55 protein-coding genes and 1 rRNA gene (1 of these 56 running past the window's edge) are annotated in these 57,671 nt (G+C 38.3%); 38 read left to right on the plus strand and 18 right to left on the minus strand.

Annotated elements, in window-relative coordinates; all coding sequences use genetic code 11:
• The first annotated feature begins 205 nt into the window (after positions 1 to 205).
• The 9 genes from rrf (at position 206) to B0169_RS15720 (ending at position 9,519) form a co-directional block, all read left to right on the plus strand.
• Positions 206 to 320, plus strand: a 5S ribosomal RNA gene (gene rrf, locus B0169_RS15680).
• A gap of 571 nt (positions 321 to 891) precedes the next feature.
• Positions 892 to 1,383 (plus strand): MarR family transcriptional regulator, encoded by a 492-nt coding sequence (locus B0169_RS15685; RefSeq protein WP_077287536.1) that lies wholly within the window; start codon positions 892 to 894, stop codon positions 1,381 to 1,383.
• Positions 1,373 to 2,434: an HlyD family secretion protein gene (locus tag B0169_RS15690; RefSeq protein ID WP_077287538.1), complete on the plus strand. Its 1,062-nt coding sequence runs from the start codon at positions 1,373 to 1,375 to the stop codon at positions 2,432 to 2,434. The genes B0169_RS15685 and B0169_RS15690 overlap by 11 nt, the downstream gene beginning before the upstream one ends.
• An 11-nt stretch (positions 2,435 to 2,445) precedes the next feature.
• Positions 2,446 to 3,495 (plus strand): DUF2955 domain-containing protein, encoded by a 1,050-nt coding sequence (locus B0169_RS15695; RefSeq protein WP_077287540.1) that lies wholly within the window; start codon positions 2,446 to 2,448, stop codon positions 3,493 to 3,495.
• Between the two features lie 142 nt (positions 3,496 to 3,637).
• Positions 3,638 to 4,252 carry a transcriptional repressor LexA gene (lexA, locus tag B0169_RS15700; RefSeq protein WP_077287542.1) on the plus strand — a complete coding sequence of 205 codons (615 nt, stop codon included), beginning with the start codon at positions 3,638 to 3,640 and terminating at the stop codon, positions 4,250 to 4,252.
• Positions 4,253 to 4,894: 642 nt separating this feature from the next.
• Positions 4,895 to 6,391 (plus strand): cytochrome c oxidase subunit II, encoded by a 1,497-nt coding sequence (gene coxB / locus B0169_RS15705; protein WP_077287700.1) that lies wholly within the window; start codon positions 4,895 to 4,897, stop codon positions 6,389 to 6,391.
• A gap of 12 nt (positions 6,392 to 6,403) precedes the next feature.
• A complete protein-coding gene (ctaD, locus tag B0169_RS15710) occupies positions 6,404 to 8,008 on the plus strand; it encodes a cytochrome c oxidase subunit I (protein ID WP_077287544.1) in 1,605 nt (534 codons plus the stop codon).
• Positions 8,009 to 8,019: 11 nt separating this feature from the next.
• The gene (locus tag B0169_RS15715) at positions 8,020 to 8,604 is read left to right on the plus strand and encodes a cytochrome c oxidase assembly protein (RefSeq protein ID WP_077287546.1); all 585 of its coding nucleotides are present in this window, start codon (positions 8,020 to 8,022) and stop codon (positions 8,602 to 8,604) included.
• A 30-nt stretch (positions 8,605 to 8,634) separates the two neighbouring features.
• Positions 8,635 to 9,519, plus strand: a complete 885-nt coding sequence (locus B0169_RS15720) for a cytochrome c oxidase subunit 3 (protein ID WP_077287548.1) — start codon at positions 8,635 to 8,637, stop codon at positions 9,517 to 9,519.
• Between the two features lie 74 nt (positions 9,520 to 9,593).
• Here B0169_RS15720 and B0169_RS15725 read toward each other — a convergent pair whose 3' ends face one another.
• A complete protein-coding gene (locus tag B0169_RS15725; RefSeq protein WP_077287550.1) occupies positions 9,594 to 9,803 on the minus strand; it encodes a DUF2909 domain-containing protein in 210 nt (69 codons plus the stop codon).
• A 51-nt stretch (positions 9,804 to 9,854) separates the two neighbouring features.
• Between B0169_RS15725 and B0169_RS15730 the strand changes: the two genes are divergently transcribed.
• The 5 genes from B0169_RS15730 (at position 9,855) to B0169_RS15750 (ending at position 13,802) form a co-directional block, all read left to right on the plus strand.
• Positions 9,855 to 10,601 carry an SURF1 family protein gene (locus B0169_RS15730; protein ID WP_077287552.1) on the plus strand — a complete coding sequence of 249 codons (747 nt, stop codon included), beginning with the start codon at positions 9,855 to 9,857 and terminating at the stop codon, positions 10,599 to 10,601.
• A 61-nt stretch (positions 10,602 to 10,662) separates the two neighbouring features.
• A complete protein-coding gene (locus B0169_RS15735) occupies positions 10,663 to 11,223 on the plus strand; it encodes a hypothetical protein (protein WP_077287554.1) in 561 nt (186 codons plus the stop codon).
• Positions 11,224 to 12,231, plus strand: a complete 1,008-nt coding sequence (locus B0169_RS15740; protein ID WP_235838599.1) for a COX15/CtaA family protein — start codon at positions 11,224 to 11,226, stop codon at positions 12,229 to 12,231.
• A 9-nt stretch (positions 12,232 to 12,240) separates the two neighbouring features.
• Positions 12,241 to 13,158, plus strand: a complete 918-nt coding sequence (gene cyoE, locus B0169_RS15745) for a heme o synthase (RefSeq protein WP_077287556.1) — start codon at positions 12,241 to 12,243, stop codon at positions 13,156 to 13,158.
• Positions 13,158 to 13,802, plus strand: a complete 645-nt coding sequence (locus tag B0169_RS15750) for an SCO family protein (RefSeq protein ID WP_077287558.1) — start codon at positions 13,158 to 13,160, stop codon at positions 13,800 to 13,802. Before cyoE ends, B0169_RS15750 begins: the two co-directional genes overlap by 1 nt.
• A gap of 49 nt (positions 13,803 to 13,851) precedes the next feature.
• On the opposite strand, the gene B0169_RS15755 is transcribed toward B0169_RS15750, so the two are convergent.
• The gene (locus tag B0169_RS15755) at positions 13,852 to 14,901 is read right to left on the minus strand and encodes a polysaccharide deacetylase family protein (protein WP_077287560.1); all 1,050 of its coding nucleotides are present in this window, start codon (positions 14,899 to 14,901) and stop codon (positions 13,852 to 13,854) included.
• 101 nt (positions 14,902 to 15,002) lie between these two features.
• On the opposite strand from B0169_RS15755, the gene B0169_RS15760 reads away from it, so the two are divergent.
• Entirely contained in the window at positions 15,003 to 16,334 is a 1,332-nt protein-coding gene (locus tag B0169_RS15760) for an MATE family efflux transporter (RefSeq protein ID WP_235838600.1), read from the plus strand.
• Here the strand turns inward: B0169_RS15760 and B0169_RS15765 are convergent.
• On the minus strand, positions 16,331 to 16,567 hold the full coding sequence (locus B0169_RS15765) for a hypothetical protein (RefSeq protein ID WP_077287562.1): 237 nt from the start codon (positions 16,565 to 16,567) through the stop codon (positions 16,331 to 16,333). The two genes, B0169_RS15760 and B0169_RS15765, sit on opposite strands and share 4 nt — an antisense overlap.
• Positions 16,568 to 16,586: 19 nt before the next feature.
• Positions 16,587 to 17,168, minus strand: a complete 582-nt coding sequence (gene nfuA / locus B0169_RS15770; protein ID WP_077287564.1) for a Fe-S biogenesis protein NfuA — start codon at positions 17,166 to 17,168, stop codon at positions 16,587 to 16,589.
• Between the two features lie 230 nt (positions 17,169 to 17,398).
• Between nfuA and B0169_RS15775 the strand changes: the two genes are divergently transcribed.
• Entirely contained in the window at positions 17,399 to 19,951 is a 2,553-nt protein-coding gene (locus tag B0169_RS15775) for a M14 family zinc carboxypeptidase (RefSeq protein ID WP_077287566.1), read from the plus strand.
• Between the two features lie 3 nt (positions 19,952 to 19,954).
• Here B0169_RS15775 and B0169_RS15780 read toward each other — a convergent pair whose 3' ends face one another.
• A complete protein-coding gene (locus tag B0169_RS15780) occupies positions 19,955 to 20,728 on the minus strand; it encodes a ComF family protein (protein WP_077287568.1) in 774 nt (257 codons plus the stop codon).
• Between the two features lie 65 nt (positions 20,729 to 20,793).
• Between B0169_RS15780 and bioH the strand changes: the two genes are divergently transcribed.
• The 3 genes from bioH to B0169_RS15795 all read left to right on the plus strand — a co-directional run bounded on the left by bioH (position 20,794) and on the right by B0169_RS15795 (position 22,974).
• Positions 20,794 to 21,582, plus strand: a complete 789-nt coding sequence (gene bioH / locus B0169_RS15785) for a pimeloyl-ACP methyl ester esterase BioH (RefSeq protein WP_158077111.1) — start codon at positions 20,794 to 20,796, stop codon at positions 21,580 to 21,582.
• A 112-nt stretch (positions 21,583 to 21,694) separates the two neighbouring features.
• Complete coding sequence (locus B0169_RS15790) at positions 21,695 to 21,991, plus strand: hypothetical protein (protein WP_077287572.1); 297 nt, start codon at positions 21,695 to 21,697, stop codon at positions 21,989 to 21,991.
• Positions 21,992 to 21,996: 5 nt separating this feature from the next.
• Positions 21,997 to 22,974: a putative metalloprotease CJM1_0395 family protein gene (locus B0169_RS15795; RefSeq protein WP_077287574.1), complete on the plus strand. Its 978-nt coding sequence runs from the start codon at positions 21,997 to 21,999 to the stop codon at positions 22,972 to 22,974.
• An 87-nt stretch (positions 22,975 to 23,061) separates the two neighbouring features.
• Here the strand turns inward: B0169_RS15795 and pyrE are convergent, their stop codons facing one another.
• Together pyrE and rph are read right to left on the minus strand one after the other, a co-directional pair.
• Complete coding sequence (gene pyrE / locus B0169_RS15800; RefSeq protein ID WP_077287576.1) at positions 23,062 to 23,703, minus strand: orotate phosphoribosyltransferase; 642 nt, start codon at positions 23,701 to 23,703, stop codon at positions 23,062 to 23,064.
• A gap of 20 nt (positions 23,704 to 23,723) precedes the next feature.
• Positions 23,724 to 24,437: a ribonuclease PH gene (gene rph / locus B0169_RS15805; RefSeq protein ID WP_077287578.1), complete on the minus strand. Its 714-nt coding sequence runs from the start codon at positions 24,435 to 24,437 to the stop codon at positions 23,724 to 23,726.
• Positions 24,438 to 24,604: 167 nt separating this feature from the next.
• Between rph and B0169_RS15810 the strand changes: the two genes are divergently transcribed.
• The 6 genes from B0169_RS15810 to B0169_RS15835 all read left to right on the plus strand — a co-directional run bounded on the left by B0169_RS15810 (position 24,605) and on the right by B0169_RS15835 (position 30,087).
• Positions 24,605 to 25,141, plus strand: coding sequence for a thioredoxin family protein (locus B0169_RS15810; protein ID WP_077287580.1), 537 nt, complete (start codon positions 24,605 to 24,607; stop codon positions 25,139 to 25,141).
• Positions 25,119 to 25,889 (plus strand): gluconate 2-dehydrogenase subunit 3 family protein, encoded by a 771-nt coding sequence (locus B0169_RS15815; RefSeq protein ID WP_235838601.1) that lies wholly within the window; start codon positions 25,119 to 25,121, stop codon positions 25,887 to 25,889. Before B0169_RS15810 ends, B0169_RS15815 begins: the two co-directional genes overlap by 23 nt.
• On the plus strand, positions 25,886 to 27,610 hold the full coding sequence (locus B0169_RS15820) for a GMC family oxidoreductase (RefSeq protein WP_077287582.1): 1,725 nt from the start codon (positions 25,886 to 25,888) through the stop codon (positions 27,608 to 27,610). Before B0169_RS15815 ends, B0169_RS15820 begins: the two co-directional genes overlap by 4 nt.
• A gap of 117 nt (positions 27,611 to 27,727) precedes the next feature.
• Positions 27,728 to 28,591, plus strand: a complete 864-nt coding sequence (locus tag B0169_RS15825) for a YicC/YloC family endoribonuclease (RefSeq protein WP_077287584.1) — start codon at positions 27,728 to 27,730, stop codon at positions 28,589 to 28,591.
• A 162-nt stretch (positions 28,592 to 28,753) separates the two neighbouring features.
• Positions 28,754 to 29,518 (plus strand): tyrosine-type recombinase/integrase, encoded by a 765-nt coding sequence (locus B0169_RS15830; protein WP_235838602.1) that lies wholly within the window; start codon positions 28,754 to 28,756, stop codon positions 29,516 to 29,518.
• Between the two features lie 35 nt (positions 29,519 to 29,553).
• Positions 29,554 to 30,087 carry a reverse transcriptase domain-containing protein gene (locus B0169_RS15835; RefSeq protein ID WP_268875730.1) on the plus strand — a complete coding sequence of 178 codons (534 nt, stop codon included), beginning with the start codon at positions 29,554 to 29,556 and terminating at the stop codon, positions 30,085 to 30,087.
• A 334-nt stretch (positions 30,088 to 30,421) separates the two neighbouring features.
• On the opposite strand, the gene B0169_RS15840 is transcribed toward B0169_RS15835, so the two are convergent.
• The 5 genes from B0169_RS15840 to B0169_RS15860 all read right to left on the minus strand — a co-directional run bounded on the left by B0169_RS15840 (position 30,422) and on the right by B0169_RS15860 (position 37,694).
• The gene (locus tag B0169_RS15840) at positions 30,422 to 30,616 is read right to left on the minus strand and encodes a hypothetical protein (RefSeq protein WP_077287590.1); all 195 of its coding nucleotides are present in this window, start codon (positions 30,614 to 30,616) and stop codon (positions 30,422 to 30,424) included.
• Between the two features lie 15 nt (positions 30,617 to 30,631).
• Complete coding sequence (locus B0169_RS15845) at positions 30,632 to 31,702, minus strand: hypothetical protein (RefSeq protein WP_077287592.1); 1,071 nt, start codon at positions 31,700 to 31,702, stop codon at positions 30,632 to 30,634.
• Complete coding sequence (locus B0169_RS15850; protein WP_077287594.1) at positions 31,678 to 32,079, minus strand: hypothetical protein; 402 nt, start codon at positions 32,077 to 32,079, stop codon at positions 31,678 to 31,680. The genes B0169_RS15845 and B0169_RS15850 overlap by 25 nt, the downstream gene beginning before the upstream one ends.
• A 186-nt stretch (positions 32,080 to 32,265) precedes the next feature.
• Positions 32,266 to 34,158: an NAD-binding protein gene (locus B0169_RS15855; RefSeq protein WP_077287596.1), complete on the minus strand. Its 1,893-nt coding sequence runs from the start codon at positions 34,156 to 34,158 to the stop codon at positions 32,266 to 32,268.
• A gap of 65 nt (positions 34,159 to 34,223) precedes the next feature.
• The gene (locus tag B0169_RS15860) at positions 34,224 to 37,694 is read right to left on the minus strand and encodes a TIR domain-containing protein (RefSeq protein WP_077287598.1); all 3,471 of its coding nucleotides are present in this window, start codon (positions 37,692 to 37,694) and stop codon (positions 34,224 to 34,226) included.
• Positions 37,695 to 38,303: 609 nt separating this feature from the next.
• Here B0169_RS15860 and B0169_RS19455 point away from each other — a divergent pair.
• The 6 genes from B0169_RS19455 (at position 38,304) to B0169_RS15895 (ending at position 46,238) form a co-directional block, all read left to right on the plus strand.
• Positions 38,304 to 39,515 carry an HD domain-containing protein gene (locus B0169_RS19455; protein ID WP_202971835.1) on the plus strand — a complete coding sequence of 404 codons (1,212 nt, stop codon included), beginning with the start codon at positions 38,304 to 38,306 and terminating at the stop codon, positions 39,513 to 39,515.
• 173 nt (positions 39,516 to 39,688) lie between these two features.
• Positions 39,689 to 40,237: a hypothetical protein gene (locus B0169_RS15875; RefSeq protein ID WP_077287602.1), complete on the plus strand. Its 549-nt coding sequence runs from the start codon at positions 39,689 to 39,691 to the stop codon at positions 40,235 to 40,237.
• 89 nt (positions 40,238 to 40,326) lie between these two features.
• Positions 40,327 to 40,854 (plus strand): alpha/beta hydrolase, encoded by a 528-nt coding sequence (locus B0169_RS15880; RefSeq protein ID WP_077287710.1) that lies wholly within the window; start codon positions 40,327 to 40,329, stop codon positions 40,852 to 40,854.
• Positions 40,851 to 42,053, plus strand: coding sequence for a tetratricopeptide repeat protein (locus tag B0169_RS15885; protein ID WP_077287604.1), 1,203 nt, complete (start codon positions 40,851 to 40,853; stop codon positions 42,051 to 42,053). Before B0169_RS15880 ends, B0169_RS15885 begins: the two co-directional genes overlap by 4 nt.
• Before the next feature lie 190 nt (positions 42,054 to 42,243).
• Positions 42,244 to 42,945 (plus strand): YceH family protein, encoded by a 702-nt coding sequence (locus tag B0169_RS15890; protein WP_077287606.1) that lies wholly within the window; start codon positions 42,244 to 42,246, stop codon positions 42,943 to 42,945.
• Between the two features lie 95 nt (positions 42,946 to 43,040).
• Positions 43,041 to 46,238 carry a DEAD/DEAH box helicase gene (locus B0169_RS15895; RefSeq protein WP_077287608.1) on the plus strand — a complete coding sequence of 1,066 codons (3,198 nt, stop codon included), beginning with the start codon at positions 43,041 to 43,043 and terminating at the stop codon, positions 46,236 to 46,238.
• A gap of 172 nt (positions 46,239 to 46,410) precedes the next feature.
• On the opposite strand, the gene B0169_RS15900 is transcribed toward B0169_RS15895, so the two are convergent.
• Entirely contained in the window at positions 46,411 to 46,815 is a 405-nt protein-coding gene (locus B0169_RS15900) for a hypothetical protein (RefSeq protein WP_077287610.1), read from the minus strand.
• A gap of 111 nt (positions 46,816 to 46,926) precedes the next feature.
• Positions 46,927 to 48,006: a site-2 protease family protein gene (locus B0169_RS15905; RefSeq protein WP_077287612.1), complete on the minus strand. Its 1,080-nt coding sequence runs from the start codon at positions 48,004 to 48,006 to the stop codon at positions 46,927 to 46,929.
• Positions 48,007 to 48,680: 674 nt separating this feature from the next.
• On the opposite strand from B0169_RS15905, the gene B0169_RS15910 reads away from it, so the two are divergent.
• From B0169_RS15910 to B0169_RS15930, 5 genes are all read left to right on the plus strand, one after another.
• The gene (locus B0169_RS15910) at positions 48,681 to 49,334 is read left to right on the plus strand and encodes a DUF2589 domain-containing protein (protein ID WP_077287614.1); all 654 of its coding nucleotides are present in this window, start codon (positions 48,681 to 48,683) and stop codon (positions 49,332 to 49,334) included.
• Positions 49,335 to 49,406: 72 nt separating this feature from the next.
• Complete coding sequence (locus B0169_RS15915) at positions 49,407 to 50,027, plus strand: DUF2589 domain-containing protein (protein ID WP_077287615.1); 621 nt, start codon at positions 49,407 to 49,409, stop codon at positions 50,025 to 50,027.
• A gap of 12 nt (positions 50,028 to 50,039) precedes the next feature.
• The gene (locus tag B0169_RS15920) at positions 50,040 to 50,237 is read left to right on the plus strand and encodes a hypothetical protein (protein WP_077287616.1); all 198 of its coding nucleotides are present in this window, start codon (positions 50,040 to 50,042) and stop codon (positions 50,235 to 50,237) included.
• Between the two features lie 13 nt (positions 50,238 to 50,250).
• Positions 50,251 to 50,874 (plus strand): DUF2589 domain-containing protein, encoded by a 624-nt coding sequence (locus tag B0169_RS15925; protein ID WP_077287618.1) that lies wholly within the window; start codon positions 50,251 to 50,253, stop codon positions 50,872 to 50,874.
• A gap of 428 nt (positions 50,875 to 51,302) precedes the next feature.
• Positions 51,303 to 52,316, plus strand: coding sequence for an MltA domain-containing protein (locus tag B0169_RS15930; protein WP_235838604.1), 1,014 nt, complete (start codon positions 51,303 to 51,305; stop codon positions 52,314 to 52,316).
• 76 nt (positions 52,317 to 52,392) lie between these two features.
• Here B0169_RS15930 and B0169_RS15935 read toward each other — a convergent pair whose 3' ends face one another.
• The 4 genes from B0169_RS15935 to B0169_RS15950 form a co-directional block, all read right to left on the minus strand.
• Entirely contained in the window at positions 52,393 to 54,297 is a 1,905-nt protein-coding gene (locus tag B0169_RS15935; protein WP_077287620.1) for a polysaccharide biosynthesis protein, read from the minus strand.
• A gap of 137 nt (positions 54,298 to 54,434) precedes the next feature.
• On the minus strand, positions 54,435 to 55,616 hold the full coding sequence (locus B0169_RS15940) for a DegT/DnrJ/EryC1/StrS family aminotransferase (protein WP_077287622.1): 1,182 nt from the start codon (positions 55,614 to 55,616) through the stop codon (positions 54,435 to 54,437).
• A gap of 17 nt (positions 55,617 to 55,633) precedes the next feature.
• Positions 55,634 to 56,272, minus strand: coding sequence for an acetyltransferase (locus B0169_RS15945; protein WP_077287624.1), 639 nt, complete (start codon positions 56,270 to 56,272; stop codon positions 55,634 to 55,636).
• Positions 56,269 to 56,871 carry a sugar transferase gene (locus B0169_RS15950; RefSeq protein WP_077287626.1) on the minus strand — a complete coding sequence of 201 codons (603 nt, stop codon included), beginning with the start codon at positions 56,869 to 56,871 and terminating at the stop codon, positions 56,269 to 56,271. The genes B0169_RS15945 and B0169_RS15950 overlap by 4 nt, the downstream gene beginning before the upstream one ends.
• 125 nt (positions 56,872 to 56,996) lie before the next feature.
• Between B0169_RS15950 and B0169_RS15955 the strand changes: the two genes are divergently transcribed.
• Together B0169_RS15955 and B0169_RS15960 are read left to right on the plus strand one after the other, a co-directional pair.
• Complete coding sequence (locus B0169_RS15955) at positions 56,997 to 57,428, plus strand: serine O-acetyltransferase (RefSeq protein ID WP_077287628.1); 432 nt, start codon at positions 56,997 to 56,999, stop codon at positions 57,426 to 57,428.
• 6 nt (positions 57,429 to 57,434) lie between these two features.
• A protein-coding gene (locus tag B0169_RS15960) for a glycosyltransferase (RefSeq protein WP_077287630.1) crosses the window boundary here: on the plus strand, positions 57,435 to 57,671 show its 5' portion. The gene runs 909 nt beyond the window's last position; only the first 237 of its 1,146 coding nucleotides appear in the window; the start codon lies at positions 57,435 to 57,437; the stop codon falls past the right edge of the window.

The following is a 57,671-nucleotide window of genomic DNA, read 5'->3' on the forward strand; positions in this document are numbered from 1 at the left end:
AAGTGGTTTTAAAGATTGTAGTTAAGTTTGACTAAACACTCGCAAGAGTGACACGTACATAAAGCATTGAATAAGAGTTCGAAACACGTATTTATATAAAGTAGAACCTAGGTTTTACTGTAGCGTCGATAAAAACGTTCATCCATGAACATTATCGACGTTAGTGCATCCATGCACGTCGGCTTTCAAGATTGTACCCTTTTTGTCTAGCGACAATAGCGACATGGCCCCACCTGATCCCATTCCGAACTCAGAAGTGAAACGTGTTAGCGCCGATGGTAGTGTGGGAGTTCCCATGTGAGAGTAGGACATTGCTAGACTTCTATTAAGAAAAGCCCGTTACGAAAGTAACGGGCTTTTTGCTATCTAAAATTCACTAAAGATAGCTATCAGTAATAAGCTTTCAGTTTAAGACATAATCCATTGACACCTGATAGCTTTGAACTTAAAGCTATTCCCTCTAGCTTCTATTTAGAGAAAGCCGATACAAAAGCGTCGGGCTTTGCTATCTAGAAATTATAAAATCCAAGCTACAAGCTATAAGTTTTGAGCTTTCAGTTTAAGACATAACCCACTGACAGCTTTGAACTTAAAGCTATTTGTCTACATCTTTATAAGAAATTCACCATATAAAGAGACGCAGAAGTGACCGCTTTAGTGCATCCAATCTCGTCAACGTATCTGTTTATCTATACATCACTACAATTCGCGCTAAACGCACAACACTAACAAAATGCTCTTTATATAACTAAGCAGGTGAAATTTCATTACTCCTGATTGTTATGGATAGAAACTATATTGTTGTTTGAGTTTTAAAGTCATTACTCTATATTTACTTAGCAAGCTAACTAATGTTAATATAGTTAGCTTGCTAAGTAAATAGAGGTTAGGATGACAAAACAGCTGCCTTTTTATGAAACATTGGATTTAACTTTATGTGGCAACATGGGAAGAGTGCATAGATTATGCCGAGAAGTTGTCACAATAGCTGTTGAACCTTTAGGCTTAACACAATCGCGTTGGACAACATTAGTTCATGTCAATATGCTCCAGGAGGGGGTGACACAACTTGAACTAGCACATAGTTTAGGTATAGAAATGCCTTCTTTGACACGAACACTTAAGCAACTTGAAGAATCGTTATTGATTGTGCGCAAAGTAGATCAACAAGATAGGCGCAGTAAGAGGATTTATTTTACCGAGCAAGGTAGAAATGTATTAAGTACATTACAAGAAAAAATAGCCGATATTAAGGATCAGCTTTATCACGGTTTGAGCCATGAGCAACTAGATATAATGGCCTATGGTTTAGTTAAAATGGAAGAAAACGCAAAGAAATCTATTATTCAATCGACTATAGGTGAGAACCTTAATGACACCTGATCAAAAATTTGCCCGCTATGTAAAATGCTCACTAATCGGCTTTATTTTAATTTTTGTCTACTATGTTATCGCTGATATCTGGTTGCCGGTGACACCTCAAGCACGGGTTTATCATTCAGTTGTACAAATTGCACCACAAGTAAGTGGTAGGGTTACGAGTGTATTGGTAACGAATAATCAAGCAGTAAAGCCCGGTGAAATATTATTTGAAATAGATAATAGCAGTTATTTACTTGCATACGAGCAAGCAAGGCTTGCTTATGATGACGCCAAATTACTTAATCAACGTCTTGATACTAATATTAAAGTTCTAGAGGCACAAGTGAGTGCCGCTAAAGCAAAGCAGTATGAACAAAAGTTATTAAAAAATCGTGGTGAGAAACTATTTCAGCAAAACTCTATTTCAGAACAAAATCTAGAAAGTATTAGGGCTAACTTTGAAGCAAGTGAGTCAAGTGTCATCGCTTTTGAGGCGCAGTTATCCGAAGCTGTTTTAGCTCGGGGGGATTCTGGTGATGATAATTTAGCATTACGTCATGCCGCTAATGAACTAGCGAAAGCTGAACTTAACTTATCATATACAAAAGTACGCGCACTAAGTGGTGGTATTGTTGCAAACTTGCAATTACTAGACGGTGCTTATGCTTCAACGGGGACTCCTTTATTGGCAATAGTGGCTAATAATGCTGACTTAGTTGCTGATTTTCGTGAGAAATCACTGTCAAAAGTCAGTAAGGGAAGTTTAGCGAAAGTGGTATTTGATAGCCGTCCTGGTGAAGTTTACGATGCTAACATTATCAGTTTTGAAGCTGGTGTAAGTGACGGGCAATTAAGTGCAAATGGTTTGTTGAGTACTACTGAAACAAGTAATCGCTGGGTTCGTGATGCTCAGCGCCAACGTATCCATTTACAGCTATCAAATAATACATTACTTAAAAATATGCCCAGTGGTGCAAGAGCAACAGTGCAATTGTTACCGGATTCTTTGTTTGGTCAGTGGTTAGGCATAATGCAAATTCGTTTCATTAGTTGGTTACACTACATTTATTAGTAAGGCCTGAGATGAATAACATCATTAATCAACCAACACAACTTGATGCCAATGGATTGTGCCAAGCCTTGCGTATTGCTGGTGGCTGTACGCTGGGTTTTGCGATAAGTAAATTATTGAACTGGCCTAATGGCATATTTTTTACGGTCTACCCTATGTTGATATTAGGATTGGTACCTACTATTAATAAATCCATAATAATACAGTTTTCTGCTAGTGCTGGATTTAGTGCGTTTGTGGTGTTACTAATGCAAGGGCTGTTTTCGCACTTACCTGTTTTAATGACAATACTTGTTTTTCTTACCTTCTGCTTTTTATTTTATCAAATGAGCACTTCAGGTGCTTTTTTGTTTGGTGCTTTAGGTGCTGTGAGCTTATCAATTCAATTACATTTCGCTAGTTATGCTGTTGGTGATACCAGTATTTACCCATTAATTTTAAGTAATGCGGTTGCTATTATATTAACAATATTTATTGCGCTAATAATGCACGGCCTATTCCCTGATGTAACAGCTCGTACTGCTAGATTAATGCCTGAAAAGGCAAAAGAAAGTATTCGCCACGAAGTGCTTTTATGTGCGAGTGTTGCGACATTATCCTTTGTGTTTTTTCAAACACTAGATTTACAAGATTCAATTTCTGCTCAGGCTGCTTCTATTCTAATTTTGTTTTCTTTGTGCTGGAAAGCTGCGGGAATAGCAAGCTGGCAGCGAATAATAGGCACGCTTATTGGTTGTAGCGCAGCCTTAGTAACACAACTATTGCTATATACTCATAGCGATTTTTTGTTATTTCCAGTTATTATGCTTTGGATATTGTCGTTGATTTTCAGTCGATTTCATATTCTAGGTGGTGGATCACCGGGAGTGGGCTTTGGTGTTTTAACCACTTTTGGTATTTTATTTGGTCAGTCATTGGGGCCAGGGCAAGATCTAATTTTCAGCGCACTCTATCGTTTTAGTTCGGTTTTTTTAGCAGTAATAGCAAGTTTAAGTGCGGTGTATATTATTCATCATATACTAAATCGCTTTAGCGCTACTCGTCATCATACTTATGATTAGCTAACGTAACGAGTTCAGTGATTAATCATTGATTATTATGTTGGTTATAATAACTCCTTGCGTTTACTTACAGGCTGTATACAATAACAGTAATACTGTTTAAAAATACAGGTTTGCTGATAAGCTAGCCTAAGGAATCACTATGCGCCCTTTAACACCTAGACAACAGCAGATTTTTGATCTGATTCGAGACAAAATTTCTGAAACCGGTATGCCACCAACGCGTGCAGAAATTGCTACTTTTTTTGGTTTTAAATCGGCGAATGCTGCTGAAGAACATTTAAAAGCTTTGGCAAAAAAAGGTTATATCGAAATGTTACCAGGTACATCACGCGGCATTCGTTTAGCTGAAGAGTTCATTGTAGAGGAAGGTTTACCCCTCATTGGACGTGTTGCAGCGGGAGAGCCTATTTTAGCGCAAGAGCATGTAGAGCAGCACTATAAAATTGACGGTAGCTTATTCCGCCCAGCTGCTGATTATCTACTACGTGTTAATGGCGAAAGTATGAAAGATATTGGCATTATGGATGGTGATTTACTGGCTGTTCACCAAACGAGTGATGTACAAAATGGTCAAGTAATTGTTGCTCGTGTTGAAGACGATGTCACGGTTAAGCGTTTTAAGCGTGAGGGTAATGTGGTTTATTTACATGCCGAAAATGAAGACTTCTCACCAATCAAAGTTGATTTAACTTCACAAAACTTTAATGTTGAAGGCGTTGCTGTTGGCGTTATCCGTGCAGCTGATTGGATGTAAAATTTTAATAACAGTTCATTTTGTTTTATCGAATGCTATTGCAGATTTAATTAATCAAGTTGTTTAGATCTGCAACCATTTACTTTGCTCCTTTTGCTCTTCATTTATCCTGCGAATTTGTACTTTTCTCACTTCTATTAATTATTCCCTATCTAAGGTTTATTTATATAGCGTAATTTTTATTCTCATCATTAGATGCTGATACCTGACTTTTTTTTATACAGTAAAAATCCTAACTGTTCATATATTATTCTGCACGATATTTGTGAGCTGAATAAAAAATAAACATTCAACCCATACCACTAAAAATGCGCTTATCGCCTTGTTTAGGGTTATTACTCTATTGTATTTATTGGTTTTTATTTTTCACCTTGATGAAATTTTAAATTGACCCAGATCAACTTTTGAGTAATTCTAGTCTAGAAAACGTACAGAAATAACAAAAGGGCGTAATTGACGGTTGTTTGAAAATTCGCCACTTAAATAATAATAAATGTATGCGCGAGATAACCTTTTTCATTGTTTTTTAATAATTAAATTGTGTTATTGAGCCTAAAAGGGTGAAGGAGATGTCGAGTGAAAAGACGTAACCTAGGTTTACTGTTGCTAGGGAGTTCATTGTCTAGTTCAGTTTGGGCAGATATGTCACTGAACTTGACCAAAGGTGTTACAGAAGTTAGTCGAGACGTATATGATTTACATATGTTGGTACTCTATATCTGTACCGCTATTGGTGTTGTAGTATTTGGCGCAATGTTTTGGTCTATGGTGTTTCACCGTAAATCAAAGGGAGCAAAGCCAGCTACCTTCCATGAAAGCACAAAAGTTGAAATTCTATGGACGGCTATTCCAGTCGTTATTCTAATTGCCATGGCGGTTCCTGCCACTATCACACTCATCGATATGGAAAATAATGATGATGCCGACATCACGGTACAAGTCACTGGTTCGCAGTGGAAATGGCACTATAAGTACTTTGATCAAGATATTGAGTTTTACTCAGTACTGTCTACGCCACGCGAGCAATATGAAAATCAAGATGGCACATCAGCTGAAAAAGGTGAGAATTACCTGTTAGAAGTTGATCGCCCTTTGGTGATTCCAATCAATAAAAAAGTTCGGTTTGTTATTACTTCTGATGATGTTATCCATGCTTGGTGGGTACCTGCATTTGCTGTAAAGCAAGATGCTAACCCTGGTTTTATAAACGAGGCTTGGACTAAGGTTGATAAACCTGGCACCTATCGTGGCCAATGTGCAGAGTTATGCGGTAAAGATCATGGCTTTATGCCAATTGTTGTTGAAGTTAAAACTGAAGCCGATTATGCCATTTGGCTTGATGAGCAAAAACAAATGAAAGCTAATGCGGCAGCGGCTGAAGCAGCATCATTAACTGCTTCTGTTTCTATGGACGAGCTGATGCAACTGGGTGAAACAACTTATACCGCTTATTGTGCTGCTTGTCACCAAGTGAGCGGGCAAGGGCTACCACCAGCATTTCCAGCGCTTAAGGGTAGTGCAGTAGCAACAACAGGACCTGTCAGTGAGCATATTAATATTGTTTACAACGGTAAAGCAGGTACAGGCATGCAAGGCTATGGTAAACAATTAAGCTTAAAAGAAATTGCTGCTGTAGTAACTTACGAACGTAATGCTTGGGGTAACAATACTGGCGATGCAGTACAAGCTGCAGATGTTAAAGCCGCTTCAGGTGCTGCTGTTGCAAGTATCACAGATACGGTTGCACAAGTGGTTACGGATGTTAAAGAGCAAGTGGCTGATAAGGCAGCTGACGTGATCCCTGCTGAAGATTTGTCTAAGGTTTATAGCCAAGATGAGTTAATGGTCATGGGTGAAAAAGTCTATATGACTGCTTGTGTCGCTTGTCATCAAGCTAATGGTGAAGGGATGGCTCCAGTATTTCCAGCACTTAAAGGTAGTGCAATTGCTACTGGCGATATAGCTGTGCACGTAGATATGGTGCTTAATGGCAGTAAGAAAAATCCAGCGATGGCAGCATTTGCTAGCCAATTAACGAAAACGCAAATTGCGGCAGTTGTCACCTACGAGCGTAACGCTTGGGGTAATAACACCGGTGATTTAGTCCAGCCAGCAGATGTTGCTGCTAGTGCGAAGTAGGGAGGCGTTATAATGACTACAGATGTAATTAATGATCAATCCGAACATGATTCACATGACGGTGGGCATCATGATCATAAAATGACTGGCCTGAAACGCTGGTTATATACCACTAACCATAAAGATATCGGCTCGATGTACTTATGGTTCTCATTTATCATGTTTTTGACTGGTGGCGCTATGGCGCTGGTTATCCGTGCAGAACTATTTCAGCCGGGACTACAGATAGTTGAGCCCGACTTTTTTAACCAAATGACCACCGTACATGGTTTAATTATGGTTTTTGGTGCAATAATGCCAGCGTTCACTGGCTTGGCTAACTGGATGTTGCCTATGATGGTCGGTGCACCTGATATGGCATTACCACGGCTGAATAACTGGAGCTTTTGGATCTTACCATTTGCTTTTGCCATTCTATTATCATCGTTCTTTATGGAGAGTGGAGCACCAAATTTTGGTTGGACATTCTACGCACCACTATCAACAACCTACAGTAACGGTAGTACCGCCTTTTTTGTTTTTGCTGTTCATATCATGGGTATCTCGTCAATTATGGGGGCTATTAATATTGTCGTAACCATTATGAATATGCGTGCACCAGGTATGACTTACATGAAAATGCCATTGTTTGTTTGGACATTTTTCATTACGGCTTACTTATTAATAGCGGTGATGCCGGTACTCGCGGGTACCGTCACTATGGTATTAACCGATACTTATTTTGGTACTAGCTTCTTTGATGCCGCCGGTGGTGGTGACCCTGTGATGTTCCAGCATATTTTCTGGTTTTTTGGTCATCCTGAAGTTTACATTATGATCCTGCCTGCTTTTGGTATTGTTTCTACAACTATTCCAGCATTTTCTCGTAAAAAGCTCTTTGGTTATAGCTCAATGGTTTACGCGACAGCATCGATAGCTTTCTTGTCGTTTATTGTTTGGGCTCACCATATGTTTACTACAGGAATGCCGTTATTTGGTGAACTGTTCTTTATGTATTGCACCATGTTAATTGCGGTGCCGACAGGTGTGAAAGTATTTAACTGGGCGGCAACTATGTGGCGTGGTTCAATTAGCTTTGAAACGCCGATGTTGTTCTCAATTGCTTTCGTTATATTGTTCACTATTGGTGGTTTTTCTGGCTTGATGCTGGCAATGACACCGGTTGATTTTCAATATCACGATACTTATTTTGTCGTTGCTCATTTTCATTATGTCTTGGTGACGGGTGCGCTATTCTCCATTTTTGCCGGTGCTTATTATTGGTTACCTAAATGGACTGGCTACATGTACAACGACACCTTAAGTAAGTGGCATTTTTGGTGTTCACTGGTGTCAGTCAACCTATTGTTTTTCCCAATGCACTTTTTAGGTTTAGCAGGTATGCCTCGTCGTATTCCTGATTATGCACTGCAATTTGCAGATTTTAATAAGTGGGTCAGTATTGGTGGTTTTGCCTTTGGTCTTTCGCAATTAATTTTCTTGGTATTAGTGATCAAGTGTATTAAAGGTGGAGAAAAAGCACCAGCGAAACCTTGGGATGGTGCAGAAGGTTTGGAATGGACAGTAGCTAGTCCTGCGCCATACCATACGTTTACTACACCACCAAAAATCGATTAATTGGGGGCAGAATGACTAACAGAGAATCGCAAAACAAGTTGTCGAAACAAACACAATTACAAACAAAAGACGCCTCAGTAAAAAAAACAGTGAAAAAGCTGATGTTGATTGTGTTTGGGATGTTTGGTTTTGGTTTTGCGATGGTGCCGTTATATGACGTTTTTTGTGATATTACCGGATTAAATGGTAAGACGTCTAACGTGGCTGCTAGTTATAAAGGCGTAAGTATTGATACCGAACGTACGATTACCGTGCAATTTTTGACGCGAACTGCCAAGGGTATTCCTTGGCGTTTTGAGCCAATGATTAATGAAGTAAAAGTGCATCCAGGTGAAAGAAAAATCGTCAAATTTTATGCTAAAAACGAGTCTGTAAGCGATATTGTTGGCCAAGCGGTGCCGTCGGTGTCGCCGGGGAGGGCTGCCATTTATTTTCAAAAGATAGAATGCTTTTGTTTTAATAATCAGCCATTAAAAGCTAGTGAGGACGTTGAAATGGGATTACAGTTTTATGTTGATTTAGACTTACCTGACGACGTTTCTACCATAACGCTATCTTATACCTTGTACGATATTACAAGCTCAGTTGATTCTTAAGTGCTTGGCACTTAAATGAGGGGAACAACAATGACAACAAAAGAATACGAAAGTTATTACGTACCAGCGCAAAGCAAATGGCCAATCATCGGCGCCATTGCGTTATTTTTAATTGCCGTTGGTGCGGGTAATTATGTTTCCAACCTTAATAACCCAGAAAGTAGCAGTGGCGGTTGGATCTTACTTGCGGGTATCGCACTGATTATTTATATGGTATTCGGCTGGTTTAATAATGTTATTACTGAGTCAATGTCAGGAAAATATAGTCATCAAATGGACAATTCATTTCGACAAGGTATGAGTTGGTTCATTTTTTCGGAAGTGATGTTTTTTGCCGCGTTTTTTGGTGCATTACTTTACGCCCGTACCTTTTCAGTACCTTGGCTTGGCGGCGCTGGAAATAATGCTGCAACCGCAGCAATTTTATGGCCAGAGTTTACCGCGACTTGGCCGTTAGTTAAAACTCCAGACGGTACAGAAACCACGGCTATGGGTTGGTATGGTTTGCCGTTAATTAACACTATTTTGCTGCTAACTTCATCGATTACTGCCCACTTTGCTCATGTGTCATTAGAGCAAGAAAAACGCGGTTTATTAAAATTTTGGTTAGGTCTAACGGTGTTGTTAGGTTGTATATTCTTATATTGCCAAGGTTTAGAGTACGCGCACGGTTATGCTGAAGAAATGAGACTGTACTTAGATAGCGGTATCTATGGCAATACCTTTTATATGCTCACTGGCTTTCATGGTATGCATGTAACCTTAGGTACCATTATGCTGTTTGTGATGCTGATTCGTGTGTTTAAAGGTCACTTTACACCGAAAAACCATTTTGCATTTCAAGCCGCAAGTTGGTATTGGCACTTTGTAGATGTGGTTTGGGTTTTACTATTCGTTTTTGTTTATATCATCTAATACGTTATAACGTTGCAGTGCTCAGCTATTATTCGAGTTGAGCACTTTATATTGTTATTACATTTGTTGAATGATTAATATGGACGCGGGTTTGGTGTGATAAGCCCAGTGAAAATTCCCACTAACAATAATAATATGATCACGACGGATGTTATTACCCGTCGGCCGATGAATTTAGTCATTGGTGGCTGATCAGGATCGTTTTTATTCATGGTAAATAAGGCTTTAAACAGGTTGTAAACCATAAGCATTAATAAGCCGATAATCATGATTTTAATTAGCACAGTATTCTCTCTTTTATAGTTTGTTTTTTGTTCGTGAACATGCGGTAGTCTATGAATTTGGTATCACTTCAGCACAAGTTAAAGCAGCTTAGTTGGCCGATGGTTTTATTTACCATGCTAGTATTTTCGTTATTAATCAAGCTTGGATTTTGGCAAAGCGAAAGAGCACTTGAAAAAGAGCAGCGTCAGCAACGCATTAGTGAATTAAGCCAACAACAAGCTTTAACATTAACGCAGGTGCTAGCACTGCGCGACTTGCCAGATGGTATAAATGATTTGCCAATCGAGCTTGATGGGGAATTTGTTGAAGATAAAGTTTTTTTATTGGATAACCAGCCTGATGAGGGTCGCTTGGGATATCGCGTCTATCATGTCATGACAACGAATGACTATGCTGTGCTGGTCAACTTAGGCTGGGTACAAGGTTCAATAGATCGTAATGTGCTACCCGCAGTAACCGCAATGACAGGACAACATGTTATTACTGGCCACGTTCGAGAAGTTGAGGTAGGTATACAATTACAAGCACAAAATTTAGCTAATCCGTCGTGGCCATTACGAGTGCAACAAATTGAATTAGATAAATTTTCACCGTTAATTACTAAGAAACTATTGCCCTTTGTGGTTTACTTAGATAAAACAGAAGCTATTGGTTATAAAAAGAACTGGCAAGCCATCGTAATGCCACCAGAAAAACATCGGGCTTACGCTTTTCAGTGGTTTAGTTTGGCATTAGCGTGGATCAGCTTAATGATCTGGGCTGCGATAAAGATGAGCAAAAATCAGAACAATAATTAGCGTTATATAAAACATAAGAAAAGTACCGAAACCGAATAAAAAGAATAAAAGGCTGAGTTGTATGAATTCTTCAGAAGTAAATAAATCACGCCGTAGTATGTTGATCCTTTTGGCTGTGTTCGTTATTCCCGTGATATTGGCTAAATTAGCCTTAAACCAACAGTGGTTTAATTACGGGGTCACTAATCAGGGGCAGTTGCTCGATAATGAATTAACTCTCGACAAGCTTGGGCTCAACCTTGTTGATTTTGATCACCACTGGTTGTTGCTATATACCTTACCTGAAATTTGTGATCAACAATGTGAGAAAACACTAGTGAGTGTTAATAATACTTACATTGCGTTAGGCAAAGAAATGCCACGTGTTATGCCTGTGGCACTGACCCAACAAAATTTAACTGATGAGCAGTCAGGTAAAATTCAACTTAAAAAATGGCATGTTCAAGCGATGCCTGCCTTAGCAAAAAGTGCTATTTCACAATCACAAGTATTGATAGTCGACCCTTTAGGCAATGTTATTCTTAGTCACTTGCCTCCTAAAAATGTAGAACAATTACCGCAGTTTGGTAAAGCAATCTTGGCTGACTTTAAGAAATTACTTAAATATTCAAGGATTGGCTAAATGAGAACACAAAGCTCCTCAGATATTAAAAAACTGGTTTTTGTTAGCATTTTATTAGCTATTGTGGTGGTCAGCCTAGGTGCTTATACACGACTCACTCATGCGGGGTTAGGCTGCCCAGATTGGCCCGGTTGCTATGGTTTATTAAAAGTTCCGGTTACTACTGAGCAAATTGTTGCTGCTGAGCAAGCATTTCCGGAACGCCCTGTTGAAACGCACAAAGCATGGAATGAAATGATCCATCGCTATTTTGCTGGTTCATTGGGGGTACTAATATTGATCATAGCCTTGATGTCTATAAAGCGACGAGCACAAGGTGGTCCTGTTGGCTTACCTATTTTAATTTTGCTGGTGGTAATATTTCAGGCTGCACTTGGTATGTGGACGGTTACTATGAAATTAATGCCTGTGGTGGTGATGGGGCATTTATTAGGTGGTTTTACGACTTTATGTTTATTATTTTTGTTATATCTACGCTTACATGATTATCGAGTGCCCGGTGGAGATTTTTCCCTAAAAAAATACGCAAAATTTGGGCTTATTGGTATTGTTATTTTAGCTGGACAAATTGGCTTAGGTGGTTGGACTGCCGCGAATTACGCGGCATTAACATGTACTGAGCTGCCGATATGTCAGGCCGGCTGGGCAGAACAAGTTAACTTTGAACATGCCTTTGATCTGATACCACCTGAAAAGGACAGTTATGAATTTGGTCACCTCGATCATGCTTCGCGTTTAACTATACATGTTATGCATCGCTTTGGCGCTATAGTCGCAACACTCTACTTGTTGTGGTTAATTACCAGTGTATATCGCAAAGCGCAGTCGCCATTTTTCAAAAACGCTGCTATGAGTTTAGGTTTTATTCTCAGCGTACAAGTGAGCTTAGGGATAAGTAATGTCTGGTTTTCATTACCGTTAAGTGTTGCTGTCAGTCATAACGTTGTGGCAGCGATGTTAATGATGTCATTAATTACCATGACATATAGTTTAAAACGTAAAATTTAGGGGCATATTATGGGGCAAAGTAACACAATAGCAGTAAGTCATAGCGCACCTAGCACAGCAACATGGCGTGATTATTATGAAATAACTAAGCCTCGTGTTGTGGCACTACTTGTACTTACTGCTTTAGTAGGTATGTGTTTATCAGTGCCTGGGGTTATTCCTTGGCACGTATTAGTGCCATCAATGATAGGAATTGGCTTTTTATCTTCAGCGGCTGCGGCAATTAATCATATTGTTGATGAGCGTATCGACAGTGTCATGGGCAGAACACATAATCGACCCTTACCTAACGGCAGGCTAACCGCAAAAAGTGCCTCAATGTTCGCAATGGCTTTAGCTATAACGGGCTTTGCCATTCTGTATAGCTTTGTTAACCCGTTAACTGCTTGGCTAACTTTTTCGGGCCTAGTGGGTTATAGCTTTGTATATACGATGTATTTAAAACGCGCAACGCCACAAAATATTACCATTGGGGGGCTAGCTGGCGCTATTCCCCCACTATTGGGGTGGACGGCAATGACCAATGAAATTCATCCTAATGCATTGCTATTAGTGCTGATAATATTTACTTGGACACCGCCACATTTTTGGGCTTTAGCGATTCATCGTAAAGATGATTATGCGAAAGTGAACATCCCAATGCTACCGGTAACTCATGGTGTTAATTTTACCAAGACTCAAATCTTACTTTATACGGTTTTATTATTTGTTGTTGGTTTACTACCTTACTTGGTTGGTATGAGTAATTGGTTGTATTTAATTGGTGCTGTGGTGTTAAACTCAGTGTTTTTTGCTTACGCTTGGAAATTAAAATTCAATGCTGATGAGAGTACTGCTATGGATACCTTTAAATTTTCTATTGTACATTTAATGGCGCTATTTATTATTTTACTACTTGATCATTACTTATTGCCGGTGACTGGCTAATGAATAAAATTGTTACCTTAATTGTCGCAGCTGGCGCGCTAGTGGCAGGTGTAATATTATTTGGGCAGCTGAATAAAAAAGCCACAGTTGAATTTGCGTTACATTATCAACAAGCGCGTGATGTTAAACCCTTTGAGTTAACCGACCATTCGGGTAAGGCATTTAATAATGAGTCGTTAAAAGCGCATTGGAGCTGGGTGTTCTTTGGCTACACATCTTGCCCAGATGTATGCCCAACTACCTTACAAGAAATGAATTTTATTTATGATGAGCTAAAAGCTATCGCCGATAATAGCCAAGTATTATTAGTTTCTGTTGATCCTAAGCGTGATACGCAAGAAAAGCTGGCAAGCTATATCGGTTACTTTAACCCAGAGTTTAAAGCATTGCATGGTGATCACGGTACACTGTTTCCGTTCGCTCGTAATTTAGGTTTAATGTATGCCATTAATGAACCAGATGCGCATGAACACGGGCAAACTGTCGGTAACTATCTTGTTGATCACAGTGCATCTTTGGTATTGATTAATCCTGCAGGTAAAGTCGAAGCTATTTTTAAGCCAAAACAGGCACTAGGAGAAGTGCCGGTGATTGAAGGCGATAAACTGGTCAGTGATTTTGCTAAAATAGTCGCTTTGTATTGAGTTCATATTGAACAAAACATAAAACTCACTTTGCTGGCGGTTTATTCAATTATAGTGGATACCATTGACGGTTTTCTTTGAGAATAAACCAAGGTTTTGAAAACCAATAGTATCGTCCTGGTTCGCTAATACTGGGCGCTGTACAATTACACCGTACGCGTCCTGTAGGTAAAGGCGCACTATAGTTAATAGTAAACATTTCCTCACCTTGCCATTGAATTTTTTGACGACCCAAACCTGAAATATAACAATGCAACTGTTCTGGATTGAAGTCATCTACTTCAATATTAAAACTAACTGACGTTGACTCCCCTTGCTGAAAAATAGTTTGTTGATTCTCACCTTCAAGGTGAATATTAAAAGCTAAAGCGTTAAGTTTATCGCGTAAACTTGATAACTGATCATAAGGTTTAGATGCCGGAAAACGAGGAATACTTGTGGTATCTGTTGCTAATCCTACGGCGCCAGACTGCTGTGAAAAAGCAACAAAGTCATTATCCTTCACCCATTGCTGGATCTCTGGGCTATATTCTCCGTAAGGATAAGCAAAATAACGCCAACTTTGTCCAGTTTTTTCAGTAATTAACTGTTCTGCTTTTAATAGCGATTCGCTATTTTGAGCTAGCCAAGCTTGTTGGCTGACACCTTCAGGAACCCGTGTAAGTGAGTCGTGAGTCATGCCATGGTTAGCGATAATTACACCATCATCAGCCATAGCTTTTAGTTGTTGCCAAGATAAATAATGGCTTGAATTGCGCTCAACAATACTAGGGTTAATAAATATAGTGAATGGAAATCTGTGTTTGTCTAAAATCGGCTTACCATGAGTTAAAATATCTAAATAAGCGTCATCAAAGGTGATTACCACTGACTTATCAGGTAATGGCTTTTGCTGCTCAATGGAAGCCATTAATGTTGACAACGCAATAACTTTGAAGTTGTTATCCTCAAGGTATTGCATATGCAATGAAAACTGCTCAGGAGAAATACTAGTACTAGCTGGCGTAGTGGTGCTGACATGATGATATTGTAAAATGACAGTGGCAAAACTGGTCATGTGAAGACAATAGCACAGTGCTGCCAACAAGCGGTATTTCATGGTAATCTTCCTAAAATATTTGTAAGGCTTTAAGCTCATGCTTAAAATAGCTTTTTTTACCGTATTTATACAGTCCATTTGCCAACAAAGGTCGGCTTTTTTTGAAATTCAATGATATAGAACGTCATAAGCAGCTATTTATTCTTGCACTGCCGATGATTTTATCAAATATTACCGCGCCATTATTGGGTTTAGTCGACACGGCTGTTATTGGGCATTTGGAATATGCGTATTATTTAGGTGGTAGCACTGTTGGTGCGATGTTGATAACTGCCATTACTTGGCTGTGTGGTTTTTTACGTATGTCGACCACCGGATTATCAGCACAAGCCTTTGGCAAGAATGACGATGAACTCAACAGCTTAATTTTATTACGCGGTATTATTGTTGCTTTTACCATTGGTTTAACGGTCATTGCACTGCAAGTATTTTATTTAGATATAGCTTTATCTTTAGCTGGTGGTTCGCAGCAAGTTCAATTTTATGCACGAGAGTATAGTGCTATTCGTATTTGGGGCTTACCGGCCGCACTGGCGAATTTAGTTATTCTGGGTTGGTTGCTGGGTAATCATAAAGCCAAAATTGTTTTATGGTTAATTGTTGCCACTAATTTGATTAATCTTTTGCTCGACTTATTGTTTGTTATTGGTTTTGGCTGGCAGGTTAAAGGTGTCGCAACGGCAACCTTAATCGCAGAATATAGTGGTTTAGTGATAGGGTTAACGTTAATTGTTGCTCATTTTAAGCAAAAAATTGTTGGCTTATTTACTTCCACTCAACATCTGATTGAACGCACTTTTGAGAAATCCGCCCTGTTAAGTTACTTTAAACTTAATCGCGACATATTAATCCGCACTTTATGTTTAGAAGTTTGTTTTATTTTTATGACTTTTCAAGGTGCGCGTTTAGGTGATAATGTCGTTGCTGCAAATGCTATCTTAATGAACTTTTTACTCCTGATATCTTTTGGCCTAGATGGTATTGCGAATGCAGCTGAAGTCATGGTTGGTAAGGCAAAAGGCCAAGGTAAGCAGGTGAATATTTTATCCAGTGTTAATATTGCGCTGTTTTGGACTGGCATTTTTGCGCTGGTCTATAGTTTACTGTTTTACCTTGGTGGACAATATTTCATTTCAACAATATCGAGTATTCCTGAAGTGGTTGAATATGCACAGCAGCATATGTTTTGGATTATCGCGTTACCGTTACTGGCATGTTGGTGTTATTTATTTGATGGTGTTTATGTGGGGTTAATGCAGGCCGCGGTGATGAGAAATAGTATGTTAATTGCAACATTTGGGTGTTTTTTCCCTGTTTGGTGGTTATTAAAAGACTATGGGAATCATGGCTTATGGGCGGCGTTTTCAGTATTTATGTTGGCACGAGGTGTGACTTTAGCGTGGCATTATCAGCGGCATAGATATGCGTTTTAATCTTTTGTACGATTAACGATATGATATAAGCGATTGGCAAACATACCGATGTAGCCGTGTATGGCAAACAGAGACCCACAAGCCAAAAATACTAAGCCAATTATTTGCCAGATATAACTGTGGTACATACCAATAAAAATTAAGCATACTCCGATAACAAAAAGGCCAAGTCCACTGAGAAAACGCTGCATGCTGCGTTGTGGATCTTGACCTAATTTTTCTAATAATGACATTAAGATATTACATTAATGATTAGTAATATGAGTGCTCGCCACGTTGATGTTCTGTCATATCACGAACACCTTTGATTTCATCGCCCATCATATCAATTAATTGTTTTTCAATACCGTCTTTAACCGTAACATCAATCTGTGCACAACCGTTACAGCCGCCGCCAAATTGTAAAATAGCATAACCATCTTCGGTAATTTCCATCAGGGTACATTCACCACCATGGCCAGCAAGCTGCGGATTTACTTCAGCTTTCAAGAAATAATCAACACGTTCAAATAAAGGAGCATCATCAGCTACTTTACGCAATTTAGCGTTTGGCGCTTTTAAGGTTAACTGCGAACCCATTTGATCAGTAGTGAAGTCAATTTCTGCATCTTCTAAGAATAATTTACTGTCGGCGTCTATATAAGCAGAGAAATGTTCATATTTTAGTTCAATATCGTCAGCTTCAACAGCATCAGCTGGACAGTACGATACGCCGCATTCTGCGCTTGCTGTTCCTGGGTTCACAACAAACACTCGGATACTGGTACCTTCAGCTTGCTGAGAAAGTAGTTTTACAAAATGTTCTTGTGCAGTTTCTGAAATGTTAATATTCATACTATTTTACTCTTCACTACTGGGGTTGAATGTTCAATACCCGACTATTTTACTCAAGTATGGATATTTTACTCTGCTCTGTCATCTCACGCTAGTCCTAGATAGCATAATTTAGATAGCGATAATATGAAACCGATAAAAAAGCAGATAAATAGTTAATTATCACGAGATAACTAGTTCACATGACATAATTTTGTTATTTTATCCGACAATTAAATAAGGAAGCTTTTATGTTGTTATCGTTATGTCGAATTGTAATATTATTTCTAATTAGTGCTTCGTTTAGTGCCTTTAGTGCTAATGTAAGTACTTACTTGCCCGATGGCGCCACATATGACAAAACAATACCAACACCAGAATCAGCATTAGGGTTTGGTATTGGTGAACGTCATCCCCGTCATGACCAAGTATTAAATTATTTAACACAAGTAGCAGACGCGTCATCACGAGTGACAATCAAAGAAATTGGCAGAACTACCGAATTTCGCTCGCAAGTTTTATTAACTATTTCTAGCGCTACCAATTTAGCCAATCTTGATGATATCTTAGCGCGACGTGCCGATATGACAATGTCAGCTACAGATCCCGTTGTTGTTTGGCTAGGTTATAGTGTTCATGGTGATGAAATTAGTGGCACCAATGCGGCTATGGTTGTGGCTTATCATTTAGCGGCATCACAAGATAAAGTGGTTACTGAAATGCTTAATGATACGATTATCGTCATTGAGCCAAGTATTAACCCTGATGGTATGGATAGGTTTGTTAATTGGGTAACTACCCATCGTGGCATAACCCCTAATGCTGATCCCAACCATATTGAACATCATCAAGACTGGCGCACCGGTCGTACTAATCATTTTGGTTTCGATCTTAATCGTGATTGGTTGCTATTATCACAAAAGGAAAGCCAAAACCGTCTACCTTATTTTCATCAATATCAACCGAATGTTTTGGGTGACTTTCATGAAATGGGAGCTCACGGTAGTTACTTTTTTCAGCCGGGTATTCCAACACGCACGCATCCTTTAACGTTGGCAAAAAATACTGAATTAACAAAACTATTAGCGACTTACCATGCTAGCGCGTTAGACGCTAAAGATCGTTTATATTACAGTGAAGAAAGTTTTGATGATTTTTACTATGGCAAAGGCTCAACGTATCCTGATATTAACGGTGGTATCGGCGTATTATTTGAACAAGCAAGTAGTCGAGGCTTTCAACAAAATAGTGTAAATGGCTTATTAACCTTTGAATATGGCATACAAAATCATGTTTTAACGTCTTTATCAAGTATTGAAGGCGCTTGGAAAAACAAAGCGCAGTTTAAAGCATATAGGAAAGATTTCTACAAAATTGCTGAGAAACAAGCGAGCGATGAAAACTTTAACGGCTATATTTTTACTGAAGGCAAAGACAATTATCGTTTACAGAGTTTTTTAAGCAAGTTACAACAGCATCAGATCAAGGTTTATGGATTAACACAAGATTATAAAATTCATGAACGTATTTATCCAGCTAAGCATAGCTATTACATCCCGTTAGCCCAACCCCAATATCGTGTGATTAAAGCGCTTTTTACTCAACAAAAAAACTTTCAGGATAATACCTTCTATGATGTTTCTGGTTGGACATTACCACTTGCTATGAATATAAGTTTTGCTCAAGTTGGACGAACATGGGGCTTAAAAACAGCAGATACACCGTGGCAGCCAATGAGTGAAAAAATGGCTGATGTTGATGATTCTGCTTACGCTTATGTATTTGAGTGGAATGAGTTTTTAGCGCCTAAACTGTTACACAAAATAACGACTGCAAAGCTGAAAGCTAAAGTGGCAACTAAAACCTTTTCTGCCGTTGTAGACGGCGTTGAGAAAACTTTTGCACAAGGCAGTATTATTGTGCCTGCTGGCAACCAAAGGGTTAAAAACTGGCAAAGTAAACTGAAAAGCTTCGCTGTTGACAGTCAAATACCGTTATTGGCCTTGGAAACAGGGCTAACTGTTAAAGGTATTGATATTGGTAGCAGTTCATTTCGTCCGGTCACTACACCAAAAGTTTTGATGATCGGTGGTAAAGGGGTATCTCAGTACGAAGCTGGTGAAGTGCTATATTACTTGGATAACTTATTGGAAATACCGGTTACTGTCGTTGAAATGCAACGTCTAGCAGCAATTAATTTAGCCGATTACAGTCACATCATTATGGTGGATGGCAAGTATTCGATGTTAGATAACCGAGCTGTGAGTAAGCTGAAATCATGGTTAGTTAATGGTGGAGTACTGTTTGGTCAAAAGCGTGCAGCACGCTGGTTATCAGCAGAAGAGTTGCTAAAAATTGATTTTGTCACTAAAGATCATATTGATCAGTTATTTGATACTGAAAAACTTAACTATGGTGACAAGGAAGTTTTAGCGGGTAGAAAACGTATTGCGGGCGCTATTTTTCAAGCAGAATTAGATACCAGTCATCCTTTGGCTTATGGCTATCAAAACAACGAACTACCAGTATTTAGAAATAGCACAGTGATAATGGAGCAAACCATTTTACCATTTGTTAGTGTGGCTAAATACAGTAAAACGCCATTATTGAGCGGTTATGCAGATCAAAACTTAGTTAATCGACTTGCTAATAACCCAACGCTGGTAGCCCATAATGTTGGTAAAGGTCGAGTTATTGCTAGTACGGATGACTTAGCTTTTCGTGGTTACTTTTTGGGCAGTATGAAAATTATGGCTAACAGCCTATTTTTTTCTAAAGCTTTTAGTACTAGCCTAGCGGAATAAAAGTCAGCTTTTACCAGGCAGAGCCAAACAAAGACTAAGGAGTGTAATATTTTGCACTCCTTTTTTTTTCAGTAATCGACAAATTTCATTTGCTGTTGTACCTGTGGTCACCACATCGTCAATTAAAACTACCTGTGTTGGCATAGGAAACTGCGTATTAAATTGAATGCTAAAAGCGTTTTTTAAGTTTTTTCTTCGTTCCGCCCCTGATTTACCTACTTGGTTTTCTGTGAGTTTGTCACGAACAATAATGTTGGTTTGATAATTATAGTTAAAATGTTGTGCAAATTTTCGTGCAATAAGGTGAGCTTGATTAAAGCCGCGTTCTTGCCATTTTTTAATATGTAATGGAACTGCTAAAATCATGGTATTTTCAGAGGTTAAATTAACGTTTTCAATCTCAAGGTACTGACGCCAGTGGATAATTAATAAATAACTTAGTAATGCTGCTAATTCTGTTTTATGTTGATATTTTAACTGGCCAATCCAAGTATCGAATGGCCAAACGTAAGGCGCTATCGCTAGTAGATGATCAAAACGATTGATTGGGATAATTTTTGCTATAGCGGGCCATAATAATAAATCGTATGGCACACGTTGATGATCAAAATAGGGCAGATCAGCTTGGCAATATTGGCACAATAGAGGGTGCTGTTGGCAAGGGTTACCACATAAGCAACAACAACTAATATGTAGTTTTAAGTTATTTACATGTCTGCTGAATGACTGACCGAAATAACGAACTATCTGATGAACGTGTTTGTTGGCAAATTCCATTTTCAGCATCCTTTCGTTAAACTACACCTTCACTAATATTCAGCATTATAGGCATGATTGAAAGCATGGCAGAAAGATTAAAAATTGCGAGCCAAGGGCAAGGTACTCCGTTAGTATTTATACATGGCTGGGGGCTAAATTCAGCTGTTTGGCAGCCATGTTTACAACAACTTGAGGCTGACTTTGAGGTGATCACAATTGATTTACCCGGCTTTGCAACTAACCAAAAATTTCAGCTAGCTGACTATAGTTTGGAAGATATCGCAAAACAAGTTCAGCAAGCTGTTGCTAAGCCAGCTGTTTATATTGGCTGGTCTTTAGGTGGCTTAGTTGCGAGTAAAATAACGCTTGCTCAGCCTGAGCAGGTATTAGCATTAGTTACCGTTGCTAGTTCACCCAAATTTGTCGAAGATGAGCATTGGCCGGGCATTAAAAAAACTGTTTTGGCAATGTTTCATCGACAACTCGCGCAAGATACCACAAAAACTATCAGCAATTTTTTGAAAATACAGGCGATGGGTAGTCCAAATGTTCGTCAAGACATTAAGAAGATTCGTGACTTAGTTATGCAACATGAACAGCCTAGTCAGAAAACCTTGGATGATTCATTAGCATTATTAGCAAGTTCAAATTTGTCTGATGCATTAAGTGATATTCGTCAGCCATTTCTCAGGCTTTATGGCAAGCTTGACGGTTTAGTGCCCAAGCAGGTTATTCCCTTGATTGACTCTTTAGCGCCTAATAGCGAATGTCATATATTTCCATATGCCTCGCATGCGCCATTTATATCGCATCAGGAAGAGTTTTTATCCGTTTTGCAAAACTGGTTGTTACAGCATTTTAATCAGGGTTAATGGTTTACTTTTTTATGCTTTTGGTTAATAATTAAACAGGCCGTGAACGGCTATATCGTTATTATTTAATTGTGCTATTGGTAAATTAATAAAGAGTATTTAGGAGGATTTTATGGAAATTCAATCAGCGTTCAATGCTGGCGTACAAGGTTTTCAGAAAGCAACCGATGATGCTAACCAAGCTGCTGCGAGCATAGCGTCAAATATTGCTGTTGGCCCTGATGACTTTGGTATTGGTCAAGAAAATAATGCTAACGCGACTGAGCAAAACAAAAATAATGGTGAACTATCAGATTTAAATCAATCGATAGTTGATTCCCGAGTTGCCGAATTTCAAGCGAAAGCTTCTGCAGAAGTTATAGATGCTGCAGATGAGAATTTAGGCACGTTATTGGATGTGCGCGTTTAGCAATCATGAATATTAATTCGCAAGGCTATAACTTACCTATACCAACTGCAGTAAACCTGCAGACGGATAGCCTGCGTCGTGAGAATCAGCAACGAGAGATCATTGCTAAACCTGAGCCCTCTCATCAATCATCTGGTGAAAAGGGAGTTGCCTCAGATAAAGAGCGTGGACGCACCCCAGCTCAAAATAATGAACAAGTCGACTTTGCTAGCCTGCGTAAGCAAGCAGAGCTTGCTAATGATGTTATTGGTGATAATTCAGAGCGTTCAGCGCAAGACTCACCACAAGATAACGAAAATGATACTAGTGAACAAGATAGCAACCCTAAAGGAGAGCTAACTGAAGAGCAAGGTTCACAAGACGGTGCTGAAAAATCTAGAGAAGCTGTATTTGCCGAGCAGCAGGAAGTCAAAAGCCTAAAACAACGCGATCAAGAAGTACGTTCACATGAGTTAGCTCATGCTGCAGTTGGTGGAGCTTATACCGGTGCACCTAACTATTCATTTGAGCTTGGCCCTGACGGTAAAAAGTATGCCGTTTCTGGTGAAGTTTCGGTTGATTTAGCACCTGTTGATGGTGATCCTAGCGCTACTATTGCCAAAATGCAGAAAGTTCATGCAGCAGCATTAGCTCCAGCGAATCCGTCAATTCAAGATACTCGAGTTGCGGCCTCGGCTGCTAAATTGATTGCACAAGCTCAATCAGAGTTATCGGCAATATCATTGGAAGATCCTGATGTAAAACAAGACTTTGTTGGTTTAATTAAACCTAATGATGTGCTTGCCCAAGAAGAGCAAGGTAGTACTGATGCTAGCACTGAGTTTGATCAATTTATTGGCCAAACTTTATCTGCTCAAGAACAAATAGCGCCGAGCAGATCTTTAGAGGTAGATGAAAGAGCTGGGCGTATTAATCAATTTTACGCAAATATTAATCAAGCTTACGAAAAACCAGCAAGTTATCAATTCCAATTAACAGCTTAACCCAATTGACAATTTTGCAACAAAAAGCCTGCAAATTAGCAGGCTTTTTATGTTTAGTTTTACAGTATTATGCGTTAAAGCTGGGTCTTAAATACCGTAATCTTCTCGATACTTTTTAATGCTAGCTAAACTGTCAGCCATATCTGGCTTTTCTTCTAAATAACAAATCAAGTCAGCTAAAGTAACTATCGATATTACTTGCGTGTTAAAATCGCGCTCAACTTCTTGAATGGCAGAAAGCTCAGCTTGACCTTTTTCTTGTCTGTCTAAAGCGATCAGTACGCCTGACAACTCAGCACCATGGGCTTTAATTATTTCCATCGATTCACGAATAGCCGTACCTGCGGTGATCACATCATCAACTAACATCACTTTGCCTTCAAGCGCTGAGCCAACTAAGCTGCCGCCTTCACCGTGGGTTTTTGCTTCCTTACGGTTGAAACAATAAGGCATATCAATATTGTAACTGTCAGCAAGTGCAACCGCTGTTGTTGTTGCAATAGGTATACCTTTGTAAGCAGGGCCAAATAGTAAGTTGTAGTCAATTTTTGAGTCTTGCAAAGCCGCGGCATAAAAGCGACCTAAGCGTGCCAAGTCACCACCGGTATTAAATAAGCCAGCATTGAAGAAGTAAGGGCTTGTACGTCCAGACTTTAAAGTGAATTCGCCAAAACGTAAAACTTGTTTAGATAAAGCAAACTCAATAAATTCGCGTTGGTAATCTTTCATCATTAGCTCCTGTCAGTGGCTTAGTTTAAGGCAGTTTTTTGAATATCAAATAGCTCATTAATGCTATTTTTAGCTAATGTTAGCATTGCTTGCATTTCGTCAAAACTAAAGGGTTCTTCTTCGGCAGTACCTTGTACTTCAATCAATTTACCTGTTTCTGTCATAACAACATTCATATCAGTATCGGCTGAAGAGTCTTCAAGGTAATCTAAATCAGAAACAGCTTCGCCTTGATACATTCCAACAGAAACAGCTGCAATCATGTGTTTAAGTGGATTATTGTTAATAATACCTTTCGCACGCATATGATTTAATGCATCAACTAAAGCAACACATGCTCCGGTAATTGATGCTGTACGAGTACCGCCATCAGCTTGAATGACATCACAATCAACAGTAATGGTGTTTTCGCCCAGCGCTACTAAATCAACTGCTGCACGTAATGAGCGAGCAATTAAACGAGAAATTTCTAAAGTACGACCGCTTTGTTTACCGTTAGCAGCTTCACGGCGCATACGGGTATGAGTTGAACGAGGAAGCATGCCGTATTCAGCAGTGATCCAACCTTTGCCTTGGCCTTTTAGAAAGCGTGGTACGCCAGTTTCAACGGTTGCGGTACATATAACTTTAGTATCACCAAACTCAATAAGCACTGAGCCTTCTGCATGAGCTGTGAATTGACGAGTAATGGTTACCGGACGAATTTGTCCTAAAGTTCTGCCACTTGGACGCATGTTGAAATTCCTATCATAGTATAATTGCTGCGCATTATAATCGTTCGTATAGCAATTTGACATAATGACGTATCAACTATTTTGAAATATAGTTAATTAATCTAAGGTCATTCTATTAAGTTATTATTATGCGTTGGCATTGAGTGCCATCACAATAGAGAGAATTTATGAAATTTCAGCTGTTAATCACTTTGTTCATCATAAGTCTATTTTTCACAAGCCAAGCAAATGCCAAAGATGCGGATAGTCAGCCAGTAAAAGCGTTGCCGTTATACAGCCAAGTCTATGACGACAAGCGCGATCCATTTAAAGATGCACAAGCAGCTATTAAGTTGGCGCAAGCAAGTGGTAGAAATGTATTGATTGAAATAGGCGGTACTTGGTGCACTTGGTGTCACAAAATGGATGCCTTCTTAGCCGATAATCCCGATATTTATCAACAACTACATGACAATTATGTGCTGCTTAAAATCAGCGTTAGCGACAGCAATGAAAATGAAGCCTTTATGAAGTCATTACCGCCAGTACAAGGCTACCCTCACATGTATGTATCGACCAATACTGGCCAAATGTTATTGTCGAAAGATACCGCTGAGTTATTGGATAATTTAGAATATTCACCTGAATATTGGTCGGCCTTTTTAAGCAAATGGCAGGCAGCAAACAACAAGGAAAATAGTGATGTCACAAATGCAAAAAGCTAGAGCTGCAGTCCGAAAAAAGCGCATCAGCAAGCCATTGTCACAGATACTGTCTTTTTTTGATGAAAGCTTTAGCACACCGAAATGGTTACAAAAAAAAGTCACCCGTCGTGATGCACTAAAGTCTGCAGCAGGAGCGACTATGGTGGCTGCAATACCTATGCGTAGTTGGTCAGCAAGTATGAGCAATCGGCTTGAAGGAGCATTGAAAACTGATCCATGGTTAACTTTGGATGCTGTACTGGCTCACATGTTACCTGAATCACCAACCGGCCCTAGTGCGAAAGAAATTCAAGTAACACAGTATTTATACAACGTGGTTTTTCAACAGCCAACAGAAGAGGCTGAAATTGAGTTTATTTATAAAGGTGTTGGTTGGCTTAATGGCTTCAGTAATAGCCAATTACAGCAGAACTTTATTGCCTTAACGTTTGACGAGAAAGAAAATATTTTACGAGCGATCAGTAAATCAACCGCGGGTGAAAATTGGTTAAGTAACTTGGTTGGTTATATATTTGAAGCCATGCTTTCCCCACCGAGTTATGGCGGTAATCCAAACGGTATAGGTTGGCAATGGTTAGAGCATCAAGCAGGGTTTCCTTTACCGCAAGCAGGGCAACGTTATTACGAATTGCCCGGAAAACAACCGATTGTGTTAAGCAGGGCGTCGACACTTGCAAAGCAAACAACCACGCATGTGGTTAGTCATCAACAATATACACGTAAGCAAGTAGGGACTCGAAAAGCATGAAATATGATATTTGTATCGTAGGTAGTGGTGCGGGTGCTTCACCAGTCGCTTACACCTTAGCCAAAGCCGGCGCAAAAGTTCTGGTGTTAGAAAAAGGTGCTTGGTTAACCGAAAAAGAATTTTATAAAGATGAACTAGCGATTAGTTTGCGTGATGCTTACAACCCTAAGCTTGAAGATGAGCAGCATGTTATCGAAGAAGAATATGAAACCAGCGACGGTGAAAGCTTCTGGCAGGGTGAACCTACCAGTGAGTCAGGGTGGAGTTTTTGGAACGGCACTGTTGTTGGTGGTTCATCCAACTTTATGAGTGGTTATTTTCATCGTTTAAAGCCGATAGACTTTCGGTTGAAAACAGAATTTGGCGCTATTGAAGGGGCTAATGTTGAAGATTGGCCGATTAGTTACGATGAACTTGAGCCTTATTATGCTCAAGTTGAACAAGTTGTTGGTGTTTCAGGCCGAGTGACAAAACATCCCCACCAAGAACCTAGGTCTACTGACTTTCCATTTCCACCAGTTGCTGAGCACGGCATATCTTCATGGATTGATGAAAGCGCAGAAAAAATTGGCTATCACACTGTGCCTGTTCCACGTGCAATATTGTCACAACCAGCAATGGGCAGAAACAGTTGTGAATACTCAGGTTATTGTAGTAGTTATGGCTGTTCATCAGGTGCTAAAGGTAGCGGTAGGGCTGCGTTGCTTAATCACGCGGTAGCAACTGGAAACTGTACGATTACCCCGCATGCAAAAGTTTATAAAATTGCCACTGACAGTAAAGGCGAAATATCAGGTGTGCATTATTATGACAAAGCTGGGCGTGAGCAAATAGCTCAGGCCAAATACTATGTTGTAGCTTGCCAAGCGGTAGAAACCTCTCGGTTGTTATTAGCCTCAAAAGGTGAAAAGTTTCCTAATGGTATTGCGAATAGCTCAGGCCAAGTGGGTAAAAACTTAATTTTTAGTGGTGGTGGTACCGGACGTGGAGACTTCTTTTATAAGGATTTAACCAAAGCCAAGCAAGCACAACTCAAGCAAGTTGGACCGTTTATTAATCGAGCTCTACAAGATTGGTATCAAATTGATGATAAAGCATTTAATGGCTTTAACCGCGATGGAAAAGCGAAAGGCGGTACGGTAGATTTTTTGTTTTATCAAAATCCAATTTCACGCGCGCAAAGTACAAAGTGGCAATATGACGAAAGCCAAGACAGTGAAAAACTACTGTGGGGCGAAGCACTTAAACAAAGCATGAAAACTGAATTTACCACTTATAAAACGTTACGCTTCGAGGTGTTTAATGACTGGTTGCCAACTGATAACTGCTTTGTGGCCTTAGATGATGATATTACCGATAAATGGGGTGACCCAGTAGCCAAAATACGCATTGGCGCGCACAGTCATGATTTAGATGTTGGTGAATATCTAGCTGAAAAAGCAGAGAAATTACTGCTAGAAATGGGGGCAACTAATATTTCTTCGTCGATAAGCAGCGCACCGGCAGCAAACTTAATGGCGGGGGGCTGTCGATTTGGTGATGATCCTAAAACAACGGTGTTGAATAAAAACTGTCAGGCGCATGACGTTGACAATCTCTTTGTCACAGACGCTTCATTTATGCCAACAGGTGGTAGCGTGCCTTATACGTTTACCATTTATGCTAACTCGTTCCGAGTCGCTGATCATATAAAACAACGTTGGCAGAAAAGTATCAGCTAGCATAGACAATATTGGCCAAGCTAGAAATATATGCCTTAGCTCTGATTGCAGTAGATACCTGATCTTAGCTAGGGCATAATTCCAGTTATAGACCAAATTTAATAGTTAGGAAATTCAATGATCCATAGTATGACAGCGTTCTCTCGCCATGAAATTAAAGGTGAATGGGGCAACGCAGTGTGGGAAATCCGCAGTGTTAATCAACGTTTCCTCGAAACTTATTTTCGTTTGCCTGAGCAGTTTAGAAGCATAGAGCCAGTATTACGTGAGCGTTTTCGTAAACAATTAAACCGCGGAAAAGTTGAATGTAATTTACGATTTAATGCTAATCCGGGTGAAAAAAGCAATTTATCGATGAACACAGCGCTCGCAGAGAATTTGCTTAAACATGCAAATTGGATCAATGAGCAAACATTGAATAGCCAAATTAATCCGCTAGAAATCATGCGTTGGCCGGGAGTGATGGAAGCCGAAGAATCAGACATGAATGTCATTCAAGCTGAAATTCTAGCTGGTTTTGACCAAGCATTAAAAGACTTTATTGCTGCCCGAGCAGATGAAGGTGCCAATATGAAGGTGCTTATCGAGCAACGTTTAGATGGCATTATCGAACAAGCCGAGATTGTTAAAGGTCATATGCCAGAAATAATTCAATGGCAGCGTAAGCGTATTACTGACAAGTTTGCTGATGCCAACATTGAACTAGAGTCTTCACGCGTTGAGCAAGAACTGGTATTACTTGCGCAAAAAATGGATGTTGACGAAGAAATTGACCGTCTATTTAGCCACGTAAAAGAAACTCGCAGCATTTTGAAAAAAGGCGGCGCCCAAGGTCGTCGTTTAGACTTTATGATGCAAGAATTCAATCGCGAAGCGAATACCTTAGGTTCTAAATCTATCAATGCTGATATCACTAATTCAGCGGTTGAATTAAAGGTTTTAATTGAACAAATGCGTGAGCAGATCCAGAATATAGAGTGATATTCGTAGGTATCCATAGCGGCCTGTTTCTTATTGATTTATAGGGGTGTTATTTAAATTTTCGTTCGTAGGTGTCCACAGTTACCCACCGAAATCTATACCTAAGTGGTGGGTTAATTGGTGGGTAGGTGGGTATTTACAAATGCACTAGTGGTGGGTGAAATGAATCCCAAGAGATACACGGCTTGGGGGAGCACTATGAGTACTTCGGGTAATCTAACGGTTAAAGAACTAGAGTCTAAAATAAAAAAAGAAAATGCAGGTCGCTACGCAGATGGTGGTGGGTTGTATTTTGTTGTTCCAAGGTCTAGCTCAGCTTATTGGATGGTTCGCTACACTTCCAATAAAAAACGTAAAGAGATGACGCTAGGTAAGTACTCTGATCTTTCGTTAAAAGATGCACGATTTGAAGCCGCTTCTAAAATGAAGCAACTCAGAGAAGGCCTTGATCCGCTGTTAGCAAAAAAACGTGCCGAGCAAGAAAGCATTAAAACAGTGGATGACCTATTCGAAGACTGGTATCCAACACTCGAAGCGAGACTTAAACACCCGAAAATCCCCAAACGCATTTATACCAAAGATATTGCCCCACATATTGGTGAATTTAAAATTGACCAGGTAACCGCCAGAGATATCCGCACCACAGTAGAAGATATAAAAGCTACAGGTAGATTGGCTATCGCTAATGATGCATTAGGCTATTGTAAACAATTATTCAATCACGGCATAAAACTCGACTTACTCGCTTATAATCCAGCTGCTGCTTTCACTTTTAAGGATGCTGGCGGTGTAGAAAAGAGCAGAGAACGAGCATTGAGTGAAGATGAACTCAAACAGTTTTTTGCTACAGCCAAAAAACATAACGACAGCTTTAGTCGAGAGAACTATGGGAAGTCCACAAAGTATATGGTGTTTTTTCATCTATAGGATACGATAAAAAGATAAGTTCGGTACTTACCAATTTGTGTGTTTACAAAGGCTGCTTGCCCCAAGGGGCTCCTACTTCTCCAAAGTTAGCCAACTTAATTTGTGCAAAGCTTGATGCTCGAATACATGGGTATGCTGGACCTAAAGACATTGTTTACACTCGCTACGCTGATGACATTACTTTATCTGCCAAATCACTTCAAAAAGAGGAAAAGGCAAAAGCTTTTATTGGCACAATAATCGCCGATGAAGGTTTGAAAATAAATAGAACGAAAACGAAGCTTTTTGGAACAACAAGACAGAAAAAAATAACAGGTCTTGTCGTATCTCACAATAGTGTAGGAATTGGTAGAGAGAATCTCAGGGAGTTAAGGGCTAAGATACATCATCTTTTTACTGGAAGAAGCTGTGAATATTCACATATTAATGGCTATTTAGCTTTTACTTATGGTGTTGATAAAAAGTCTTATAACAAACTACATAAATTTATAGGCACAATGGCGAGTAAATACCCAAGCTCTGATGCCAATAACTATGTACATCAGAAAGTAAAAAAAGAGGAGTCTTAGCCTCTTCTTATTTAAGTAGCTCATGCTTTTTCTTGACTTGAAATTGTTAATAATTACAATGGGTTTCAGACCTATAGTCTAATATGGCAAGACGCTACTCTCGAGTAGAAATCCCAGTTCTATTCTGGGCAGGTAAAGAGCATTTTGGTAAGTGTTTTTTACCTACAAAGGATAAAAGTGATGAATGAATCTGATAGATTAAATGTATTTGAGGCCCAAACAGAAAACGTTAGGACCTTAGAAAAAGCATGGATTCATCTTAATAGAACAATTAATCAAGCATTAGCCAATAATCAATGAGCTGCTAAAAATTAAATTATAGAGGATAATAGTTTTATTGCTTTTTACCAACGATCAAATATTGATTTGATGCTCTTGCAAAGCAACCGTCTTGCATTGTTCTACTATCTACAGTCAATGTATTACTTGGGCCGAAAGTTTGAACAGTAAAGTCTCGCTGCTCAAGGTAATTTGCAATTTCGTACGCTTTTTCTTGTGATTCAGCTGTTTGAACGTAAATATCAGACATTTTATTTACTCCATATTATTTGGTTATTTTATTAAATAGCGGGTCAATTGCTAAAAAATCAGATGCTTTTAGGTTACTGAGTAACTCAGATATTGAAGTTCTGTTTATTAATGTAGTTTTAAGGCTAGGAGGTATATCACTGTCGTCTATAGAATTTACTGTTGTAGTTAATGATGCCTTATCTAGACTACCATCTCCTTTAGAAAAGTGATTGCCAATAAGTACAACTTTTGCGTCTTCAACAGTTATTTTATCTTTATTTTTCTCTGATAGTTCTAGTGCCTTTTCATTACCAATATTTTCTTTAAGTAATTCGAGGTTAGATTTTTCCAATTTCTTAACTTGTTTTTTTAATTCAGTATTTAGTTTTGTATCAGTAGATTGAAGAGTTACTAATTCTGACCCACCATTTCTTGTTAAGTTTTGTGCTGCAATACCTGTGGCAAAATATTGTGCGATACCAACTCCACTTCCTTTAGTTCCGCCTTCAATATTTGCGCCAAAAGATGCTAAAACAGAGTAAGTATCTATACTTTTACTGTCTTTATCTCTTGATTCAGCCATGTATTTCGCATTATGTAAATCTATGCCTTGGTAAGTTGTACCAGCAACATCTTGAATTAATGACATTTCTGGTATTGATATAAAACTTCCTGCTTTAAGTGTTACATTTGGACTGCCACTAGCCAGTGAAAATGTAGATCCTTCTGTAAAAGTTAGCTCTGTTTGGGGCTCAAGTTTAACTTTAGTTCCTTTTGGTAAAACAAAAAAATTGTTCGTTGACAATGTTATGTCTGAGGCTCCACTAGGAATTGCGACTGAAGCGTTTTTGCCTGTAATGTAATAGCCTTTATGTTTGTATTTTAGTAGCTTAGAGTCGATCCCATTAATGAATAATGGCATCCAGACTAACTCTTTTCTTTTATATCCTACAATGAAACTCGGTATATTAGCCTGTTCAGGGCTACTAGAAATATCTACTCCTAGGTTTGTTTGAGTGCCAAATACCATTACATCACTATGCGGTGCTGCACATCCTATCAACATTGAAATTGATAATATTAAGGGGGCTTTTGAAAGGCGCATACATTTTCTCCATCAATTCCATTTTGCTTCAATATATCCATAAACTCCTGCAGTTCAGATTTAGTATAGACGACAATTGTGATCTGGCAATTAGCTGCTGCTTTGATTGTCTTTATATTTTTATATCCTAGGCCAATACCTCCTCCCCACATTGAATCATTAATTTGCCTACCATCAAGTAGAAGCCAAGCTCCAATTGATTCTACATCTAGGTTGATACTATGATTTTTCCCTTTCCCTTCTGGAGTTGATACTTTGACAACGCCTATATAAATTTCGTCTAAATATTTATCGTTTTCTGTTCCTAAATAGATGTTTGTGCATCCCATAAGGAATAATGTAATGAATATTACTAAACTGTGTGGCAGTGCTTTCATTAATATTCCTTAATAGAATATAGAGTAATTTTTTACTTATATTCCCATAAAAATAGCCAAAGTTAGTAACTTATTTAGGGCTTTATTATATTCACAAAACACTCGGTATATATAATAAAGCCCTTTTGATAGTTAGTTACTTTAGCTGTGTTCAGTACCGCTCAAAGCAATAAACTAATCTATTATTCACGTTTCAATTAAAGCTAATGACTCAGCAATATGATAAATATTTTTATAATCATACTTGATGGTATCAGGCCTTTTTTCTTCTAAATCTGACCAACTTAATAAGCAATCGTGGGTTTTCATTGCTTCGTTTTTTGATTTTCCATATCGCCAATTATTGACAATATGAAATGCATTCCATCTATTATGTTCGGTTTTTGCTAACGCATGTATTCGGTGTGTAAGTTGTTGATTATTTAGTCCCGTTTGCTTTTTAATAAACTTTATCCAATGCTGAATTAAAGCCATGTTTAGATCTGAAAATTCATTTAAATATGGCAAATAGTCTAATTCTTCTTGTTTTGTTGCAACTGAATTCTTAAAGGTAACCGCAGGTATTGAACCACCTAAAGCTAATAGTTTCATGGGAAAATGACGTTTTTCAGTAAAGTTTGAATTACGCTTAAAAAGAGGTTGGTTAACCCAATGTAACCACTGAGTTGAGTCCACTGTATCTTGGTCGTGTTTTTCTATTAGCACGGATAACGCTTCAGGCGTTAAAGCACTTAAGGCGAGTTCTGTTTTTGCATAAGTGTTGTGGCTTCGCTGCGCAAGTACTTCGCTGTTGTTATCTAATAATTGATTGAAACTTAATACTTTCTTTAAGGCGCCGAATGATTTGATTTGTTGGTGCTCTATATGATGATTTAAGGCGTTGTAATAATGAAATGTGGTTGTGTTATCCGTTGTTTTTAACTGCGCCAAGGTGCACATATCATAAAAGCGCAATATGCTTTTTAAGGCGATATTTTCATCTTCATCACAAACAATAATATGATTAAAATTAGACGGATTTTGAAGCTGCTGTTCAGAGCCTACAAAAGTAATATCCCATAAATCTAAGCCTTTTCCATTACAATGTTCAAACACTTGATGATGAGTAATAAAAAAGTCATGGGGTTGAGTTGCTAAGACAGTAATCTCGACTTTTTTATGATTGCAAAAGTGAGCCAAAAGCAAAAGCTCTCTGAGAATAGACTCTCCTATTTCACCAAAACCTGAAATAAGCACACTTACTGGTGCGCTAGTATTAGAGCTCGTATCTGTGTTTTCTCCTAATCCCATGGACTGCACTAAGTCGATAGCTATTTTTTCGCTTAAGTTAAATATGTTAATTAACAAGCCCGTAGATTGTTTTTTAATATTCTCAATTGAATAAAAAGCGCTAGGTTCAAAGAGTTTGTAGCTCATTACATTGTCTATTCCAATATGACAATGAAGCTCAGGTTTATAAGGTGACTCAACTAACGTTTTTAAAATAGCTAAATTAGTTAAGTCACACCCTGTTATAGCGACCATTGCTTTTGCTTTTAAAATAGCTGCTTTTAATTGAATAGCCATATCTGAAGCATCGCCCATTATCAAAGTAGCTTTTTTCTTTTTATACTGAGTAATTAATGGATTGTTATGATTTTTCTCTACGATAACGACTTTTTCTTTTTTATTGAGTAAATCATCAATTAAATAGGCGCTCTCGCTATTTAAGCCGAAAATAATGTAATGATTTTTGTAATACTTAACTAATATGTTGCTTTTAAACCAGCTACCAGCGGCAAAAAAGGTTGCAAATGCAATGGAGAAAAACACAGTGCAAACCGCAGAAAGTCTTGCTGCTGAAATTGCCCAATGTTTTAGTGCTTCATCGGCAGGGGAAGAAATTAAAGAAAATAATTTAAATGTGCTGTAAAAAACATCAAACCAACGGGTTAATTCTGGGTGAGAGATATTGTTTTTAACAACATATACCGAACTAAAACCATAAATTCCTAAGGTAATCGTAGCTACCACAAAAAATGCTAAAATGATGATGCCTCTAATACTTAGCGGGGCAGATGCACTTTTATTAGCTTTCATTAAATTTCCCTTTATTTATAACGTTTATAATATTCAATTTTTATATCAACATGACCAAACAGAGTTTATTTACTGGTAAAGTGTGCGCAACCTCTGTCTTGCCATTGCTGCGCTGATAGTGCGGGTAAAAAGAATGCTCTTCTTTCTGCTGGCGTTAGGCAGCTTCTATTTATTGGTAAGCTGTTAATTGCTTTTTGTTCATAGTCTTTAATACTAATCATTTTTTTATCTGCTTTTGTTAGCATTTTTTGGAAAATAGGTGTTACTTTTGCGGTAGGAAAGCGAGCGTTAGGTGTTAAATACTCTGTAGTAACAATACTCTTGCTATCATTTGAAAATTTAGAAGGTAAATCTTTAGTCACTTGTGAAAAAGTCTCAATTTTCTCCATGGTATTTACATCCCATAAAACGCTGGTATTACGCTCGGGATTAACAGTACTCGATGTTGTTAATAAATATTGTTGATCACTGGAAATGCTAACATCCACCAGAAAAACATTATCTAAAGAGTGTCTTTTTAACATACTTGGTTGTTCGTCTTTAAACTTCCAAACAGCAACATAGCTACCATCTATAAAAATTGCACCATTACCGTCAGGGTGGAAAATAAAATCTCTTATCCAGTGTCCATCCGAATAGAAAAGGGTGGATAAATTTTCAATAAAATCAGCAGAGAATAAGCTTAATTTTTTAGTATCATGTTGCACTAATATTTTGTCGTCAAAAGGGCTGAAAATAGCTATTTTGGGGTTTACTAAATCAGGATATGTTGCCTCGCGCTTACCGGAAATAAGGTCAAATAATATAACCTCTGAAGGTAAGTTTTGTTTCTTAACGTCGGAAGAAAAATAGTCAAAGGTTGAAACTAACAATACCTTTTTGCCTGCTTGGTTAAACTCATAAGAGGGTATTAAATTATTTCTAACTAAACTTTTAGTTACCCCTGTTAGTAAGTTTCTATGTTGTAACACTTCGTTTTTAAATGCCTGTTGTTCTTGCGGTTTTTTAAGTACGTAAATTATGCTATCGCCATCAGGTGAGAATTTAATATCGCGATAGAGTTTTCCTTCAAATATAAATTCATCAAGCTTTTCTCCTGTTTGTAAATCATAAACCAATGCTTCACTTTCGAATTTATTGTTAGCTTCTCTGGTAATTAATAGTTTATTCTGCTTCGGAAAAATATAACTTTGTAGCGTGTTTTTACCAAAATCCAATTCGTGTATTACGGTATTTTTCTTAATATCCCATATAAAATGTTTACCATCACGTTGGCTAACAACGACAAATTTATTATCAAAACTGTAATGTATATTTTTGATATAGTAAGACTCTTTATTCAAAAGCAACGGGCTTTCTACCTTACTCGTGAGTGACCACGATACTATTTGCTCGCCAAAGACGGTAAAAAAATTACCCTCGATAATTGCAGAAAATATGTCAATTAAGTTTGTTGCTTCCAAGCTATGATCTATAACTTTAACCAGTTCATGCGATTGAGCTGACCAGAGTATGCTTTTTTTGTCGTTGAAAGACGAGGCTAATACCAAGTCGCTGCCAGGGCTATAGCTGGCATAAGAAAGGTGGCTTTCGTTAAGTTGATAACGATGCAAAATTTCTCCAGTGGCTATCGACCACTCTAAAACTTGATTACTATAAGCTGATAGCGTTAGCAGTTTTTTGTTATCTGCACTGAATTGAGCGCTTAACAACTTAGACGATTTTTCAGATATTTTAATAGTTTGGAGTATTTCTCCTGTGTTCGCTGACCATATCGCAACTTTACTTCTTCCTATTTCACTAAATATCATTTCTCCGTTTGGACTAAAGTGTGCTTTTAAAGTGCCACGGTTACGCTTAGTATTAATGTCAGAAAAATCATTAATAAATTTATGCTGAATGAGTTTACCGGTCTCTAATGACCATACATAAGTGCCGTGATTTACTGCCACACTGAGTATTTTTGTTCCATCAGGGCTGAAAATAGGCTTAATAGGAATAACATTTTTTATGCTGATAGTGGTGGTTTTTTCTGCGCTCTCAGCGTCAAATACATCTATATAGCTAGTAACGGCGCTCTCAGCTTTGCTTTTGTTAGTTTGTAACCATTTGGGAATTGTTTTTTCGGGAATTACAGAGGTAATGGCCAGCAAATTTTTAACGGGATGAAACGCAACGCGACCTAATTGCCTATCAGGGTAATCAAACTGTTGTACTTGTTCTCCTGTTAATACTGACCAAACGTCTACTGCCTTTGCACTTGTGTAAATAAAGCGACTATCGTAACTAAAGTCAAAATTTAATATTCTTGATTCAGCGGTGATTTTAGTCACAGGCTGGCCATCATCAAGTGACCATATAGTTAATGTTTGATTATCTACCATCGCAACATAGCGACCGGTCTTGTCAAACTTTACTGACTGTCTCGAAAGCGGGTACTTGGAATTAATATTCATAAGCCGACTGATTTTTTCTAAGGGCTCATGGAAAGACAACTCGATGCCTTTGATCAAAGGCCTATCACCGCCATACAGGCCAGGAATAGCATTTAACGATAATAGCAACGCTGTGTCATATTCACCTTTCTCGCTTTGGTTTTTCGACATTTGGGTAAGAAATTCACTCTGTAAAACCAGTGCACCATTTTTTTCTTTTATAGCAAGTTGTTGTTGAAAAATAGCTTCCTCTTTCTGAAAATAAGCAAACACACCAGCCCCAATAGCCAAAATAGCTAATATAGCGACAGCAGCTAACCAACGTCGCAATTTTTTTGCTTTTAAACGCTCTTGCTGTAATTGATATTCTTTATCACGCTGAGTAAGTTCACCTAAAGGTACCCCTAAAATTCCGGCGATAATTTTAAGCAACATTAAATGCAACTGTTGTTGATAGGCATTTACCTTTGCAGCGATTGACTTCTTATCAAGCTGTGTGGTGTTTTTTAGATGTTCGCGATAAGCGGCCGGCGAAGTAAAGCCTTGTTCGGGTTTACCATTATTATTTATTCTAAAATCTGCAGCGATTGGCTCCGCGTGCTTATCAGTAGCATTACCTTCTTGATCGTATTCGTACTGTAAAGGAATTGGAAAACACTCATCTGCTTTAGTAAAGCCTAACTTTTGTTTACCTTCGTCCCAACTGGTATTGGGCTCTCCATCTATCATGGCAGCAATAATGTGCTGAGAGTTGCCTAATTTTTTGAAATAATCTATTTCGTCAGCAACATACGTTGATGCGACAGCTCTAGGTGAGCATAAAACAATTAATAAGTTTGTTTGCTCTAATGCACTAACAATTGATGTACCTAAATCGGCATGCGCAGGTAGTTCTTGCTCGTCTCTAAACACGGGATAAATACGAGGGGGAATAGTATCTCCTCGGCTATTTTTCTGGCCGACTAAATCATTCGGCACTTCGTAAGTTTCAATGGCTTGGTGTAACCATGTGGCCCATTTTCTACCTTGTGTTTTATTATCTGCATGGCGGTATGAGATAAACGCGTGGTATTTGAAAGATGAATTTTTACTGTTTGCCATTGAAAAGCCTGTTGTTATTATTTGAGGTTAATTATTTTTAGGAAGGGGGAAATGGTTATTTGCATGTAACACTTTATTTTTTGCACACGAGGGAAAATGGCCAGTAAAAGCACATTAATAGCAAAAGAAACTCTCTCACTAATTTCAGCTTTAAATATGACTACGGCATCTGTAAAACAGCATAAATTAGTGCTATTAAAACAATTCTTTTGCACTAACTTGCAACTAAAGAAGCCCATACTTAATTTTACTTTCACTTTACTCTACAGCTTACATACTTTACTTTAACTCTGTACAACTTTAGCACAACTGATTGATTTATCACCATGATTTTTTAATTGACCCGTTATATTCGGCGTAAATTTTATAGCTTTGTTGTGGTTAATACTGCTGTAACCGTTTTATAACACTTAGCGAACTTGGCTTATTTGTTCATTGTAAAAGCGAGTTATTTTTCAATATGCGTATTCGCTATTATGATGCACAAACAATTACTGTTAGCTTTTATAACCAGTTAAAAATGATTAGCTATGGCATGTGGGCTTGCCTTTGATTCGTTTTCTTTGTCTAAACGGTATACATAGAAACTTAACCAGTGTGATTAAACATATGAATATACATTTATTTACTGAAAGCAAACCACCAGAGTCATATAATCAAACCTATTGGCTATGCTTAAAGCAACGTATGGCTTGGCTATTGCAGAATTGGTTAAATAAAAGCGGCGATCCGTATTTATATTTTGATCTATTAAAAGCGCCATTATTTATAAGTGATGAAGTAGCGTTTAATTCGCTTTTTTCGGGAGAGCTTTATCATCAAGAGCAATTCGTTAGTCGCTTTATTGATGAGTGTTATTGGATTATTTGGCGAGTTACACAAGGCGATACCACTTACTTTTTTTTCTTGCGTGCAGAAAATTTTTATAAAGGTAGTATGTTAGACCAATATACTTTCCCTTATCAGTTTGATAAAACTCAATTGATTGCACAACGTGAGCAAGTAGAAAACTTGTTAATCGAATTAGACCAATATGGTGCAAAAAGCCAGTCATTATTGCCCTTTCAAAAGCCAAATAATAGTACTAATAGTTCTGCTGTATACGCTCAACTCTCAGAAAATAAACCGTCAGATATGCCTCAATGTAATCAGCATGAAAGCAGGTTTTTAGCATTACACCGTGACAAGTTTACTTATCAACTGCCTCTAATTGAATTAAATAAACAATTAATTTATCTGAGCAAAATAGATAATGGACAATGGCAACAAGATACCTACATTAAAGCGTGGAATTTTGCTAGCAAAGCACATTGTAAACAGTTCATACCTGGTAGCGATGTTCCATATATTAACCATATTGGCTTAGTTGCCATGGAGGTTATATCCGCACTGACGCAGCCGCAAATAGATAAAATGTTACATTACCAACCGATTAAGTTTCAAAATTTAGCGGTGGTTTGCGCGTTATTACACGATACAATTGAAGACACTGCAGTTACATTTGAAGATATTGAAACTGCATTTAATCAATATGTTGCTGCAGGTGTTTTAGCGTTAACCAAAAACACTAATTTAGCCACTAAGCGAGATCAAATGATCGATAGCTTAGCGCGTATAAAAGCGCAACCTTTAGAAATAAGCATGGTAAAAATGGCTGATAGAATAACTAACTTACAGCCACCGCCAGCTCACTGGACTAAAGATAAAATAAGGAATTATCGTGACGAGGCGCAATTGATTCTTGAAACCTTAGGTACGAAAAATGAATACTTAGCACAGCGGCTAAAAGAAAAAATTGATAACTATCAACAGTATTGTTAAATAAGATAGCCTTACATCAACCATGTAATTGAGGTATTCAATTTTCACAAAGGGTTTTTCTGCTGATAATTGTATTAGGGAGGTATTAGTGTGCATTAAACGAAAAATAGCTTGCTAGCACATGATTTGAACAACTTGGATTTAAATAAACAGCATTTAATGCCCAGTAGCAAATGAACAAGCCAGTAAATAAAGACAAAATAAAAATAAGTGCAAAGCGAAAAGCTAAGCTGATAGGGAAAATATCTTACATATCACCTTGTACGCAAGCTGATATAAATTACTGGTATCGACGCAATACTCTTGTATTTTCTACCTTACTCGTCGTCTTTATATGGTTAATTTATGCCGCCTTAAGTCGAGAGACACAGTTTCAGCGTTTTAATCAATTAAGTCTTATGTGGACTGATAATTTAAATGTATTTGATTTAATTGCATTTATAGCGAATTATTTTGTAGCAGAACTGATTTTGTGTTTTTTTACTTACTTTTTGATTAGAAACCTATTTGCTCAATGCCTAATAAAAATTGTTGGTGAAAAAGGTTTTGCTTTTGTTGGCGTAAAACGAAACTATACCGTTACATCTGCAAATATCGCATTGTTTTCATCAGTTAAAAGAATGAGGATCACTATCCCTCGAGGGGGTATTGGTAAACACTACAAATGGTATGGCGATAGTCGGTTGAGTGTGTTTGATTACGCCTACCACCCTTTTTTGTAAAGTACTCACTTTATTCATGCAGTGCTTGAAAGTTGGCACAAACATCGAATATTAAAAACGCTTTAAGTGGCAATGAAAACGGAGTAAACATGAAAGTTATATTCTCACATGGCAAAGAAAGTGGCCCTTGGGGTAGTAAAATAACCCAACTTGCTAACATGGCCAAAGCGGCAGGTTTTAGTGTCGATAGTATTGACTACAGCAATTTAGTAAGCCCCGATGAGCGGGTGACAAAGTTGAATACTTATTTAGCAAGCGAGCTTGAACCTTATATTTTAGTCGGCTCAAGCATGGGCGGTTACGTTTCATTAGTCGCATCATTAAGTAACCAACCACTGGGCGTATTTTTATTGGCGCCAGCTTTGTATATGCAGGGTTATCAGCAGCAAAGTTATAATACTACGCTTAACAATATTGAGATTGTACATGGTTGGTCTGACGATATTGTGCCCGTAGCTAGCTCTATAAAATATGCTCAGCAAACGCAGTGTACCTTGCATCTTATTGATGGCGATCACCGTTTAAATTCATCAATTACACAAGTTATCGCGTTATTTGAATCGTTTTTACTCACCACTAAAACTAACGCTCAGCAAGCGAGCGTAGCAGTTCAATGAAGTGGTTATATGTTGTTATCTTAATTGTTACCTTAGCGCTTTGTGCAGCAGTAAACTCAGCAGAACCAGACAGTGGCATCGATAAAGCGCAATGGCAACAGGCGCGTGAATACTTTAGTCGGCAGGGCTCTGCATTAGAAAACGAACTTTTTAGCGGTTACTCTACAGCTAAGCAAGCATTGCTGTTAGGCAGTACTTTATGGCTGAATGATGAAACGTTAACTCAGAAAAATATTACTCAAAAAAACACTAACCATAAAAATGAAACGCAAAAAATATTAGCCCAACGCTTACTTATTCAAGCGGCTAGCCAAGCTGATATGTTGAATAAATTTGACCAGGGATATTTGTATAATTTGTTAGCAAGCACATATCAACGTGAAAATAACATCATAACTGCAGCGCATTACTTTAACCTAAGTATCGACGTTGAATACCCCGATGCATGTAATAACCTAGGGGTGATGTGGGAGCAACAAAACAACTTTAAACAAGCGAAAGAAACTTATATACGCTGCTTAGCACTTAGCAAGGTGTTTGCCACGCCGCTACTTTATTTAAACCTAGGGACTATCTACTATAATGGCGCCGGGGCGGTAAACAAAAATAAGCGGCTAGGTGCTAGCTATTGGCAAAAATCTTATGACTTATTTCCATTTGATGCTGATACTAATTACAACCTCGGAATTTACCACCTGAATGAGACTAAGCGTTACGCTAAAGCGCGCTATTATTTTGCTTATTGCGCTTTTAGCGACCCAGACTGTGCGCAAATTATCGCTAGTAATGCACTTATTGGCCATTATGCTGATAAGGCATACCTACAAGAGGTACTAGCATTGTCAGCACCATATCAGCGTGAAAACTTACTCAGTGATAGGTTAAAATATGCTTTCAACGAGGCAATATATTTTGATGAGTTAACCAAAAACAACTTAAGGTTTACCATTGAAACGTCAGATAATAATCAAGTGACCTCTGTGGCCGTAAGCTTTACACCGTCAGAAGCTGAGCGCGCAACTCTTATGCTAAATCGTTTAATTTATCTCGATATGTTTACTGGTTTAAACTTGCCGATGTTAAAACTAAAGTCAGCGATATCAAAACATAAAAGTGCTACGTTTGAATACTTAAAACAACGACACCGTTTAACTTACACAGAAGGTATCTTTGTTTATAGTATTGAGTTAAATAATTAAGTGTGAATGCTTTTTGATATAAGTGCGTGGTGATTAACTGACCAACCACGACAAAAAACAGTTAGCACCTAAGCTGCTTTGCCGACGTTATTCATCTTAATTTACCCATGACTAATGTTGGCCGAGTTAAATTAACAGCATAAGTAAAGTAAAAAATTAGATTGATATTTTCAATAAGGATACCTTCAAAATGATCACATTATCCGCAGAGCAATGCCGCATTATTGGTGTAATGCTGGAAAAAGAAACCACTACGCCAGAGCAATACCCACTGTCGGTAAATGCTATAACCGCTGGCTGTAATCAAAAAAGTAATCGCGAACCTGTCATGTCGCTTAGCGAACAAGACTGGCAAAACACGGTAGATGAGCTGGTACAAATGAATCAGCTGATGATTGACCATAAAGCCTCAAGCCGAGTAAATAAATACTTTCATCGCTTTTGTAACACCGAATTTGGCAACCTACAATTTACAGCGCAACAACGCGCGATTATTTGCGTGTTATTTCTAAGAGGCCCGCAAACACCAGGAGAATTAAGAACCCGCACCAATCGCTTAGCTGATTTTTCCGATGTAAATGAAGTAGAAGTAGTATTACAACAACTGCAAAACCTAAATAACCAAACCTTAGTGCAGAAGCTCGAACGCGAACCCGGTAAACGTGAATCTCGCTATGTGCAGTTATTTTCATGTTTTGATGAAAACCACTCAACAGCGTCAAACACCAGTGCGCTATCTGGTGACGCAGAGCATGAAAACGGCAGTACAAACATATCCATACCTTCAGAAAGTGAGCACCTACTTACCCAAAGGGTTAATTTGCTTGAGCGACAAGTAGCGACATTAACCGAGCAAGTGGCTTGTTTGACTGAGTTGCTTGAGGGTAAGTGATGATTTTTTGATGGTTGTGGCTTAATTTTACAGGTCGTTTTTATTTTCTTTTTTACCATTACTGATTTTAGATAAAAAATCTGAAAAGGACTTTCATGAAGCAAACAGGTATTTATGAGCAGTTAATTACCCAATTAGTTGAACAAAATTTAGATCGGGAGTCTTTTCATGTTGGCGAACGGCTGCTAGAGTCGGGCGAAGCAGCAACATGGTTGTCTCGTTTTCTAACTCGGTTGATCGAAATAGCGATGGATTCAGTACCGCGTAGCGATGCAAGAATTCATGAACAAATAGCGCTAGCAAACACTATAGTGCAGTGGCTTAGCAGGCATATTAAAGATGATGAGTTGATCAGTGAAAACTTATTAGACAGCCAAGGAAAAATCTTAACCGCTTTATTTGATAAATCGAATCCGATTTCAGCTGACTTGCCTAAATATGTTGAATCGATAATGCCAATAACAGGGCTCACACAAAGTGAATTATTTTGTGGTAGTAATGTAGGTGTATCGCTAGAAACCGAGATAAAAAGAGAAATACAGTCATCAGATAAAATTTACTGGCTGGTATCATTTATTAAATGGACCGGCATTAGAATATTCAAAAAAGAGCTTGAGGATTTCGCGCGAAGTGGCAAACAACTAAAAATAATTACTACCTCTTACATGGGGGCTACAGATGCAAAAGCGGTTGAGTTTTTAGCGTCATTACCTAATACCGAAGTTAAACTCAGTTACAACATAAACCGTGAAAGGTTGCACGCCAAATCTTATTTGTTTATGCGAAATACCGGTTTTCATACCGGTTATATTGGCTCATCTAATTTGTCTCATTCAGCATTAACCAATGGCTTAGAGTGGAATTTGAAAATTACCTCGCAAGAAATTCCACACATTATCGAAAAGTCGCTTAGCACCTTCGATACTTATTGGGAGTCACCTGATTTCGAATACTTTGATGGTAAAGCCGAAAGTCGCGAAAAACTAGGTAACGCATTACAGGAAGCAAAAGGTGGTTTTAACCACTCAGTAACTAACTTTTATTTTGATCTAAAGCCACATTCACATCAGCAGAGAATATTAGAAAAATTGCAAGTTGAGCGGGATATGCATAACCGATATCGGAACTTAGTTGTTGCCGCAACAGGTACAGGTAAAACTATTATTTCCGCTTTTGACTTTGCACGTTTTTATCAGCAGAAACCAGAGGCAAAATTTCTATTTATTGCTCATCGTGAAGAGATTTTAAAACAAGCATTGAGTGCTTACCGCGGTGTATTAAAAAATAGCACTTTTGGCGAATTGTGGGTTGGCAATAACAAGCCCAATAAATATCAGCATTTGTTTGCTTCCATTCAAAGCTTGAGCACGCAACTCAATAATCAAATTGACCGTTTAGCATTAAGTGAAAACTATTTTGATTATATCGTTATTGATGAAGTTCACCATATTTCAGCAAACAGTTATCGTGCTGTGCTCAAGCATTTTAATCCTCAGGTATTATTAGGCTTAACAGCAACACCTGAAAGACATGACGGTAGTGACATTTTAAGTGACTTTTGCCATGTTATTGCCGCAGAAATACGATTACCTGAAGCTATTAATCAACGTCATTTAGCGCCGTTCCAATATTTTGCTATTGATGATGATACCGACTTAACTAAAGTACCATGGTCAAAAGGGCGTTACGATATTGCTGAACTTACGCATCTATATACCTATAATGACCAACGCGTTTTACGTATTCTACAAAGCCTAAGTGAAGTTGTAACTGAGCCAGCCCAAATGCGAGCATTAGCTTTTTGTGTCAGTAAAGATCACGCAAATTTTATGGCTAAAAAATTCACCTTACATAATATTGCTTGTGGTGTGCTTACCAGTGATAACAGCAAAGACCGTGATATTTTGCAGCAACAGCTAAGATCAAAAAAAATTAATGTTTTGTTTGTTGTTGATATTTTTAATGAGGGTGTCGACATTCCAGAATTAGATACCTTACTATTTTTGCGTCCGACTGAAAGTTTAACCGTATTTTTACAGCAATTAGGGCGAGGGTTACGCCTGACCAACGATAAAGAATGTTGTACGGTTTTAGACTTTGTTGGCAACTCGCGTGCAGAGTATGACTTCTCTCATAAATTTAGAGCCTTGGTGGGTAAAACAAACCATGCCATAGGGAAAGAAGTAGAACAAGGTTTTCCTAACTTACCATTAGGGTGCCGTATTGAGTTGCAAGAAAAAACTCAAGCCATGATCCTTAAAAATATTAAGCAAGCAACACTGAATAAGCATAAATTTATTAGCTTAATACAAAACTTTCTTCATGTGACAAACTTACCGCTCACATTGGTAAATTTCTTACATATTTACCCTCATATTACGCTAGAAAATATTTATAAAGTGAAAGGGGGTTGGTCGTTATTATTGGCAGCGAGTAACAATAATGAAATACCTTCAGATGAAAAAGCACTTTATGATGCTTACTACCGCGCCATTAATAATCGTTTACTCAACTGTTCATCGTTATCTTACTTACGCTTTATTAAAGCGCTTTGTGCTAATGATTTTAGCATGTCAGGTATTAATATCGATAATATGTCTCAACATTGTCTACAGAAGTTTGCCTTAATGTGTCATTACGATTTCTGGGATAAAACCGGTCGTCAACTTGGTTTCGAAAATTTAAGTGCTAGCCTCAAGGCGCTTAGAAAAAATGACTTACAGCAAGAATTAAGCGAAGTCATTACGTTACTCATTGATCGCCTTGAGGTTAACGAATTTGATATGCCAGTTGTTAATAATGTTGTTGTAGACTCTTCTCCGCTAAAAATGCATGTTCGTTATCCAAAAGAGCATATTCTAGTCGCTTTTGGTGATAGTACGTTTAATAAAAAGTCCTCGAGTCGCGAGGGTGTTTTAAATATTGCTAATGCGAATACCGAGCTATTGTTTGTCACCTTAAATAAATGTGAGAAACAATTTTCCGCTACCACCATGTACCATGATTACGCCATTAGCCCGACCTTATTTCATTGGCAAACACAAAATAGCGCTAGGCCGAATTCAGGCCGAGGTTTAGCTTACATTACACAAAAAGAAAGCAAAAAAACTTTCCTGCTATTTGTACGTGAGCAAGGTAAAGATGAGAATGGAAGAACTATGGGCTTTGTTAACTTTGGTCCGGTCGACTTTGTGAAATACGAAGGTAGTCAGCCAATGAATATCACATGGAAATTGCAACATGCTATGCCTGCATATTTATGGCAAGAAACCGCTAAATTGGCTGTTGGATAGTGATGTAAGCTCATAATTAAATAGAAGATGAAGTGATGTCTATTAACCAGCTTATTACGAGTACTACAACGTTAAAAATATTGACAATAAAGTTAAATTCTCGCATTAAGGAGCGTGAAGCATCATCTTTTTCTAATTTTATTAATTAGTTTAAAACACCAAAAGATATTTTTTACTGCGAATGCACCAAGCCAGTTTCATCATTTTCAAAACCATGACAAATATAACCCACTAACTGGCGCTTTTTCTTGGCTATATGATGAAAATGCTCAAAGCCAACAGAAAAGGCAAATGGGTTAGCGTTGTAGTCGGCGTATGATTGATCTGCTCCGTTTTGTGCTTCACGCACACCAGCAGCGAATGAGCTTAAAAAGTCGTCGCGGTTATTGAGTAAAATAACCGTTGCGCCGGTATCGCTTTCAACCAGTTCTAATGCACCTAGCTCAATATACTTATCAACCACTGTGTTATTGAAAAAACCACTGTATTGCTCGGTTTCACCATCATAAGCCACGGCCGAGTCATCTGTTGCTTCCATTAAAGAGACAAACAATTCTCTTACTTTTTTTGAAATCATACCTTGTTCCTTTTACGACGGTATTGGCAAATAATTCACTGGTTTTATAAAGCCATTAAGCTGATGGCTAGTTGTAGTAACTAGCCATGCATTACAAGTTATACAAAAAACCTAACTACCTAATATTTTAAGCGGTAGCGATAAGGCGTTGTTACCCGTTTGGCCTACCAACCAAATAATAGCGCTTAAACCACCAACGGTAACAACATACCAAATTGCAGACACTACTTGTGCATAACGATTAAGCGGTAGTAATTGGCTAAGGTGTCGGCGTTTATATTCAAAAAATATTTCAATACTACCAATTGCTAGTAAGAAGCCTAGCAAGGCTAAACCAAAGTAATAGCTAATATAAATACCAAGCGCTGCACCTAATGCACAAACGATTAAACCCACTTTTGAGTTAATAGAGAAAGCGATACTTTTAAGTACGTGGCCGCCGTCTAAGGGTAATATGGGTAACAAGTTAAATAAGTTCAGTAGGGCGTTAAACACCGCTAAGCCGGCGAGTATTTCTAGGTCAGTTATCCAATATCCAATTAAACAGGCAATTGAGAGAATTAAGCCGAAAAATGGTCCCATGATGGAAATAACCACGTCTTGCCAGCGGGTGTTAATTTTGTCGTCACTCAGCGCTAAACCACCAACAAAAGGTATCAGGTAAATGCCTTTGGTTTTTAAACCGAAGTATTTCATCGCTTTAATATGACCATATTCATGAAACACGAGGCAAAGGATAAGCGCAATGGCGAATTCGATTGAAAACAACCAGCTGTATGCGGCTAAACTGCCGGCGGCAAATAGCACTTTTATTACTTTGGCACTTTTTAGTAACTTTAAACCAAGGCCAGCCATACCAACCAAACTAAACTTTATCGGCTGCTTTTCACGGGCACTAACGTCTTGCTGCTCAATGCTTTTTTCATCGAGTGAGTCACTTTGTACTACTTGGTCGTTGAGTAAAAGTTGGTATTGCAGGGTAAAAGGCTGCCATTGCAGTGCGCCATTAAGCTCTACTTGTATTTCGCCTTGTTCACTTTGTAGCATAAACTGATGTGAAAACGTGTCGCTGTCGGCGCTTGCATCAATTTGTGATACACATTGTTCGTTCCAAAATAGCTGCTGCCAGCCCGCCATTGAACCTTCTAATCTTAATGTTTTGCCTAAACACTCTATTGCTAATAATTGCACTGCATAACCTTTGCTATAAAACCTTGCCCGATTATCGCTATATTTTCGCAGTCAGCAAGGTTTATTGGCAAAAAACAATATCTATAGATTGATTTATGACCTTAGTGGCTTTTGCACATTAGTGTAAATTACTCCCCCCCATCGTTTTCAAAGAGAGTACGTACTTACATAGCATCTATTTTTGTTGGCTTGATAGTATAAGTGCACAAAATTGACTATCAAATTAGTAAAATTTTGAGTAATTAAATAATATAAAAAAATAATTTTAAAATATTTTTTAAATTAATTTTACGTATCAATTTCTATCGAAAAATCTATTTAAAACAAAGAGAAACAGTCTTTAGTTAGTTTGTATATTAGAAAGGTTAATTGAAAGTGAGAGGTTTATATTTAACACTCGGGTTTTGTTTTTAACTTACTTTAAAATAAAAGGTTTATTGTACTTTTGTTGGTTTTGTTAGGTCTTTATTGTGATGTTTGTGTATTTAAGTTCACTTGATTTGTGTGGGGTTTTTGCTAGTTTTAATGTTGCTTACGAAATTTGACTGATTAGCCAAATTTCACTTTGATATGGAAGTCGAACCTAGCAATCCCCTTTCTGTTTTATCTCGCATTAGTAAGCTAGAAGTAAATTAATTTTAACTCTTTAAATTCTACTGATAGAGGTAATTATTATGTCCGAAAAAAATTTAGTTTCTATGGCGCAACAATTTACAGGTTTGCCCATGGACGATCTTATAGGTGCGCCTTTAAATGCTGCGGCGAAAGCGAATTCTGCGATGGCGTTAACCCAAACAAAGTTTATGTTAGATACGTGCTTTTCACATGATGATACAGCTCCCCAAAGTGATTATAAACCCATTATGATATCAATGAGCTTAACTCGGGGTGTAATCACACCTAGCGTCGACGGCACAACACCACCAACTATTGAATCAGTGGAAACAAAGTTTGAGTTACCGATATTAACTATTATTCCACTGAACTCCCTGGCTGTTGATAATGTTGATATCACGTTCGAGATGGAAGTTAAATCGAGTTATGGAGAAGAGTCTAGTCAGGAGTCAGAGAAAAAAGCTGCTGCTGATAGTTCATTTGAAGCAAAAGTGGGCTGGGGGCCTTTTTCAGCCTCTATCACAGGCAGTGCAAGCTATTCGAGCACAGATAAAGCAGCATCTAGCTCACATTACGAAAAAAGTAATTCTGCGAAATACACTGTTAACGTTCATGCTGGGCAATTAGATTTACCCAAAGGGGTCAGTATTATTATTGATGCCTTCTCAAAAGCTATTGAGCCATTAACAATGCCTTTACCAGCAACGCCTTAATATTGAACACGCAGTAAACAGGTAGGTGAATATGTTTACTGCGCTTTCGGTATAACTAAGATTTGAATAATTATGAATAAAAAAAAGTCAAAGACCAATAAATATGATTTTTCAGGTATGAGCATTGATGAACTTATAGCTAAGCCCTTAACAGCGATTGTTGATGCACAGGGAAAAATGGCGGCAGAACAAGTAAAACTACTATTGCAGAATTGCTTTTTTTTTAATGGTGAATTTTATGAGCCTAAAGTCATTAAAATGAGTATTACAAGAGCTGTAATCGAAGATCTAAATTCAGGTACACAACCTGTTTTAGAGCAAATAGTAACTTATTTTGATCTTCCTCTTATATCTATTTTTCCATTAAATTCATTAGGTATCGATGCCGTTAACATACATTTCGAGCTTGAGGTTACGGCTCAATATCAAAAAGAAACCGACTCGGCAGATACCAACAGCAATAATGATCATCAAGGCTTTGTAAGAAAAAATAATTCTAATATTGAAATGTTAGGCAAAGTATCGACTAAAGCGATTATCAACCAGAATGAAGCTGAATCGATCGCAACAAGTGCAGCTTATTCAGTAGATGTAGTCGCAGGTCCTTTACCTTTACCTCCGGGGTTACTCAGTATTATTGACGTATACACAAAAGCTATTGAGCCAACTGTAATGCCAGAAATTGAAAAATAGCATAGGTGAAATATGATTAACGAACAAAAGATACCATGTCCTATATGCCAAGGTCAGATCCCGTTTGATCCAATGTCATTGCTACAAGGGGTAGGCTTTGCGTGTCCCACTTGTGCCGCTGTAGTTTCTATTGCACCTGAAAGTATTGATATATCTAAGTCTGCAATGAACGCGTATCGAGAGTTGAAACTCACTAATGCAAAAAAATAGAAGACTATAAATTATGATTAAATTTGATCAGCTAGTGCAAGTTATTCACGATGCAGCACTTTCAGCAAATGAAGCTGTAGCAAACGAAAACCTTAAGTTAATTGATAAGTATTTTGAAAGTGCCGCTGAAACAAAGTCATCGACACAATTTATTGAGGCTGCTTTGCAATTAACCGATGATATGATGACACAAGACGATCCCGACTTTTCCGAGTTGGGTGACTTGATGGAGGGATTTGTTAATTGTCAAAAGAATAAACCAAGCAAACTTGGAGGTTTAGACTATCAGTCATTCGGTAGTTTAAAGCCTCGCACAGTAACTTTACAGTGTCCTGAGGCTACACGAGAAGGCACTAGAGTGAAAAATATAAAAGTACCGCTTATAGCACTTGCTCCGATAACATTGTCAGAAATTTCGGAAATAAAGTTTAAGACTACATTGGAAATTATTAGTGATGATGAAGGGTTAAATGTAGATTTCATCAATAGTAGCGTAATAGCAAAAGATAAAGATAAGGCTGATGAAAACCAAACACGCACAACTTTAGAGATAACTATTAGGCCCAAAGAGACTTCTGCTGGACTCAAAAGTTTGGTTCAGGGTTATGAAAAAGTAATAAAAGCACAAATGCCATAATTGTAGGTAATTTTTTAGAGAACCGAATAAGCCTATACATATTATTTGTGTGTATTTACCTACATAAAGCCAATAAAAACACCGTTTTTTAGGGTGTTGTTAAATAAAGACAAATCTTTTTGATGTAAGCACAACTGATATTATTGACAGTAAAATGCGTCTGTTAATTTTTATGGTAAGAAGCACACAGTTAGAGTTATTGCGCTTTTTCTATTATTTTTTGTTTTAGTCTGCTATTTCAGTTTTTTGCTAATGGCAGTAGCGAAGGTTTGGTGATTGTCATACCATGGAGCCATATTCAGTTTGCGACTCTATTTATTATGCGTCTTATATTTTCTTTTTTAGTTTTTTTAGTTGCTAGCTCTCAGAGTTTTGCTCAAACACCCGCGCGATTTTTTACCCTCGATGTAACACCAAACTTGGCTAATATGTCTGATTTTAAAGCTAGTGCTTTGTGTGATGTTGCTGATGAAACGCAGCGATATTTAACGAAGTTTACAGCTGATAAGTTTGCTGTGCACGCTGGAACGGTATTTGATGAGAGTGTAACGCTAGCTAAGGTCAAAAAAACTCTCGCCTTTATTTGTCAAACTTACCGAGAAGATGTTCGAAAAAAGCGCTATAGCCGCCTCCATGATACGCAGTTTTTAATTGAGAATTTTTATTTTTATCGTTGGACACCCGATATTAAAACTGCCCGAGAAATTGCGCTTAAAAGTACTAATACTAGTAAGTCTCGCATGTTGAATACGATACCAAGTGATAAGATATTTTTAACTAAATATTATACAAAACTTTTAACCGCTAGCGCCGTTAAAACCCCACAGTATAACCAAGCGCTTTATGCTTTACCTTATGATGAATCGGCGTTGACGTTAGAGGCCGCGAATGAAGATTTGTCGTTAACGCGCCATAAATACACTCGGCAAGATATTATTGCGGGTGTGCTAGAAGAAAAAAAATTAGCCAAGCCGTTAATATGGTTAACTGAAGAAGCTTTACATGATGTGTTATTGCAAGGTACTGGTGTTGTTGAGGTTGATGGTGTTAGGCGCTATTTTAATGTTCACCGTAACAATGGTATTGCTTATGATTATGCCATTGGCAAGCGTGAACAGGCGCGTTATTGGTATTTTTCTGAAGTGCCAAGCATTATGGGCTATGGTGAAACACTTGATAGTAAAATTGCCATTGCGCCACACGTGTCTTTTGCTGGCAATGTAGCTGAGTTAGGTTTAGGTAAGCTGTTTATGGTGAGTTATGACCAAGGTGATGAAAAAATATCGCGTTTAGGGGTGTTAGCTGATCAAGGTGGGGCATTTGATAACAACTTATTTCAACTCGATTTATTAGTAGATAGCTATTACGGTTGGCAAGATTATCATAAAGCCAATAAGCATTTACCTGATTACGCAAATGCTTGGTTGATGTTGGTTAAATAATTTCAGTGAATTTTACACAGCATTACTACGGCCAGACATTACCACAGTGCTATAACATGAAAGCACAGCAGCAACATTATGCTACGTTGCTGGTTAAGTTTTGCGTTTGATTTTCGATGCTGTTTTTGCTTTTTGCCGGTTGATAATCAAGTGGCGCGGCAATAAGCAATTGGCGTATGGTGGCCTCATCTTCATTGTGCATAGCCGCCTTAAGTTGCGCTAAAATTTCAGCAACCTCGTTATAATGCAATGAACGTTCGTTGGCGGTTAAAATGCGTTGATGCTGAGTTTTCTTGGCATTATCGTCAATTAGTAGCTCTTCAAACAATTTTTCGCCAGGGCGTAAGCCGCTAAAGTTTATTGCAATATCACCGGTTATATTTGTTTCATCTTTAATGGTTAAGCCCATCAAATGCGTCATTTTATAAGCTAAGTCGATTATTTTTACTGGGTTGCCCATATCAAGTACAAAAACATCACCACCGGTGCCCATAGCGCCGGCTTGAATAACAAGCTGCGCGGCTTCAGGAATGGTCATAAAGTAGCGAATAATATCTGGGTGAGTAATGGTGATCGGGCCGCCACGTTTAATTTGTTTTTTAAATAGCGGTACTACTGAGCCCGAGGAACCTAAAACATTACCAAAGCGCACCATAACAAAGCGGGTACTATGATCTTGCTTTGCTAAGCCTTGTAGTACTAACTCAGCTAAACGCTTAGTTGCGCCCATCACATTGGTGGGCCGCACGGCTTTGTCGGTTGAAATAAGCACGAAGGTTTCTACTTTAGTGTTAATGGCGGCTTGGGCTATTTCATGGGTGCCAAAAACATTATTGGTTACGCCGGCAATAACATTGTTTTCTACCATAGGTACGTGCTTATATGCTGCGGCATGATAAATCGTTTGAACGCCGTATTTGCGAAGAATATGGTTCATTAACATGCCGTTTTGTACATTGCCGATCAAAGGCTCAATGCTAAGCGGGTTAGCCGCTTCTTTTAAAATTTCACCAAGTTCCTGATGAATTTCATAAAGTTGCGCCTCGCTAACATCAAGCAGGATGAGTTTTTGTGGCTTGTTTAATACTATTTGTCGGCAAAGTTCTTTACCGATAGAGCCACCTGCACCAGACACAAGTACAACTTTATCGCTAATATTAGCACTGAGCAATTCGGCTATTGGTTTTACGGGTTTACGACCAAGCAACTCATCAACCGACACTTCTCTTAATTCATCAATACTACGTTTGCCTGATACAATGTCAGACATATCGGGCACTATAAGTAATTCAAGTGCGTAAGGTTCAATATGCGCGACGATTTGCTTTAAGCGAATAGGATCAACTTGTGGGATGGCAATTAATACTTTGAATTGGCCATATTTCTTTACTAGCTGGTCTATTTTTTTATGGGAATAAATTTTTAACCCTAATACTCGACGATCAACATAACGTTTTTTTTCATCTATGAAGGCTAAAGGTTGATATGTTCTGCCTTGTGACAAAGCATGCACAAGCTGCCTGCCAGCGCTACTTGCGCCATAAATTACTACGCCTTCACGCTCATCAAACCAACGTTTTTTGGATACTAAACTGACTAACGTTCTCGCTCCAGCAATTTGCAGGCTGGCAAGCACCAGAAATACAATAGGGACAGATCTAGGTACGAAAGCATCGACCAAAAAACTGGTTAAATAGAAAATTATACTGGCAATGATTAATAGTAACTGGATCTTAAGAAAAGCTTTGGCGTTGAAAAAACGCACGACAGAGTTATAAACATCAAAGCTGTAAAATAGTACTAGTGTTGAACTGACCACGGTAATAAATGCAATGTTTTCGTGCCAAGAGATTTCTACACTATCAACACCCAAGCGAATAATATAAGCAAGATAAAAAGCAATACTCAGAGCAAGTAGGTCGTAAGCCAGTGCTAAAATTAACTTCACTGAACTTGGGATTAAATCAATACGTCTAACCATGTAAATGTACCTTACAACACGCCGTTTTAATGCAAAGCTGCAATAACGATCTTTGCTTAGTATTCTTGCAACATATTGTTACATTGTCATTATTTAATTACGCTATGCCAGTAAATAGTTTTATAAAAAACTCAGCTTTAGCGCTTGTTATCAACAATATCAAATGCTTGGCTTAGGGCTTGGCAAACCGTATTCATGTCGTTGTGAGTAAGTGTCGGGTGTACTAAAAACATCAGGCTTGTATTACCTAAGGTTTGCGCATTTTTCAACTCAACTTTAGGTCGTAAATTGGTTTTATCGAAAGCTTTTTCTTTATAAACCTCTGAGCAACTACCTGAATAACATGGAATATTGTGCTGGTGGATGATATCAATGATATCGTCTCGAGAGATAGTTGTAGGTAGTTTTTCAATATCGATGAAGACATAACACTTGTAATAAGCGTGGACGATATAATCAGGTACTGTTGGAACCACTAGCCACGGATATTGCCGACAAACTTGAAAAATTTTCTCTGCATTATCATTGCGTAGTTTAGTCCAATTAGCCATACGTTTAAGTTGAATGCGGCCAATCGCTGATTGCATTTCAGTTAGGCGCCAATTAGTGCCAAAGCTTTCATGTAACCAACGATAACCTGGCGGGTGCTCTTGCTCATAGACAGCAGCATACGACTTGCCATGATCTTTATATGCCCAAGCTTTACGCCAAAGGCTTTCATCATTGGTGGTTAACATGCCGCCTTCACCGCCGGTGGTCATTATTTTATCTTGGCAAAAAGACCAAGCGCCGATATGACCAATACTGCCGACAGAACGGCCCTTATATTTAGTGCCATGTGCTTGTGCGCAATCTTCGATAACAAAAAGGTTTTCAGTTTTAGCTAGCGCCATGATGTCGTCCATTTCACATGGCCAACCCGCTAAATGCACACAGATAATAGCTTTAGTTTTTTTTGTTAATACTGTTTTGATGGTGTTAGCACTGATATTTTGACTAGTCAGTTCGACATCAGCAAAAACAGGGGTGGCACCAGCATTGATAATGCTACTAATAGAAGCGATGAATGTTCTAGAGGTGACAATCACCTCATCGCCACAGCCAATATCTAGAGCATTTAGAGCTAAATCTAAAGCCAATGTGCCATTAGCCAGTGCAATGGCATATTGGCTGTCAGTGTAATTGGCAAACTCTTTTTCAAAATCACGACCTTGTTGGCCGGTCCAGTAATTGACTTTATTCGATTGTAATACTTGGCTAACGGCGGATATTTCTTCTTCGCTAAAGCTTGGCCATGGAGAGAGTTGGGTATTAAGCACGGGTGGTCCTGTAAATGTTAAGTAAGCGAGCGACTAGGTTGTGCGGGCACACCCAAGTAAAGTGTATTACTCTGGGTTGAGTGTGTTATCACAGCACCGGCACCTGATTGAGTATTTTCTGCAATAGTAATGTATTCAACGACTGAGCTACCAATACCTAACCAAGAGCGAGTGCCAACTTCGACTCCTCCTGCGATATTAACACCTGGGGAAATATGACAATAAGCTTGAATATGACAGTCGTGATCTATCGTGGCAGCGGTATTAATTATGCAACCTTCTTCGATGCGGGCGCCAACATTAACGACGGCATTGGCAAAAATGACAACACCACGCGCTATTATCGACTTTGTGCTGATAAAAGCAGTGGGGTGGATGAGCGTAGCAATAGAGCTATTTGTGGCAAATAACTTTTTCAATAAGCTTTCACGTAGCGTGTTACTGCCTATCGCGACGATAAAATCAGCGTTATCAGTGTATTTAGTCCAATGCGCTATTGGTCCAACAATTGGCCAGTGGCTATTGTTTTTACGTGTTGAAAAGCAATCATCGAGAAAGATAATTTCATGATAAATTGCGATGCTTTCTGCACAATCTGCTACCACACGACCGTGACCACCAGCACCTATTATTACTAAGGTTTTATGTTTATTCATTGTTGGCCTGTAAATTTGCTGATCGTGGCTTCGCCATCGGCGTTGATATCAGCTTGTGAAAACACTTTTTTAACGGTGAGCAAGATAATTTTTATATCTAACCAGAGTGATTGATGGTCTATGTACCAAACATCCAGTTTAAACTTATCTGGCCAACTAATGGCGTTACGTCCATTAACTTGTGCCCAACCAGTTATACCCGGCTTAGCATCATGCCTTCTTGCTTGTTGCTTGGAATATAAAGGCAAATATTCAACTAACAGTGGTCTAGGCCCCACCAAACTCATATCGCCTTTTAATACTGACCAGAGGCCAGGCAGTTCATCTAAACTTGAGTTTCTTAATTTTATACCGAAGTCGGTTAAGCGTTCGTTATCAGGCAATACATTACCATGTTCATCATGTGCATCGCGCATTGAGCGAAATTTTTGCATGGTAAATATTTTCCCATGCAAGCCGGGTCGCTGTTGGCTAAAAATAACCGGGGTGCCTAAATTTTTTGCTACTTTACGCGCGACGATAAAATAAACTGGTGAGAGTACGAGCAGCGCGAGTGAAGCTGCCAAGATATCAATGGTACGTTTGATGAATTTATACATAATAAGTCGTTTGCATTCAGAAAACTGAAAGCTGTAGTTTCCGTTTTCGCTTTATTTTCCAATATAACAGGAGTAAATTGAACAATACAATAATAACAAATTGATTTTCATATCTAAGTCTTCATATGCATGCTGTAGTTCGTCTTTATTACCTATCTCGTTGGTGTTATCTAAAAAAAATTCCTTTTTTACCTCAGTTGATTCATTACTTTATACGTATTGTTTTTGCTTGTGATGTCAAATATACCGCTGATATTGGGGAAAATGTTGGATTTTTTCATAATGGTTTGGGCGTTGTTATTCACAAGCACGCTAAAATTGGTGCCGGTACTTGTTTATATCAGAATGTTACCATTGGTGGTAACGGTAAATCGGCCGTTGATAATGGTATTCCCGTGATAGGTAAAAATGTTTTTATTGGTGCTGGGGCTGTAATATTGGGTCCTGTGACAATAGGAGATAATGCCCGCATTGGAGCAAATTCTGTGGTGCTAAGTGACGTTGCAGCAAACACTACAGTCGTAGGTTCTCCGGCTAAGCCAATCGGCAAAGGTTAATATAATATGTTAAATGAGCCTATGCCGAAGCGTGTTCTGCACGTTTTTATGAACTTGAATCTTGGTGGTGCAGAAAGCCGTATCATGGATCTCTTTCGCACACAAAATAAGGATGTTCTAGTTAACGACTTTGTTATTATGACAAAAGAACATTGCTACTTTACGGATGAAGTCTTGGGTCGTGGTGGTGAAATTCATGTTATTGATAGTCCGCGTGAGGGCTTATTAAAAAATCTTTGGCAG

The organism is Cognaticolwellia aestuarii (assembly GCF_002000025.1).
Lineage (GTDB): Bacteria > Pseudomonadota > Gammaproteobacteria > Enterobacterales > Alteromonadaceae > Cognaticolwellia > Cognaticolwellia aestuarii.

Bases quoted from the DNA above. Each gene is read 5' to 3' on its own strand.
- B0169_RS15685 (WP_077287536.1), top strand. From the start codon at position 892: ATGACAAAACAGCTGCCTTTTTATGAAACATTGGATTTAACTTTATGT.
- B0169_RS15690 (WP_077287538.1), top strand. From the start codon at position 1,373: ATGACACCTGATCAAAAATTTGCCCGCTATGTAAAATGCTCACTAATC.
- B0169_RS15695 (WP_077287540.1), top strand. From the start codon at position 2,446: ATGAATAACATCATTAATCAACCAACACAACTTGATGCCAATGGATTG.
- lexA (WP_077287542.1), top strand. From the start codon at position 3,638: ATGCGCCCTTTAACACCTAGACAACAGCAGATTTTTGATCTGATTCGA.
- coxB (WP_077287700.1), top strand. From the start codon at position 4,895: ATGTCACTGAACTTGACCAAAGGTGTTACAGAAGTTAGTCGAGACGTA.
- ctaD (WP_077287544.1), top strand. From the start codon at position 6,404: ATGACTACAGATGTAATTAATGATCAATCCGAACATGATTCACATGAC.
- B0169_RS15715 (WP_077287546.1), top strand. From the start codon at position 8,020: ATGACTAACAGAGAATCGCAAAACAAGTTGTCGAAACAAACACAATTA.
- B0169_RS15720 (WP_077287548.1), top strand. From the start codon at position 8,635: ATGACAACAAAAGAATACGAAAGTTATTACGTACCAGCGCAAAGCAAA.
- B0169_RS15730 (WP_077287552.1), top strand. From the start codon at position 9,855: ATGAATTTGGTATCACTTCAGCACAAGTTAAAGCAGCTTAGTTGGCCG.
- B0169_RS15735 (WP_077287554.1), top strand. From the start codon at position 10,663: ATGAATTCTTCAGAAGTAAATAAATCACGCCGTAGTATGTTGATCCTT.
- B0169_RS15740 (WP_235838599.1), top strand. From the start codon at position 11,224: ATGAGAACACAAAGCTCCTCAGATATTAAAAAACTGGTTTTTGTTAGC.
- cyoE (WP_077287556.1), top strand. From the start codon at position 12,241: ATGGGGCAAAGTAACACAATAGCAGTAAGTCATAGCGCACCTAGCACA.
- B0169_RS15750 (WP_077287558.1), top strand. From the start codon at position 13,158: ATGAATAAAATTGTTACCTTAATTGTCGCAGCTGGCGCGCTAGTGGCA.
- B0169_RS15755 (WP_077287560.1), bottom strand. From the start codon at position 14,901: ATGAAATACCGCTTGTTGGCAGCACTGTGCTATTGTCTTCACATGACC.
- B0169_RS15765 (WP_077287562.1), bottom strand. From the start codon at position 16,567: ATGTCATTATTAGAAAAATTAGGTCAAGATCCACAACGCAGCATGCAG.
- nfuA (WP_077287564.1), bottom strand. From the start codon at position 17,168: ATGAATATTAACATTTCAGAAACTGCACAAGAACATTTTGTAAAACTA.
- B0169_RS15775 (WP_077287566.1), top strand. From the start codon at position 17,399: ATGTTGTTATCGTTATGTCGAATTGTAATATTATTTCTAATTAGTGCT.
- B0169_RS15780 (WP_077287568.1), bottom strand. From the start codon at position 20,728: ATGGAATTTGCCAACAAACACGTTCATCAGATAGTTCGTTATTTCGGT.
- bioH (WP_158077111.1), top strand. From the start codon at position 20,794: ATGGCAGAAAGATTAAAAATTGCGAGCCAAGGGCAAGGTACTCCGTTA.
- B0169_RS15790 (WP_077287572.1), top strand. From the start codon at position 21,695: ATGGAAATTCAATCAGCGTTCAATGCTGGCGTACAAGGTTTTCAGAAA.
- B0169_RS15795 (WP_077287574.1), top strand. From the start codon at position 21,997: ATGAATATTAATTCGCAAGGCTATAACTTACCTATACCAACTGCAGTA.
- pyrE (WP_077287576.1), bottom strand. From the start codon at position 23,703: ATGAAAGATTACCAACGCGAATTTATTGAGTTTGCTTTATCTAAACAA.
- rph (WP_077287578.1), bottom strand. From the start codon at position 24,437: ATGCGTCCAAGTGGCAGAACTTTAGGACAAATTCGTCCGGTAACCATT.
- B0169_RS15810 (WP_077287580.1), top strand. From the start codon at position 24,605: ATGAAATTTCAGCTGTTAATCACTTTGTTCATCATAAGTCTATTTTTC.
- B0169_RS15815 (WP_235838601.1), top strand. From the start codon at position 25,119: ATGTCACAAATGCAAAAAGCTAGAGCTGCAGTCCGAAAAAAGCGCATC.
- B0169_RS15820 (WP_077287582.1), top strand. From the start codon at position 25,886: ATGAAATATGATATTTGTATCGTAGGTAGTGGTGCGGGTGCTTCACCA.
- B0169_RS15825 (WP_077287584.1), top strand. From the start codon at position 27,728: ATGATCCATAGTATGACAGCGTTCTCTCGCCATGAAATTAAAGGTGAA.
- B0169_RS15830 (WP_235838602.1), top strand. From the start codon at position 28,754: ATGAATCCCAAGAGATACACGGCTTGGGGGAGCACTATGAGTACTTCG.
- B0169_RS15840 (WP_077287590.1), bottom strand. From the start codon at position 30,616: ATGTCTGATATTTACGTTCAAACAGCTGAATCACAAGAAAAAGCGTAC.
- B0169_RS15845 (WP_077287592.1), bottom strand. From the start codon at position 31,702: ATGCGCCTTTCAAAAGCCCCCTTAATATTATCAATTTCAATGTTGATA.
- B0169_RS15850 (WP_077287594.1), bottom strand. From the start codon at position 32,079: ATGAAAGCACTGCCACACAGTTTAGTAATATTCATTACATTATTCCTT.
- B0169_RS15855 (WP_077287596.1), bottom strand. From the start codon at position 34,158: ATGAAAGCTAATAAAAGTGCATCTGCCCCGCTAAGTATTAGAGGCATC.
- B0169_RS15860 (WP_077287598.1), bottom strand. From the start codon at position 37,694: ATGGCAAACAGTAAAAATTCATCTTTCAAATACCACGCGTTTATCTCA.
- B0169_RS19455 (WP_202971835.1), top strand. From the start codon at position 38,304: ATGAATATACATTTATTTACTGAAAGCAAACCACCAGAGTCATATAAT.
- B0169_RS15875 (WP_077287602.1), top strand. From the start codon at position 39,689: ATGAACAAGCCAGTAAATAAAGACAAAATAAAAATAAGTGCAAAGCGA.
- B0169_RS15880 (WP_077287710.1), top strand. From the start codon at position 40,327: ATGAAAGTTATATTCTCACATGGCAAAGAAAGTGGCCCTTGGGGTAGT.
- B0169_RS15885 (WP_077287604.1), top strand. From the start codon at position 40,851: ATGAAGTGGTTATATGTTGTTATCTTAATTGTTACCTTAGCGCTTTGT.
- B0169_RS15890 (WP_077287606.1), top strand. From the start codon at position 42,244: ATGATCACATTATCCGCAGAGCAATGCCGCATTATTGGTGTAATGCTG.
- B0169_RS15895 (WP_077287608.1), top strand. From the start codon at position 43,041: ATGAAGCAAACAGGTATTTATGAGCAGTTAATTACCCAATTAGTTGAA.
- B0169_RS15900 (WP_077287610.1), bottom strand. From the start codon at position 46,815: ATGATTTCAAAAAAAGTAAGAGAATTGTTTGTCTCTTTAATGGAAGCA.
- B0169_RS15910 (WP_077287614.1), top strand. From the start codon at position 48,681: ATGTCCGAAAAAAATTTAGTTTCTATGGCGCAACAATTTACAGGTTTG.
- B0169_RS15915 (WP_077287615.1), top strand. From the start codon at position 49,407: ATGAATAAAAAAAAGTCAAAGACCAATAAATATGATTTTTCAGGTATG.
- B0169_RS15920 (WP_077287616.1), top strand. From the start codon at position 50,040: ATGATTAACGAACAAAAGATACCATGTCCTATATGCCAAGGTCAGATC.
- B0169_RS15925 (WP_077287618.1), top strand. From the start codon at position 50,251: ATGATTAAATTTGATCAGCTAGTGCAAGTTATTCACGATGCAGCACTT.
- B0169_RS15930 (WP_235838604.1), top strand. From the start codon at position 51,303: ATGTCTGATTTTAAAGCTAGTGCTTTGTGTGATGTTGCTGATGAAACG.
- B0169_RS15935 (WP_077287620.1), bottom strand. From the start codon at position 54,297: ATGGTTAGACGTATTGATTTAATCCCAAGTTCAGTGAAGTTAATTTTA.
- B0169_RS15945 (WP_077287624.1), bottom strand. From the start codon at position 56,272: ATGAATAAACATAAAACCTTAGTAATAATAGGTGCTGGTGGTCACGGT.
- B0169_RS15950 (WP_077287626.1), bottom strand. From the start codon at position 56,871: ATGTATAAATTCATCAAACGTACCATTGATATCTTGGCAGCTTCACTC.
- B0169_RS15955 (WP_077287628.1), top strand. From the start codon at position 56,997: ATGCATGCTGTAGTTCGTCTTTATTACCTATCTCGTTGGTGTTATCTA.